This is a genomic window from Brevundimonas sp. FV1ye4L (assembly GCF_058681255.1).
The window spans coordinates 3,193,538-3,246,563 of the sequence record NZ_CM178734.1; the positions used below are offsets into that span (position 1 = coordinate 3,193,538).

Annotated in this window: 63 protein-coding genes and 1 tRNA gene (2 of these 64 cut by a window edge); 29 read left to right on the top strand and 35 right to left on the bottom strand. The window is 66.8% G+C overall.

All coding sequences use genetic code 11. The annotated features are described in order from the left end of the window. On the bottom strand, positions 1-1,289 hold the 5' portion of the coding sequence (locus ACW17X_RS15430) for a sensor histidine kinase (protein WP_492098738.1). It extends 775 nt beyond the left edge of the window; only the first 1,289 of its 2,064 coding nucleotides appear in the window; its start codon is at positions 1,287-1,289; the stop codon falls past the left edge of the window. Positions 1,290-1,573: 284 nt separating this feature from the next. Here ACW17X_RS15430 and ACW17X_RS15435 point away from each other — a divergent pair, with 284 nt between their 5' ends. Continuing rightward, entirely contained in the window at positions 1,574-1,777 is a 204-nt protein-coding gene (locus ACW17X_RS15435; protein ID WP_492098740.1) for a hypothetical protein, read from the top strand. Positions 1,778-1,846: 69 nt separating this feature from the next. Here ACW17X_RS15435 and ACW17X_RS15440 read toward each other — a convergent pair whose 3' ends face one another. After that, positions 1,847-2,674, bottom strand: a complete 828-nt coding sequence (locus ACW17X_RS15440; RefSeq protein ID WP_492098742.1) for a hypothetical protein — start codon at positions 2,672-2,674, stop codon at positions 1,847-1,849. A 379-nt stretch (positions 2,675-3,053) separates the two neighbouring features. Here ACW17X_RS15440 and ACW17X_RS15445 point away from each other — a divergent pair, with 379 nt between their 5' ends. After that, entirely contained in the window at positions 3,054-3,605 is a 552-nt protein-coding gene (locus ACW17X_RS15445) for an OmpA family protein (protein WP_492098743.1), read from the top strand. 54 nt (positions 3,606-3,659) lie between these two features. On the opposite strand, the gene ACW17X_RS15450 is transcribed toward ACW17X_RS15445, so the two are convergent. Further along, positions 3,660-4,370, bottom strand: a complete 711-nt coding sequence (locus ACW17X_RS15450; protein ID WP_492098745.1) for an NAD-dependent deacylase — start codon at positions 4,368-4,370, stop codon at positions 3,660-3,662. Positions 4,371-4,432: 62 nt separating this feature from the next. Here ACW17X_RS15450 and ACW17X_RS15455 point away from each other — a divergent pair, with 62 nt between their 5' ends. The 7 genes from ACW17X_RS15455 (at position 4,433) to ACW17X_RS15485 (ending at position 10,169) form a co-directional block, all read left to right on the top strand. Further along, positions 4,433-5,539 (top strand): S-(hydroxymethyl)glutathione dehydrogenase/class III alcohol dehydrogenase, encoded by a 1,107-nt coding sequence (locus ACW17X_RS15455; RefSeq protein ID WP_492098747.1) that lies wholly within the window; start codon positions 4,433-4,435, stop codon positions 5,537-5,539. Positions 5,540-5,549: 10 nt separating this feature from the next. Beyond that, positions 5,550-5,966, top strand: a complete 417-nt coding sequence (locus tag ACW17X_RS15460) for a fosfomycin resistance glutathione transferase (protein WP_492098749.1) — start codon at positions 5,550-5,552, stop codon at positions 5,964-5,966. 53 nt (positions 5,967-6,019) lie between these two features. After that, complete coding sequence (locus ACW17X_RS15465) at positions 6,020-6,406, top strand: VOC family protein (RefSeq protein ID WP_492098751.1); 387 nt, start codon at positions 6,020-6,022, stop codon at positions 6,404-6,406. 142 nt (positions 6,407-6,548) lie between these two features. Continuing rightward, the gene (locus ACW17X_RS15470) at positions 6,549-8,057 is read left to right on the top strand and encodes an alanine/glycine:cation symporter family protein (RefSeq protein ID WP_492098752.1); all 1,509 of its coding nucleotides are present in this window, start codon (positions 6,549-6,551) and stop codon (positions 8,055-8,057) included. A 65-nt stretch (positions 8,058-8,122) separates the two neighbouring features. Then, complete coding sequence (fghA, locus tag ACW17X_RS15475; protein WP_492098754.1) at positions 8,123-8,956, top strand: S-formylglutathione hydrolase; 834 nt, start codon at positions 8,123-8,125, stop codon at positions 8,954-8,956. Positions 8,957-8,984: 28 nt separating this feature from the next. Beyond that, complete coding sequence (locus tag ACW17X_RS15480) at positions 8,985-9,929, top strand: DUF4350 domain-containing protein (RefSeq protein ID WP_492098756.1); 945 nt, start codon at positions 8,985-8,987, stop codon at positions 9,927-9,929. A 15-nt stretch (positions 9,930-9,944) separates the two neighbouring features. After that, a complete protein-coding gene (locus ACW17X_RS15485) occupies positions 9,945-10,169 on the top strand; it encodes a hypothetical protein (protein ID WP_426024789.1) in 225 nt (74 codons plus the stop codon). Between the two features lie 11 nt (positions 10,170-10,180). Here ACW17X_RS15485 and ACW17X_RS15490 read toward each other — a convergent pair whose 3' ends face one another. Continuing rightward, the gene (locus ACW17X_RS15490; RefSeq protein WP_492098757.1) at positions 10,181-10,471 is read right to left on the bottom strand and encodes a hypothetical protein; all 291 of its coding nucleotides are present in this window, start codon (positions 10,469-10,471) and stop codon (positions 10,181-10,183) included. A gap of 146 nt (positions 10,472-10,617) precedes the next feature. On the opposite strand from ACW17X_RS15490, the gene ACW17X_RS15495 reads away from it, so the two are divergent. After that, a complete protein-coding gene (locus tag ACW17X_RS15495; protein ID WP_492098758.1) occupies positions 10,618-11,229 on the top strand; it encodes a superoxide dismutase in 612 nt (203 codons plus the stop codon). 74 nt (positions 11,230-11,303) lie between these two features. Here the strand turns inward: ACW17X_RS15495 and ACW17X_RS15500 are convergent, their stop codons facing one another. Next, positions 11,304-11,516: a hypothetical protein gene (locus tag ACW17X_RS15500; RefSeq protein WP_492098759.1), complete on the bottom strand. Its 213-nt coding sequence runs from the start codon at positions 11,514-11,516 to the stop codon at positions 11,304-11,306. 251 nt (positions 11,517-11,767) lie between these two features. Here ACW17X_RS15500 and rpsD point away from each other — a divergent pair, with 251 nt between their 5' ends. After that, positions 11,768-12,385 carry a 30S ribosomal protein S4 gene (gene rpsD, locus ACW17X_RS15505; RefSeq protein ID WP_271164458.1) on the top strand — a complete coding sequence of 206 codons (618 nt, stop codon included), beginning with the start codon at positions 11,768-11,770 and terminating at the stop codon, positions 12,383-12,385. Positions 12,386-12,566: 181 nt separating this feature from the next. After that, a complete protein-coding gene (locus tag ACW17X_RS15510; protein ID WP_492086255.1) occupies positions 12,567-12,947 on the top strand; it encodes a hypothetical protein in 381 nt (126 codons plus the stop codon). A gap of 22 nt (positions 12,948-12,969) precedes the next feature. Here ACW17X_RS15510 and ACW17X_RS15515 read toward each other — a convergent pair whose 3' ends face one another. After that, positions 12,970-14,067 (bottom strand): NADH:flavin oxidoreductase/NADH oxidase, encoded by a 1,098-nt coding sequence (locus ACW17X_RS15515; protein ID WP_492098760.1) that lies wholly within the window; start codon positions 14,065-14,067, stop codon positions 12,970-12,972. A 279-nt stretch (positions 14,068-14,346) separates the two neighbouring features. Between ACW17X_RS15515 and ACW17X_RS15520 the strand changes: the two genes are divergently transcribed. After that, entirely contained in the window at positions 14,347-14,727 is a 381-nt protein-coding gene (locus ACW17X_RS15520) for a hypothetical protein (RefSeq protein WP_492098761.1), read from the top strand. Here ACW17X_RS15520 and ACW17X_RS15525 read toward each other — a convergent pair. From ACW17X_RS15525 to map, 7 genes are all read right to left on the bottom strand, one after another. Next, positions 14,711-15,148, bottom strand: a complete 438-nt coding sequence (locus ACW17X_RS15525) for an acyl-CoA thioesterase (protein ID WP_492098762.1) — start codon at positions 15,146-15,148, stop codon at positions 14,711-14,713. The two genes, ACW17X_RS15520 and ACW17X_RS15525, sit on opposite strands and share 17 nt — an antisense overlap. Continuing rightward, the gene (grxD, locus tag ACW17X_RS15530; RefSeq protein ID WP_492086259.1) at positions 15,148-15,498 is read right to left on the bottom strand and encodes a Grx4 family monothiol glutaredoxin; all 351 of its coding nucleotides are present in this window, start codon (positions 15,496-15,498) and stop codon (positions 15,148-15,150) included. Before grxD ends, ACW17X_RS15525 begins: the two co-directional genes overlap by 1 nt. Positions 15,499-15,578: 80 nt before the next feature. Continuing rightward, entirely contained in the window at positions 15,579-16,487 is a 909-nt protein-coding gene (locus ACW17X_RS15535; RefSeq protein ID WP_492098763.1) for an aldo/keto reductase, read from the bottom strand. Between the two features lie 4 nt (positions 16,488-16,491). Continuing rightward, entirely contained in the window at positions 16,492-16,734 is a 243-nt protein-coding gene (locus ACW17X_RS15540) for a BolA family protein (RefSeq protein ID WP_271164451.1), read from the bottom strand. 44 nt (positions 16,735-16,778) lie between these two features. Then, on the bottom strand, positions 16,779-17,315 hold the full coding sequence (locus ACW17X_RS15545; RefSeq protein ID WP_492098764.1) for a GNAT family N-acetyltransferase: 537 nt from the start codon (positions 17,313-17,315) through the stop codon (positions 16,779-16,781). Then, the gene (gene radC / locus ACW17X_RS15550) at positions 17,312-18,043 is read right to left on the bottom strand and encodes a RadC family protein (RefSeq protein WP_492098765.1); all 732 of its coding nucleotides are present in this window, start codon (positions 18,041-18,043) and stop codon (positions 17,312-17,314) included. Before radC ends, ACW17X_RS15545 begins: the two co-directional genes overlap by 4 nt. Before the next feature lie 52 nt (positions 18,044-18,095). Further along, positions 18,096-18,914, bottom strand: coding sequence for a type I methionyl aminopeptidase (map, locus tag ACW17X_RS15555; RefSeq protein ID WP_492086264.1), 819 nt, complete (start codon positions 18,912-18,914; stop codon positions 18,096-18,098). A 325-nt stretch (positions 18,915-19,239) separates the two neighbouring features. Here map and ACW17X_RS15560 point away from each other — a divergent pair, with 325 nt between their 5' ends. Then, positions 19,240-20,580, top strand: coding sequence for an OmpP1/FadL family transporter (locus ACW17X_RS15560; protein WP_492098766.1), 1,341 nt, complete (start codon positions 19,240-19,242; stop codon positions 20,578-20,580). A 102-nt stretch (positions 20,581-20,682) separates the two neighbouring features. On the opposite strand, the gene ACW17X_RS15565 is transcribed toward ACW17X_RS15560, so the two are convergent. The 7 genes from ACW17X_RS15565 to ACW17X_RS15595 form a co-directional block, all read right to left on the bottom strand. Beyond that, entirely contained in the window at positions 20,683-20,859 is a 177-nt protein-coding gene (locus tag ACW17X_RS15565) for a hypothetical protein (RefSeq protein ID WP_492098767.1), read from the bottom strand. Between the two features lie 50 nt (positions 20,860-20,909). Then, a complete protein-coding gene (locus ACW17X_RS15570; RefSeq protein ID WP_492098768.1) occupies positions 20,910-22,022 on the bottom strand; it encodes an HlyD family secretion protein in 1,113 nt (370 codons plus the stop codon). Between the two features lie 21 nt (positions 22,023-22,043). After that, on the bottom strand, positions 22,044-23,768 hold the full coding sequence (locus ACW17X_RS15575; RefSeq protein ID WP_492098769.1) for an MFS transporter: 1,725 nt from the start codon (positions 23,766-23,768) through the stop codon (positions 22,044-22,046). Further along, complete coding sequence (locus ACW17X_RS15580; protein ID WP_492098770.1) at positions 23,768-24,343, bottom strand: TetR family transcriptional regulator; 576 nt, start codon at positions 24,341-24,343, stop codon at positions 23,768-23,770. Before ACW17X_RS15580 ends, ACW17X_RS15575 begins: the two co-directional genes overlap by 1 nt. Positions 24,344-24,576: 233 nt before the next feature. Further along, positions 24,577-25,086 carry a GNAT family N-acetyltransferase gene (locus tag ACW17X_RS15585; RefSeq protein WP_492098771.1) on the bottom strand — a complete coding sequence of 170 codons (510 nt, stop codon included), beginning with the start codon at positions 25,084-25,086 and terminating at the stop codon, positions 24,577-24,579. Continuing rightward, a complete protein-coding gene (locus tag ACW17X_RS15590) occupies positions 25,083-27,152 on the bottom strand; it encodes a S46 family peptidase (protein WP_492098772.1) in 2,070 nt (689 codons plus the stop codon). Before ACW17X_RS15590 ends, ACW17X_RS15585 begins: the two co-directional genes overlap by 4 nt. A gap of 183 nt (positions 27,153-27,335) precedes the next feature. Then, positions 27,336-29,429 carry a S46 family peptidase gene (locus ACW17X_RS15595; RefSeq protein WP_492098773.1) on the bottom strand — a complete coding sequence of 698 codons (2,094 nt, stop codon included), beginning with the start codon at positions 29,427-29,429 and terminating at the stop codon, positions 27,336-27,338. Positions 29,430-29,641: 212 nt separating this feature from the next. On the opposite strand from ACW17X_RS15595, the gene ACW17X_RS15600 reads away from it, so the two are divergent. The 3 genes from ACW17X_RS15600 to ACW17X_RS15610 are packed head-to-tail and all read left to right on the top strand — an operon-like array spanning position 29,642 to position 32,615. Then, positions 29,642-30,814 carry an ABC transporter permease gene (locus ACW17X_RS15600; protein ID WP_492086273.1) on the top strand — a complete coding sequence of 391 codons (1,173 nt, stop codon included), beginning with the start codon at positions 29,642-29,644 and terminating at the stop codon, positions 30,812-30,814. Next, a complete protein-coding gene (locus ACW17X_RS15605) occupies positions 30,811-31,578 on the top strand; it encodes an ABC transporter ATP-binding protein (RefSeq protein ID WP_492098774.1) in 768 nt (255 codons plus the stop codon). Before ACW17X_RS15600 ends, ACW17X_RS15605 begins: the two co-directional genes overlap by 4 nt. Before the next feature lie 32 nt (positions 31,579-31,610). Continuing rightward, positions 31,611-32,615 (top strand): HlyD family secretion protein, encoded by a 1,005-nt coding sequence (locus tag ACW17X_RS15610; protein ID WP_492098775.1) that lies wholly within the window; start codon positions 31,611-31,613, stop codon positions 32,613-32,615. A gap of 9 nt (positions 32,616-32,624) precedes the next feature. Here the strand turns inward: ACW17X_RS15610 and ACW17X_RS15615 are convergent, their stop codons facing one another. Both ACW17X_RS15615 and ACW17X_RS15620 read right to left on the bottom strand, forming a co-directional pair. Then, positions 32,625-33,422, bottom strand: a complete 798-nt coding sequence (locus tag ACW17X_RS15615; protein ID WP_492098776.1) for a crotonase/enoyl-CoA hydratase family protein — start codon at positions 33,420-33,422, stop codon at positions 32,625-32,627. A gap of 117 nt (positions 33,423-33,539) precedes the next feature. Beyond that, positions 33,540-33,692, bottom strand: coding sequence for a hypothetical protein (locus tag ACW17X_RS15620; protein WP_183196055.1), 153 nt, complete (start codon positions 33,690-33,692; stop codon positions 33,540-33,542). 226 nt (positions 33,693-33,918) lie between these two features. Here ACW17X_RS15620 and ACW17X_RS15625 point away from each other — a divergent pair, with 226 nt between their 5' ends. Beyond that, positions 33,919-34,080 (top strand): DUF1289 domain-containing protein, encoded by a 162-nt coding sequence (locus ACW17X_RS15625; RefSeq protein WP_492100482.1) that lies wholly within the window; start codon positions 33,919-33,921, stop codon positions 34,078-34,080. 75 nt (positions 34,081-34,155) lie between these two features. Next, entirely contained in the window at positions 34,156-34,665 is a 510-nt protein-coding gene (locus ACW17X_RS15630) for a retropepsin-like aspartic protease family protein (protein ID WP_492098777.1), read from the top strand. Between the two features lie 7 nt (positions 34,666-34,672). Here the strand turns inward: ACW17X_RS15630 and pgsA are convergent, their stop codons facing one another. Together pgsA and ACW17X_RS15640 are read right to left on the bottom strand one after the other, a co-directional pair. Continuing rightward, a complete protein-coding gene (pgsA, locus tag ACW17X_RS15635; RefSeq protein WP_492098778.1) occupies positions 34,673-35,317 on the bottom strand; it encodes a CDP-diacylglycerol--glycerol-3-phosphate 3-phosphatidyltransferase in 645 nt (214 codons plus the stop codon). A gap of 44 nt (positions 35,318-35,361) precedes the next feature. Continuing rightward, the gene (locus ACW17X_RS15640; RefSeq protein ID WP_492098779.1) at positions 35,362-35,985 is read right to left on the bottom strand and encodes a carbonic anhydrase; all 624 of its coding nucleotides are present in this window, start codon (positions 35,983-35,985) and stop codon (positions 35,362-35,364) included. 68 nt (positions 35,986-36,053) lie between these two features. Here ACW17X_RS15640 and ACW17X_RS15645 point away from each other — a divergent pair, with 68 nt between their 5' ends. Together ACW17X_RS15645 and ACW17X_RS15650 are read left to right on the top strand one after the other, a co-directional pair. After that, positions 36,054-36,290: an antitoxin gene (locus ACW17X_RS15645; protein WP_304935867.1), complete on the top strand. Its 237-nt coding sequence runs from the start codon at positions 36,054-36,056 to the stop codon at positions 36,288-36,290. A gap of 11 nt (positions 36,291-36,301) precedes the next feature. Next, entirely contained in the window at positions 36,302-36,679 is a 378-nt protein-coding gene (locus tag ACW17X_RS15650) for a type II toxin-antitoxin system VapC family toxin (protein ID WP_492098780.1), read from the top strand. A 6-nt stretch (positions 36,680-36,685) separates the two neighbouring features. Here ACW17X_RS15650 and uvrC read toward each other — a convergent pair whose 3' ends face one another. The 5 genes from uvrC to ACW17X_RS15675 form a co-directional block, all read right to left on the bottom strand. Then, entirely contained in the window at positions 36,686-38,551 is a 1,866-nt protein-coding gene (gene uvrC / locus ACW17X_RS15655) for an excinuclease ABC subunit UvrC (protein ID WP_492098781.1), read from the bottom strand. A gap of 16 nt (positions 38,552-38,567) precedes the next feature. After that, on the bottom strand, positions 38,568-39,014 hold the full coding sequence (locus tag ACW17X_RS15660) for a DMT family transporter (protein ID WP_492098782.1): 447 nt from the start codon (positions 39,012-39,014) through the stop codon (positions 38,568-38,570). 44 nt (positions 39,015-39,058) lie between these two features. Continuing rightward, a complete protein-coding gene (locus ACW17X_RS15665; protein WP_492098783.1) occupies positions 39,059-39,529 on the bottom strand; it encodes an NUDIX domain-containing protein in 471 nt (156 codons plus the stop codon). Positions 39,530-39,710: 181 nt separating this feature from the next. After that, a complete protein-coding gene (locus ACW17X_RS15670) occupies positions 39,711-39,929 on the bottom strand; it encodes a hypothetical protein (RefSeq protein WP_492098784.1) in 219 nt (72 codons plus the stop codon). Positions 39,930-39,962: 33 nt separating this feature from the next. Beyond that, a complete protein-coding gene (locus tag ACW17X_RS15675) occupies positions 39,963-40,769 on the bottom strand; it encodes a sulfotransferase (RefSeq protein WP_492098785.1) in 807 nt (268 codons plus the stop codon). A gap of 260 nt (positions 40,770-41,029) precedes the next feature. On the opposite strand from ACW17X_RS15675, the gene ACW17X_RS15680 reads away from it, so the two are divergent. The 5 genes from ACW17X_RS15680 to ACW17X_RS15700 all read left to right on the top strand — a co-directional run bounded on the left by ACW17X_RS15680 (position 41,030) and on the right by ACW17X_RS15700 (position 43,618). Further along, on the top strand, positions 41,030-41,791 hold the full coding sequence (locus ACW17X_RS15680; RefSeq protein ID WP_492098786.1) for an SDR family oxidoreductase: 762 nt from the start codon (positions 41,030-41,032) through the stop codon (positions 41,789-41,791). 4 nt (positions 41,792-41,795) lie between these two features. Then, a complete protein-coding gene (folB, locus tag ACW17X_RS15685; protein ID WP_492086286.1) occupies positions 41,796-42,194 on the top strand; it encodes a dihydroneopterin aldolase in 399 nt (132 codons plus the stop codon). Between the two features lie 79 nt (positions 42,195-42,273). Further along, complete coding sequence (locus ACW17X_RS15690) at positions 42,274-42,879, top strand: DUF4870 family protein (protein ID WP_492098787.1); 606 nt, start codon at positions 42,274-42,276, stop codon at positions 42,877-42,879. Positions 42,880-42,889: 10 nt separating this feature from the next. Next, positions 42,890-43,273, top strand: a complete 384-nt coding sequence (locus ACW17X_RS15695) for a hypothetical protein (RefSeq protein ID WP_492098788.1) — start codon at positions 42,890-42,892, stop codon at positions 43,271-43,273. A 60-nt stretch (positions 43,274-43,333) separates the two neighbouring features. Next, entirely contained in the window at positions 43,334-43,618 is a 285-nt protein-coding gene (locus ACW17X_RS15700; RefSeq protein WP_492086288.1) for a GNAT family N-acetyltransferase, read from the top strand. A gap of 149 nt (positions 43,619-43,767) precedes the next feature. On the opposite strand, the gene ACW17X_RS15705 is transcribed toward ACW17X_RS15700, so the two are convergent. The 6 genes from ACW17X_RS15705 to msrA form a co-directional block, all read right to left on the bottom strand. Next, positions 43,768-44,754, bottom strand: coding sequence for an SDR family oxidoreductase (locus ACW17X_RS15705; RefSeq protein ID WP_492098789.1), 987 nt, complete (start codon positions 44,752-44,754; stop codon positions 43,768-43,770). 67 nt (positions 44,755-44,821) lie between these two features. Beyond that, the gene (locus ACW17X_RS15710) at positions 44,822-45,139 is read right to left on the bottom strand and encodes a hypothetical protein (protein ID WP_304936855.1); all 318 of its coding nucleotides are present in this window, start codon (positions 45,137-45,139) and stop codon (positions 44,822-44,824) included. 129 nt (positions 45,140-45,268) lie between these two features. Further along, the gene (gene mdoH, locus ACW17X_RS15715) at positions 45,269-47,233 is read right to left on the bottom strand and encodes a glucans biosynthesis glucosyltransferase MdoH (protein WP_492098790.1); all 1,965 of its coding nucleotides are present in this window, start codon (positions 47,231-47,233) and stop codon (positions 45,269-45,271) included. Positions 47,234-47,384: 151 nt separating this feature from the next. Beyond that, on the bottom strand, positions 47,385-49,232 hold the full coding sequence (locus ACW17X_RS15720; RefSeq protein WP_492098791.1) for an acyltransferase family protein: 1,848 nt from the start codon (positions 49,230-49,232) through the stop codon (positions 47,385-47,387). A gap of 60 nt (positions 49,233-49,292) precedes the next feature. Beyond that, on the bottom strand, positions 49,293-50,615 hold the full coding sequence (hglS, locus tag ACW17X_RS15725) for a 2-oxoadipate dioxygenase/decarboxylase HglS (protein WP_492098792.1): 1,323 nt from the start codon (positions 50,613-50,615) through the stop codon (positions 49,293-49,295). Positions 50,616-50,709: 94 nt separating this feature from the next. Continuing rightward, a complete protein-coding gene (msrA, locus tag ACW17X_RS15730; protein ID WP_492098793.1) occupies positions 50,710-51,360 on the bottom strand; it encodes a peptide-methionine (S)-S-oxide reductase MsrA in 651 nt (216 codons plus the stop codon). A 140-nt stretch (positions 51,361-51,500) separates the two neighbouring features. Between msrA and ACW17X_RS15735 the strand changes: the two genes are divergently transcribed. The 3 genes from ACW17X_RS15735 to ACW17X_RS15745 all read left to right on the top strand — a co-directional run. Further along, a tRNA-Ser gene (locus ACW17X_RS15735) sits at positions 51,501-51,590 on the top strand. A gap of 220 nt (positions 51,591-51,810) precedes the next feature. Further along, entirely contained in the window at positions 51,811-52,851 is a 1,041-nt protein-coding gene (locus tag ACW17X_RS15740) for a LacI family DNA-binding transcriptional regulator (protein ID WP_492098794.1), read from the top strand. Between the two features lie 93 nt (positions 52,852-52,944). Then, on the top strand, positions 52,945-53,026 hold the start of the coding sequence (locus tag ACW17X_RS15745; RefSeq protein WP_492098795.1) for a glycoside hydrolase family 30 protein. 1,334 nt of this gene lie beyond the right edge of the window; only the first 82 of its 1,416 coding nucleotides appear in the window; its start codon is at positions 52,945-52,947; its stop codon lies beyond the right edge, outside the window.

A 53,026-nucleotide genomic window follows, 5' to 3' on the forward strand; every position in this document is an offset into this window, starting at 1 on the left:
GCGAACAGCCAGCCCAGAGGACCGACCAGGACGAAGGACAGCAGGAACCACAGCATGACGCGGCTCTGCCAGGCGGTTGGGAAGCTTTCGGGCTGGGGTTTGACCACGATCCAGCGATCCCCGACCCGCTGGGCGGCGATGAAGTCCCCCTCGATATAGCCGGCGGGGGCCGGCGCGAAGAGACCGCGTCGCACCGGCGTGGGCGCCGCCGCGTCAGCGGCAGGGACCAGGTCTGCGGTCTCGGCCGGAGGCGTGGAGGGGCGGGGGGCGACAGTCGGCGGGGGCGCGGTCGTCGGGGCATCAGCGGATGCGGCGGCGAGCTGGACCGAGACCCGGGTCGTCGAGGGTTCAGGCGGGGCGACCGGCGGCGTCCTGTCGGGGGCCGGCGCAGGGGTCACGGGGGCCACGGGGGGCGAGGACGAGGAGGGCGACAGGGGCGTCGAGGTCTTGATCGTCGTCATGACGCCATAGCTCGGGGCGGCGCTGTTGCGGCGGGCCACCATGGCGGCCGCGAGGGCGCGGCCCATGCCGACCCCGCCCGGCTGCAGCGCCGCGCCGTCGCCCGTCTGCCCGATGGGACGCGGCAGGCCGGCGTCGCCGGTGGTCGGCAGGCTGAGGCGCGAGGCCGTGGGGCGGCTCAGGCGAGTTTGGCCGCCGGCCCACGGCGGGGTCCGTGCGCCACTCAGGGTTCGGTCCGCGACGGGGCGTGAACGGCTCCAGGCTTCGCGTCCCGCCGAGGCGTTGAAGCCGCCGGGCTGAAGGCCGGACCCAGAGCGGCCGAGGAAGGGCGCGGTCTGAGCGCCGGGCTGGCGGTTGCGGATCAGTGCGGGATTGCCGAGGCCGATGGGCAGGAAGGCGGCGGCGACGATCCGGGGCTCGGCGGTCTGCGACGACGCGCTCTCCGGGCGGTCCTGGGGCGATCGCGGCGCGATCGCCTGGGCGCCGGCGGGGAGCGGCACATAGAACATCAGGACGACGTCGGACGGGTCGGCGTTCAGCAGATCGGCCAGGCGGTCGCGCGGCCCGACGGCGCTGAGCCAGCCGGGACCTTCGGCGTGCGGCGCCTCGTCTACGACCTGGCGCAACAGGGGGCGGGCGTCTTCGACGGCGACGGACTGACCCCGCATCGCCTTGGCGATGTCCTCGAGACTGTGCTGAGGCGGCGGCTGGGGCGGGAAGGCCAGGGTCAGGAGCAGGGTCGCGCCCTGGGCGACGACCAGAACCCCGATCACCAGAAGCATGACATGGCCGGCGATCGGCATCGGGGGCAGCCGGAACCTGTCCCTCATGCGCGCACCGTCCCGAATCGGTTTCGGACTGACTGCCATCCCCTGACTTTCACCTTGGCGCGTCTCGTCGACTCAAACGAAACAGCCGGACCTCGACCATTGCAGGAAAGCGGGGCCTTGCGTCGCGGTGAAGGCCGGTTTGATACAAGGCTGCAATGAAGCGGCGCCGTTGTGCGGCGCAACAGAGAGCAAGGTTCATCCACAGTCGAGCGGCTGCAGCTTGTTCTTTATTTGTTCCGCTTGTGCTCTAAGGCCTGACGGTCGGCGGTGCGAAGGAGGAACAGATGAACGACGGAGTCCTGGCCGATATGATGGCCGAGCTGGATGCGGAGCTGGCGCGGGCGGAGGCCTCCTTGCCGGAACATCCCGAACAGACGCGTCAAACCGAAGTCATGCGCGCCCTGGCCCTGGGCCTGGGCAATTTCGAGCGGATGAAGGCCCACGACGTGCATCTGCTGGCGGCGCGGCTGTCGCCCCGCCGAGGGTGAGGAGGCGGCTTGTGCGAAGGATCTGCTGTCGGACGTATGCGCGCCGGGAGCCGGCGAAAGAACTGCAAATCACCTAGTCCCCAGCAGATCCGACCACCGCCAGCTGCCTTTGCCCAACGCGATCCGGGCGCCGTCGGCGCCGTCTTCCAACTTTAGTACGGCTAGGCCCGTCATTTGCTGCGTTTTGCACTCTGCCGGAGCGAAGGCGACTTCCAGGGCGATGGCCTGACGCACGCCGGCCAGGCCCTTGCCGGACTGGTTGCGGCTTTGCAGCCAGTCGCCGTTCCACACCAGCATGGCCCGGCCCGAGGCGTTCATCTCCTGGCTGGCGGCGATGACAGCGCGGCGCACGGCGGCGTCGTCGCGCACCGCGTCCTGAACCCAGCGCACCATGTCGCAGGACCCGCCGCCTGAACCGGGGCCTGATCCCGTCCCTCCGCTCCCGCCGCTTCCGCCGACCCCGTTTCCCCCGCCGCCGCCTGGTCCCGCGCCCACCGGCGTCGCGGCCGCCAGCTGCGCCGCGCCCAGCAGGGGCAGGGGCGGTCCCGGCGGCGCGGGGGCGGCGGGCAGGGGCTCCACGTCCGGCGGCAATCGGTCCACCATTTTTCGCGGCCGCGCCGCCGCGACGGCGGGCGGGGCGCGTCGGGGGGCCGGCTTGGCGGGGGCGGCGCTCTCTGCTGCCGCCGCCGGGGCGTCTGGCGTGGGTGAAGGATCGGGCGCGGGGAGGCGGGCGGGCGGGGGCGGCGGCGCGATCAGTGCGACCACGATTGCCGGTTCCGGCGTCGGCAGGGTCGGCGTTGCGGGCTGGACGGCGGTCATCATCAGCACCAGGGCCGCGTGCCCGACTAGCACCGGCGCGATGGCCAGGGCCCGTCGTCGCGTGGCCGCGGCGCTCAATCGCCTATCCGTGATGCGATGTGAGACGTCGTTTGCATGGTCATCCGCGACGAACCCCTGTAAAAAATCACGACGAGCTGTTGAAAACATCCGGTCGCGTCAGGAACGTGGCGTGGGTTCGAATACAACTGACCGCTGCTAAAGAGCAGTGATAGATCCGAGCGGCCGCCATACGGCGTAGCCTGCTGGCGGGCCAACGTGCTGGCTCGCGCTCTGGTTCCGATCGGGCGCAATATTTGTGCGAAATGAGCGTTCATATAACGGTTAAGCTGACATTTTGCTGCCCAATGCGCGTCATTACTCTGCCTTCTCGCCTACCGCAGTTTCATCTGGCGCATGGAACTGGACGTGGCGCCCCCAGCAAGAAGGAGACATGAACTTGAGCAGATCGAAACTCAGGACGGCGGTCCTCGGCGGCGCCCTCATCGCCCTCGGCTTCGCGGCCAGCGGCTGCGCCAGCCATCGTTTCGTGCGTGATCAGGTCGAGGTGGTGGATACGCGGGTGACCGGCGTCGAAGGCACGGCGGGCCAAGCCCTCCAGCGCGCCAACGACGCGCACAAGCTGGCGGAAGGCAAATTCCTCTATCAGGTCGTCCTGTCGGACGATTCCGTGAAATTCCCGACCGACGCGGCGGCCCTGTCGCCCGAAGCCGAGCAGCTCCTGGCCCAGTTTGCTCAGCGTCTGCAGGGCGAGAACAAGAACGTCTATCTGGAGATCCAGGGCTATACCGACTCGACCGGCACGCCCGAACATAACGACCAACTGGGTGAGCAACGCGCCGAGGCCGTGCGTCGCTACCTGAACCGTCAGGGCGTCGCCCTGAACCGGATGGCGACCATCTCCTATGGTCAGGAACAGCCGGTGGCCTCGAACGACACGCCGGAAGGCCGTTCGCAGAACCGCCGCGTGACCATCGTCGTCCTCGCCTAACTGGCGGACGGCTAGAGACCGGCGGCCGTTTCGCAGCGGCCGCCGTTTTCGTGTCTACAGGGTCTCGAAGAAGGCTGGCAGGACTTGCGTCGCCGGGCCATAGACCCCCTCGTCGAACAAGCGGGCGCCTTGCGTCGGCTCCAGATTGATCTCCACCGTCCGCGCCCCCGCGTATCGCGCCGACTGGACGAATCCCGCCGCCGGATAGACCGCGCCCGAGGTGCCGATCGAAACGAATAGATCGCAGGCCTCAAGCGCCCGCTCGATCCTCTCCATGGCCAGCGGCGTCTCCCCGAACCAGACGATGTGCGGCCGCATCCGCCCCTGCGGATGATGCGGCGAGGCCTCGTTCGCCGTCATGTCGCCGGGCCAGTCCATCACAACCCCCGACCGGGTGCAGCGGCCTTTGAGCAGTTCGCCGTGCATATGGATCAGTTCGAACCCCGCCGCCGGCGGGATCTCGGCGTGCGCCCGGTCGTGCAGGTCATCGACGTTCTGCGTCACCAGCAGGAAGTCGCCCGCCCATCGCGCCGCCAACTCGGCCAGGGCGATATGCGCCGCATTGGGCCGCACCTGCGCCAACTGCCGCCGCCGCTGATTGTAGAAGTCCTGCACCAGGGCCGGGTTCGCCGCATAGCCCTCTGGCGTCGCCACATCCTCGACCCTGTGCCCGCACCACAGGCCGTCGTCCGCCCGGAACGTGGGCACGCCGCTCTCGGCCGATATGCCGGCGCCGGTCAGGACGACGAGGTTTCTGGGTGACATAGCGGCTTCATACCATCCTGCGCCTGCCCTAGAAGAGGATCGAATCGTTCAGGAGCCCCGTCATGAAAACCCGCGCCGCCGTCGCCTTCGAGGCCAAACGTCCGCTTGAGATCGTCGAGGTCGATCTGGAGGGGCCCCGCGCGGGCGAGGTCCTGATCGAGATCAAGGCCACCGGCATCTGCCACACCGACGCCTATACGCTGGACGGTCTGGACTCAGAGGGCATCTTTCCCTCGATCCTGGGGCACGAGGGTGCGGGCGTGGTGGTTGAGGTCGGGCCAGGCGTGACCTCGGTCGCCGTCGGCGACCACGTCATCCCGCTGTACACGCCCGAGTGCCGCCAGTGTAAGTCGTGCCTGTCGCGCAAGACCAACCTCTGTACCTCGATCCGCGCCACCCAGGGCAAGGGTCTGATGCCCGACGGCACCAGCCGCTTCAGCTATAAGGGTCAGGCCATCGCCCACTATATGGGCTGCTCGACCTTCTCGAACTTCACCGTCCTGCCCGAGATCGCGGTCGCCAAGATCCGCAAGGACGCGCCCTTCGACAAGGCCTGCTACGTCGGCTGCGGCGTGACCACCGGCGTCGGCGCCGTGGTCAACACCGCCAAGGTCGAGCCGGGCGCCAATGCTGTGGTCTTCGGCCTGGGCGGTATCGGCCTGAACGTCATCCAGGGGCTTAAGATGGTCGGGGCCGACATGATCGTCGGCGTGGACATCAACCCCGACAAGGAAGAATGGGGCCGACGCTTCGGCATGACCCATTTCGTCAATCCGAAAGAGGTTTCCGACGTGGTCGCCCACCTGGTCGAACTGACCGGCGGCGGCGCCGACTATACCTTCGACTGCACCGGCAACACGGTCGTCATGCGCCAGGCGCTTGAAGCCTGCCATCGCGGCTGGGGCGAGAGCATCGTCATCGGCGTGGCCGAATCCGGCAAGGAGATCGCCACCCGACCCTTCCAGCTGGTCACCGGCCGCGTCTGGCGCGGTTCCGCCTTCGGCGGCGCGCGCGGCCGCACCGACACGCCGCGCATCGTCGACTGGTACATGGACGGCAAGATCGAGATCGACCCGATGATCACCCACACCTTCCCGCTGGAGGACATCAACAAGGCCTTCGACCTGATGCACGAAGGCAAGAGCATCCGTTCGGTGGTGGTGTTCTAGGAGCACTGGAATGACGGCGGCGAGGGTCACTGGGCTGAACCATCTGACGTTCTCCGTCAGCGATCTAGACCGGTCCGTCATCTTCTATCGCGACCTGCTGGGCTTCGAACTGAGGGCAGCGTGGGCGACGGGCACCTATCTGGAAGCGGGAAGTCTGTGGCTATGCCTGTCTCTTGATGAGGCTGCGCGACGGGAGCCGCATCCGGACTACACTCACGCCGCCTTCAGCGTGGACGCAGCCGCGTTTGAGGCGCTGTCGGCGCGAGTGCGCGCGGCGGCGGCGATCTGGAAGGACAATCGCAGCGAAGGCGCGTCGCTGTACTTCCTCGATCCGGATGGTCATCGGCTCGAGCTGCATGTCGGCGATCTCGAGAGCCGTCTGGCGGACTATCGTAAGCGGCCCGAGATCGGCGTTGCGCTCAGTTAGTGCAAGACAATGCGCTCCCGCCTAAGGATGGGGCGAAACAGAGGGAGGGAATCATGTTCACCCACGTCACCGTCGGCGCCAACGATGTCGAGGCGTCGCGCCGCTTCTATGACGCCGCTCTCGGCGCGCTCGGCATCGACGCCGCTCAGGGGCCTGATCCGAAGGGCCGCTACTGGTGGCGCACGCCGCACGGCGCCTTCGCCGTGGGCAAGCCGATCGACGGCGAACCGGCCTGCCACGCCAACGGCGGCACGATCGGTTTGGCTGCCAAGGATACGGCGGCGGTCGACGCCTTCCACGCCGCCGGCGTCTTGGCCGGCGGAACCACGATCGAGGACCCGCCCGGTTTGCGCCAGGGTGCGTTCGGCAAGCTGTACCTCGCCTATCTACGCGATCCCTCGGGCAACAAGATCTGCGCCGTCCACCGGGTGGCCGACTGAGGCGAGCGTCGTGACGGCGTCTGCGGATGGAGCCGGGCGCGGCGCCGACAGGATCATCGTGTCCTGCGCCGGAGCGGTTTTTGGTTTTGCCGTACGTGATCCCGGTCTAGGTTGATCCCTTCGGATTTCGGGGGATAGCCGCATGACCAGCAAGACCGCCGCGCCTGGCGCGAGGGACGCCTTTTACGACGCCGTCACCAATGTCAGCGACTTCATCTGGGGCGGAAGTTGGAACGGCGAGTCCGTCCTGCCTTTCCCGCCGATGGTGGTCGTCCTGCTGGGCGCAGGCGTCTGGTTCATGGTCGGCCTGCGCTTCTATCCGATCCTGAAGCTGGGCTCGGCCTTCGCCGGCCTGTTCAAGAAAGAGAACGACGGCAAGGAGTCGGGCGAGATTTCCCCCTTTGCCGCCCTGTCGACGGCCCTTTCGGGCCAAGTCGGGACCGGAAACCTGGCGGGCGTGGCGACGGCCCTGACGTTGGGCGGGCCGGGCGCCCTGTTCTGGATGTGGATCACCGCCCTGTTGGGCATGGCCCTGGCCTTCGCGGAAGGCTCGCTGGCCGTGCGGTTCCGCGACCATGATCCCAAGCGCGGCTATTCCGGCGGACCCATGACCTATATCCGCCGCGGCCTGGGCAAGAAATGGACCTGGCTGGCGGTGCTGTTCTGCATCGGCACCCTGTTTTCGTCGGTCGCCACCGGCAATATGATCCAGTCCAACTCGATCGCCGACTCCATCGTCGCGCTGACCGGCGTGCAGGAATGGATGGCCGGGCTCTTCGTCGCGGCCCTGGTCTTTGTCGTGATCATCGGCGGCATCAAGTCGATCGGCAACATCGCCGAGTTCATCGTGCCGATCATGGCCGTGGCCTATCTTCTTCTGGCGCTGATCGCCTTGATCCTGAACGCTTCCGACCTGCCCGCCACCTTCGCCATGATCTTCGACAGCGCCTTCACCGGCATGTCGGCTGTCGGCGGTTTCGCCGGCGCCGGTGTGATGATGGCGATCCGCGCCGGTGTGGCGCGCGGTCTGTTCTCGAACGAGGCCGGCCAAGGCTCCACCCCCATGGCCCACGCTGTGGCCCAGACCAATGATCCGGCGCGCCAGGGCCGTTTCGCCATGATGGGCACCTTCATCGACACCATCGTGATCTGCACCATGACCGGCCTGGTCCTGTTGACGGTGCGCGGGGCCTTTCCGGCCAGCGGCGGGGTGGTCGAACATGTGTGGAACTCGGACCTGCGCGGTTTCGAGATGACCCTGGCCGCCTATGGCGCAGCCTTCCCCCAGCTGTTGTTCGGTCAGACCACACTGGGCGGGCTGGTGGTGTCGATCGCCTTGATGCTGTTCGTCTTCACCACCCTGCTGACCTGGAGCTACTACGGCGAGCGGGCGGCGACCTTCCTGTTCGGGCCGTGGGTGGCGATCCCGTGGCGCCTCTTGTGGTGCGCGATGATCTTCGTCGGCGCCTTCCAGCAGATCGAGTTCGTCTGGCGTATGGGCGACATCGCCAATGCGGCCATGGCCCTGCCGAACCTGGTCGCCATCCTGGCCTTGTCCGGTGTGGTCTTCGCCCTGGCGCGCGGCGTCAAGGACGCGGGCGAGGACAAGGTCGCCAGTTCGGAAATGCAGACGATCGAAGAAAAGGAATAGGGGCGGCGGCCGGTATCGACGGCGCGCGCCGTCGCGTGTCCGTATCGTCCCCCGCAGGAGGCCCGATGAACACTGTCAAAACCCACGTCGTCCACGGCGGCGTCCTGCGCTATCTGAAGCACGATAGCGCGACAACGGGCACGCCGATGACCCTGTCGGTCTTCGTTCCGGGCGGGGAGGGGCCGTTCCCCGTCTTGATCTGGCTGTCGGGCCTGACCTGCACCGAGGACAATTTCACCACCAAGGCCGGCGCCTATCGGGCTGCCGCCGAACACGGCGTCATCATCGTAGCACCCGACACCTCGCCGCGCGGCGAAGGTGTTGCGGACGATCCGGCCTATGACATGGGCCAGGGCGCAGGCTTCTATGTCGATGCGACCCAAGCGCCCTGGTCGCCGCACTTCCGCATGGAGACCTATGTCACGGAAGAGCTGATCGCCCTGATCGATGCGGCGTTCCCGACTACCGGCGTCCGGTCGATCTCGGGCCATTCTATGGGGGGGCACGGGGCCCTGACCCTGGCGTTGAACCACCCCGACCTGTTCCGCTCTGTCTCCGCCTTCGCTCCCATCTGCTCGCCGACCCGCTGCCCCTGGGGCGAAAAGGCCTTCACCGCCTATCTGGGTGAGGGCCGCGCCGCCTGGGATCGCCACGACGCCGCCAAACTGATCGAGGCGGGCGCGGCCAGCCGAGTCTATGACGACATCCTGATCGATCAGGGCGACGCCGACAGCTTCCTGACCGACCAGCTCAAGCCCGAACTGCTCCAGGCCGCCGCCGACGCCTCCGGTCAGAAGGTCACCATCCGGCTGCAGCCCGGCTACGACCACTCCTATTTCTTCATGACCAGCTTCATCGCGGACCACATCGCCTTCCACGCTGAACGGTTGAAGGCCTGAGGGGATGAGGCGCCTCGGGCCAGTCCTGATGCTGGGGCTGCTCCTGGCCCTAAACGCATCGTCGGCCGCGGCGCAGCAGCAGGTTGGCGATCTCGACTGGCGTCCGCAGGTGGCCGCTCCGGCCTATACAGCCGATGGGCCGCTGATCCGCGTCGATGAGGGGCATGGAAGTCTTCAGACCATCGACGGCCGCTACGCCGGGTTCGCCGCTCTCATGCGAGCCGACGGCTATCGGGTAGACGCCGGGCGAGGGCGGCTGGATGCGCCTGGCGCGCTGGATGGCGTCGCGGTGCTGGTGATCGCCAATGCCGCCAGCCCCGAGAACGGCTCTCGCGTCTCCGCCTTTGATGAGGCCGAGATCGAGGCCTTGGCGCAGTGGGTTGAACGTGGCGGTTCGCTGCTGCTGGCGGCCGATCATGCGCCGCATGGAACGGCGGCCGAGGCGCTGGGCACGAGGTTCGGCGTGACGATGGGCAAGGGCTACGCCTTTCGATCAGCGCGCCACGACGTCACGACCAATCTGGTCTTTCCACGACAGGCGCTGGGGGATCACCCGATCATCGCGGGTCGTGGGGGCGACGAGGGCGTGCAGGTCGTCAAGACCTTCACCGGCCAGTCCCTCGAGGGACCCGACGGATCGACCGTGTTGCTGGCGATGAGCGACGACGCGTTGGAAGCGCCGGATCTGGCGACCCTTCAGATCATTCGGCAGCGTCTGCGCGCGGGCGAGGATGCGGGTGGGGTGACGGCCGAGCTCGCGCAGCCCGCTCTGCCGGCTCAGGGGCTCGCCTTTCCGTTCGGCGCGGGCAGGGTCGTGGTGCTGGGTGAGGCCGGCATGCTGACGGCGCAGATCGTGCGCTTTTCCGACCCGCCGGATCGCGAACCCTCTCGCTTCGGCTTGAACACCGACGGACATGACGACCAGCAGTTTGCGCTGAACCTTATGCACTGGCTGTCGCGTATCCTCCCCTGATGCTAGAGGGGCGCGATGAGCGCCACCGATCCCTACGAGCCGATGTTTTCCGCCCTGTGCCGCGAGGTGGGCTATTGCCTGCACGAGAAGGGGCAGAAGCGCGTGATCGCCGCCCTGCCGAACGGGCTGGACGCCGCCGTTCGCGCCGTCTTCGCTGCGGAGGGCGTAGACGAGCCGAATGCGCCGGGCGACGTGAAGCGCGCCGTGCGCGAATGTCTGAAGGCGAACTTGCCGGCTTGAGCTGATCGCTTTCAGGGCGTCGGCACGACCTCGGTCGTGGTTCCCGACGGCGTCGTGATGGTGCGGGTGGTGACGGGTTTCTTGCCCGGCTCTTCGACCGTCGTGGTTGTTGAAGACCAGAAAGTGTGACTGATCCTGCAGGTCCTGCCGCCATAGCTGTCTATGCCGATTGCAGGTTCTTGAACGCAGGTCGGTTGTTGGCTGGCCAGATCGGCCGCCGCCTGATCAAGCGCGTGGAAACCGGAGCAGCCGCCTGTAGAAGCGGCCAGCGTCAACACGACGAAAATCTTCCGATGGATCATGAAGGTCTCCGATTGTGGGGTGAACAATCGCGTGCCGTGTCAGGGATTGCAAATGGCCAAGCTGAACAAAACGCTATAAATTCGCTTGGGTCAGACGCGACAGCCCCTAAATGAGGGTTAGATCAAACCGTCTTCAGGAGACAGACATGGCCTTCACCCTGCCCCCGCTGCCCTACGCCTATGATGCGCTGGAGCCGGCCATCGACAAGGAGACGATGACCTTCCACCACGACAAGCACCATCAGACCTATGTCGATAACCTGAACAAGGCGGTCGACGCGGACGCTGAACTGCAAGGCAAGTCGCTGGAGGAGATTTTCACCAGCATCTCGACCGCGCCCAAGGCCGTACGCAATAACGGCGGCGGTCACTGGAATCACAGCCTGTTCTGGGAGCTGCTGGCCCCCGCCGACCAAGCCGGCCAGCCCTCGGCCGAGCTCGCCGCCGCTATCGAAAGCGACCTGGGCGGCATGGACAAGTTCAAGGAAGACTTCAACGCCGCCGGCGCCGCCCAGTTCGGCTCGGGCTGGGCCTGGCTGATCGTCCAGAACGGCAAGCTGAAGATCACCTCCACGCCGAACCAGGACAATCCGCTGATGGACGTCGTGGAAGAGCGTGGCGAAGTCATCCTGGGCGCCGACGTCTGGGAGCACGCCTATTATCTGAAATACCAGAACCGCCGCGCCGACTATCTGAAGTCCTTCTGGTCGGTGGTGAACTGGAACAAGGTCAACGAACTTTACGCTGCCGCTGTATAAGCCAGGCCTAAGCCATTAGATGACGCCCGTCGGAACCTCCGGCGGGCGTTTTCATTTTCAGTGTTCGGTCCGGTTCATAGGGGCGGCGGGGTTCGAACCCTTTCCAACATGCGTTTGGCATGATGCTGACGCACGGTGCGACGCTGGCGCAGCATCTCGTGAATGCCGTCGGCGAGATCCAGCAACTGGCTGTCGGACAGCGGCTCGACCAGATCGACCAGCTTGTGTTTCAGGGCGTCGAAGGCTCGGTCTGACAGGCCGACGGTCGTCGTGATCGATGGCTCCATTGCGTCCTCCCTGACGGATTCGGGACACTCTCCGTTGATCAGAAAGGATCGATCCGACCCGAGGTTCCCGGCCATCGTCCTTAACAGCCCGCTCCGGCTTGACTCCGGAGGCCTGTGTGGCGATAAGCGCCGCCTTCCACGTGTCCGGTTCGCCGGACGCGGGGATTGATGACGGAAGATGCGTGGACCGCCGTTGAGATCGCATTCCCAATCGAGGGGATGCCGGGCCGTATCGTCGAAAAGAGAATAGAATGTCCAAGCGCCACAGCGCCAAATACAAGATCGACCGGGCCATGGGTGAAAACCTGTGGGGTCGCGCCAAGTCTCCGGTTAACAAGCGCTCCTACGGTCCCGGCCAGCACGGCCAGCGTCGCAAGTCGAAGGTTTCGGACTTCGGTCTGCAACTGAAGGCCAAGCAGAAGCTGAAGGGCTACTACGGCAACATCACCGAGAAGCAGTTCGCCAAGACCTATGACGAGGCTGCGCGCCGCAAGGGCAACACCTCGGAAAACCTGATCGGCCTGCTGGAATCGCGTCTGGACGCCATCGTCTACCGCGCCAAGTTCGTCCCGACCGTCTGGGCCGCTCGCCAGTTCGTCAGCCACGGCCACGTCCTGGTCAACGGCAAGAAGGTCGACATCGCCTCCTACCGCGTGAAGCCGGAAGACGTCGTCACCGTGAAGGAAAAGTCGCGCAACATGGCTCTGGTGCTCGAAGCCCAGCAGTCGTCGGAACGCGACGTGCCGGATTATCTGGAACTGTCGGATCGTTCGTTCTCGGTCCGTTACGTCCGCGTGCCGGAACTGACCGACGTCCCGTACGCCGTGAAGATGGAACCGAACCTGGTCGTCGAATACTACGCCTCCTAAGGGAAGCGTCTCTGGCGGGAGGAGCCTCCTACAGGCGGCTTCCCTCGCAGCAGAGATAACGAGTTTGAAGGGCCCCGGATTCGTCCGGGGCCCTTTATCTTTCAGCCCGTTCCCTTCCTGAGCGAACTGGCGCATTCTCGGGCTATTCAGGGTTCGATCGAACAGGGGAGGCCGCCAAGCGATGCGCGCCGTCTTCAAATCTCTAGTGATCATCGCCGCACTGTCGGCAGGCTTATCCGCCTGTGCGGGCGGCGCCGATGCGCCCAGCGTCTCGACTGCGGGCATGCCGGGCGCGCTTGAGCCGATCCACGCCGCCGCCTTCACCAAGGACGCGGCCGTCTTCTGGGTCAGCTCCAACGGCTGCACCCACAAGGAAGACCTGATCCCCATCGTCAGCATCAAGGGCGCCGACGCGGTCATCACCCTGCGGCGGATCGACGAGGACACCTGCAAGGAGCCTCTGGTCCATGGCGTCGAGCTGAAATGGTCGTTCGAGGAACTGGGCCTGGCCCCCGGTTCGCCCGTCAGCGTCAATAACCCCTACCAGCTGCCCCAGACCTGAGACCGCTGCGCTGATCCTTGGCTCAGCGGCCGTAGCCCGGCCAGTGGCCCTTGCCGGCGCGTTCGTACTGGGGCGGCAGGCCTTCGCCGTGACCCAGGGCCACTGCGGCATGGTGGCCCCAGTTGGGATCGTCCAGAGCGGCGCGGGCGATGGCGACGATGTCCGCCTGTCCCGAGACGACGATGTCTTCGGCCTGCTGGGGATCGATGATCATGCCCACAGCCATGACCGTCGCTTCGGGCACGGCTTTTTTGACGGCTTCGGCGAAGCGGACCTGATAGCCCGGCTCTGAACCTGGGATGTCGGCGCGGGCGACGTTGCCGCCCGAGGTCAGGTGCAGATAGTCATAGCCCATCTCGTGCAAGGCGCGGCCAAAGGCGATCACCTCATCCAGCGCCACCCCGCCCTCGACCCAGTCCGAGCCGTTGAAGCGGACGCCCAGAGCCTTGGCCTGGGGCCAGGCGTCACGTAGCGCCTGGGCGACACGCAGCGGGAACCGCGCCCGCGCCTCTGTGGAGCCGCCGTAGGCGTCGGTGCGCCGGTTCGACAGCGGCGACAGGAATTCGCTCAGCAAATAGCCGTGGGCGGCGTGCAGTTCGACCAGGTCGAACCCCGCGCGATCGGCGCGGCGGGCGGCGTCCTCAAAGGCGGCGACAACGCGGTCCATGTCGGCCTCGGTCATCTCCGTCGGGGTATGCCAGTCGTCGCGGAAGGGCAGGGCGGACGGGCCGAAGGTTCGCCAGCCGCCCTCCTCGGCGGTCAGGGTGCGCCCACCCTTCCAGGGGGCTGAGGTCGAGGCCTTGCGCCCGGCATGGGCCAGTTGGATTCCGATCGGCGTCTGGGAATAGGTGCGCAGACCCTTGAGAAGGTCGGCCAGGACGGCCTCCTGCGTGTCGTTCCACAGGCCGAGATCGTCGGGGGTGATACGGCCGGCGGCCTCGACACCCGTCGCCTCTAGGATCACCAGGCCGGCGCCCGACAGGGCCAGGCGGCCCAGGTGTTGGACGTGCCAAGGCTGCGCCACGCCATCGACGGCCGAATACTGGCACATGGGCGCGATGGCGATGCGGTTCTTCAGCGTCAAAGGACCGATGCTGCGCGGCGAGAAGAGCTGGCTCATGTGGGCGGCGTCCGTGGGGAGGGAGGCAGTAGCTATGCCTCTCGCCGCCTCGATCAAGGAGCGACCTTTCCGATTGTTCACCTGGCTTGCTGAAAATTCACGTGCCTGGATGGCCGCCGCACGTCACAAAAGCCTCAAGCTTCATATGGGGATCACACCAATGCTTCGTCTTGCTCTCGCTATCGCCATCGCCGCCCCCCTGCTGTCGGGCTGCATCATCATCGCCACCGAAAAGCCGACCACCCGCGTGGTGACCGCGCCCCCGGCTGAGGCCCAGTGATGACGGGGGCGTTAAAGGTGCTGGCGGCGGCGGCCATGGCCGCCCCGCTTTTGTCCGGTTGCCTGATCTACAGCAACGAGGCCGGGGAGAACATGCGCGTCAACCTGACGGACAAGGACACGCCGCCGTCCGAAGCGATCCGTTCGGCCCGTTTTGAGAACGGCGCCCTGGTGGTCCGCGTTGATTCTAACGGCTGTACACAGGCGTCGGATTTTGAGGTCGCCGTCCACGACGGTTCGCCCACAGAGATCACCCTGCGCCGCACCAAGGAAGACATGTGCCGCGCCCTGATCGCCGATGGCGTTGAACTGCGTTGGACCTATGCGGATTTGGGGATCGAGCCCGGCGCGCCGACGCGAATTCTCAATCCGCTGAAGTAGTGCTGAACACCGCCGCCATGGCGGGGGGGATACGCTGCGGCCTCAGGGTCGCGGCGTCGACTAGGCACCATTCGGAGACGCCCTGGGCGCAGACGCGGCCCTGGGCGTCCTCGATCCGGACATAGCGGTTGAAACGTGGGCCCTGGGGATCGCCGACCCAGGTCCGGGCGATCACCCCGGTCGCGCCTGGTTCGATGGCGCGCAGATAGTCGATCTCATGCCGCAGAGCGACCCACGAACATCTGGCGCGAGTCCCCTCGTCGAAGCGGGCGGTCCAGTGGGCCGTGCCGACGTCCTGAAGCCAGCCGACATAGACGACGTTGTTGACGTGGCCGTTGGCGTCGATGTGCTCGGGGCGAACCTCGAGTGGAACGACAAAGACCTCGCGGTCTTCGCGCGGCGTCAGGACCGGGCGAGCCATCAGGCTTCGCCGAGTGGAACGCCCTTTTCCGTCATCAGGGCCTGAAGCTCGCCAGCCTGGAACATCTCGCGAATGATGTCCGACCCGCCGACGAACTCGCCCTTTACATACAGCTGAGGGATGGTGGGCCAGTCGGTGAAGGCCTTGATGCCTTCGCGCAGGGCTTCGTCCTGCAGCACGTCGACGCCGACGAAGGACGCCCCGACATGGTCGAGAATCTGGACCGCCAGGGAAGAGAAGCCGCAGCGCGGTTGGTCCGGCGTGCCCTTCATGAACAGCACGACGTCATTCTGGGCGACGGTGCCGCCGATGAAGGCGTGAACGGGATCTGCAGAAACGGTGTCGGTCACGGGAGAAGCCTTTCGTGAAGGTCGTCAGCTAGGGAGAGCCGGCGGCCGGGTCAAGGCATGGTTGTGCCGATCGGGCAAGATCAGGCGGCGGCCGACGCCGTCACCCGGCCCATTTCGATCTGCGCGGCAAGCCCCGGCGGCAGGTCGCGTTCCGGCGTGGCGGCCAGCATCTCCAGCCGTTCCGTATCGTTGGCCCGGATGATCACGCTCGAGATCGTCGGATCCGTCAGCACATAGCTGAGGCAGATCGCCTCGGCCGGCCAGTTGGGCGTGCGATAGAGAAAGCCGAAGGCGTCGGCCTGTCGCGACTGGGGCGGACGTTTGGGCGCCCCGCCAAGGCCGAAAAGACCCTTCTTCGCGGCGGCCTGGGGCCCGCGCGGCTTGGAGCGCCGGTCGGTGAAATAGTCGTAGGCGAAGACCGCCATGTCCTGTTCGCGGGCGGCCCGTACGCGATTGCGCAGCTTCCAGTCGGCGTTGATGTCGAACGGGGTCAGCAGGACATCGAAGGCGCCGGTCGAGACATAGGTGTCCATCACATCGCCGCCGCCCGCCACGCCCAGCAGCTTGATGCGGCCGGTGGCGCGAAGGGCCTTCAGCGCGTTCAGCGACGATTGGGGCAGTTCGTGCTCGCCCGGCTCATGCAGCACGGCGACGTCGATCCAGCCCAGGCCGGAGAAGTGCAGCGCCCGATCGATGGCTGCGGTCATGCCCTCGGCCGAAAAGTCGCGCGTCCCTTCGCGATCCGCTCCGATTCCCAAGGTCAGGCCGACGCAGACCAGCTTGCGATCGACATGGGCCAGGGCCTCGCCCAGCACCTCGGCGACGACCGGGTCGGCCGTCTCCAGCCGGTAGGAGTTCACCCCGGCCTCAAGGGCGGAATACAACAGGTTCAGCGCGGCTTCGCGACCGCGCGCCAGACTGTCCAGGCCGAAGCTCAGCGTCAGGTTGGAGATGGCGGCGCCGGATACGCCGAAGGGGCGATAGCGCATGGGCTCAGCCCTCCCTGGGCGGTGCGGCGGTTTCCAGCGCCAGGGCGTGCAACTCGCCCCCCATCTGTCCCTTCAGCGCCGCATAGACCAGCTGGTGCTGGCGCACGCGCGGCATGCCTTCGAAGGCGCTGGAGACGATGCGGGCACGATAATGGTCGCCGTCTCCGGCCAGATCGTCGATGGCGATCTCGGCGTCTGGAAAGGCGTCGACCAGATGCTGGCGTAGCGTTTCGACGGACATGGGCATGGGCGGGCTCTCGGATCGTTCCCGACGAGAATGCCCGATAAACCTTAATGCCGGGCTACGCCTTCTTTGGGCCGTTCGAACAACTGAACAGGATGATCCTTGTAGGTCGCCATCGCGTAGGGTCGGTAACCGACCCCTTGCGCCAGCCGAATGGAGGCGAGGTTTTCGGGCGCGATCATGCAGACCGTTCTCGGCGCCGGCAGTCGGACGTCCGCCCATTCCAGAACCGCCCGAAGCGCCTCGGTAGCGAAGCCGCGCCCTTGAAAGGCGGGGGAAAGACCCCAGCCCAGTTCGGGGTCGGTGAGAGGCGGATCAATCAATCGTCGATGGTCCAAAATGGAGACGCTGCCCACATAGGCGCCGTCGCTCGCCAGACGGACGGTCCAATTGCCGTAACCGGCGACGCTCCACTGTCCCAAGTCACGGAGCAGCCGAAACCAGACCTCCTCGCTTGTCATCGGTCGCCCGGTAATATGCCGGGTAAATTCCTCGTTGGACCAGAGCGCGATCAGAGGATCCAAATCCGCTACTTCCACCGGGTTCAGCACCAGCCTCTCGGTTTTCAAAATCGCAGCGTTCACATCAGGCCCAGTTGCTTGAAGCTGGCCACCCCTTCGCGGCCGACGACCAGATGGTCGTGGACCTCGACGTTAAGGGCTCTGCCGGCCTGCACAACCTGTTTCGTCATCTCGATGTCGGCGCGGCTGGGGGTAGGGTCGCCGGACGGGTGGTTGTGGACCAGGATCAAGGCGCCAGCCGAGAGTTCCAGGGCTCGGCGCACCACTTCGCGGGGATAGAGGGGGGCGTGATCGACCGTGCCGCGGTTCTGCACCTCGTCCAGGATCAGCTGGTTCTTTTTGTCGAGATACAGGATGCGGACCTGCTCGAGGGGCTCGTGTTGCAAGGCTACCCGCACATAGGCCAATAGCGCGCTCCAGGACGATATGACCGGTCTCTTGACCGTCGGCTCGCGCGCGATCCGCCGTGTCACGTCGAAGATCAGCTGCAAGTCGAGCGCCACCGCCCTTGTGGCCTTGCCGGCGACATAGCCCAGCGACCGCGCCACCTGATCCTCAATGGCCTCATGGCTGGCCGCCCCAATCCCCTCAAGTCCTCCGAACCGGGCCAGCAGGTCCTTGGCCAACGGCTTGGTGTCCTTGTACGGAACGCTGCGGAAAAGCAGCAACTCCAGCAACTCATAGTCGGGCAGGGCGCCCAAGCCGCCCTTTGCCGCCCGCTCGCGCAGCCGATCACGATGGCCGCTGTGGCGCGGCTTTATTTTAGGCTCGGGTGTCGGGTCGTCCAGCATGTCCCTCTCCAGCCTCCGCAACCTGTGCGGAAGATGAATGGGGATCAAGGGTTCAGTTCGGGCGGAACAGCCCGGCCGGCGATGCGGTGAAGATTTCCAGCCCGTCTTCCGTGACCCCGATGGTGTGTTCGCACTGGGCCGATAGCGACTTGTCGCGCGTCACGGCGGTCCAGCCGTCGGACAGCACCTTCACATGCGGCTTGCCCAGGTTCACCATCGGCTCGACGGTGAAGAACATGCCGGTCTTCAGCACCGCCCCCTCGCCTTTGCGGCCGTAGTGCAGGACATTGGGGCTGTCGTGGAAGATGCGGCCGATGCCATGGCCGCAGAAGTCGCGGACCACGCTCATCCGCTGGGCTTCGACGAACTTCTGGATGGCGAAGCCGATGTCGCCGAACGTATTGCCGGGCTTGATCTGCGCCAGACCCAGATCCAGCGACTGATAGGTGACATCGATCAGTTTCCTGGCCCGGGCGTTGATCTCGCCCACCGCATACATGCGGCTGGAGTCGCCGTGCCATCCATCGACGATGACGGTGTGGTCGATGTTGACGATGTCGCCGTCCTTCAGCACCCGATCTCCAGGGATGCCGTGGCAGACCACGTGATTGATCGAGGTGCAGACGGTTTTTTCGTAGCCCTTGTAGCCCAGACAGGCGGGCAGGCCGCCATTGTCGAGGGTGAACTCTCGCACAAGGTCGTCGATGGTGCTGGTCAGCACGCCCGGCTTCACATGGGCGGTGATCATGTCGAGCGCCTCGGCGACCAGGCGGCCGGCTTTGCGCATGCCCTCGAAATCCTCCGCCGTATGGGTGCGGATGGCGCTGGAGCGGACCAGGGCGTCAGTTTCCAATTCGGGCGTTTCGTACATGGTTTCAATCAGCAGCGGCGACGGGCTCAGATGGCGATCCTATCACGGATACACAAGGCGATTGTGCGGCGGTGACGGATTCCTTTCCCGTACGGAACGCCGAAGTGTGTGTTGCGCGTCACGCTCGCCTTCCGGAATGAACTTGCCCTAACGTCACCTCTCGCCGGTGTGATCGTGTGCAGTTTTTCAGACACAGTTTCGCCTGTTTCCCGGCGGAGACCCGCCATGCATGCAACGTTTTCCTGACGAAAGCGCTGGGTGCGATCGACCTCCCCGATACCCACCGCCGCGTAACTGGCGGGGGAAAAACTATAGGAATGGCTTAATGACTCCCAGGAATCTCGCCCGTATGGGCGGCGTTGCGCTGACCACCGTCCTGCTGGCCGGCGTCGCCGCGCCCGCCATGGCCGGCTCCTTCTATGTTCAGGAACAATCGACCCGTGGACAGGGCCGCGCCAACTCAGGCGAGGGCGCCGATAAGGGCGTTCAGTCGCTGTGGTGGAACCCCGCCGCCATCGCCGGCGCCGAGCGCCAAGTCTATGTCGGCATGCACGGCCTGATCCTGGATTCCGATGTCGATGACACCGGCTCCAGCCTGACCTACAATGTTCCCGGGGTCGGCTCGACGACCGAGGTCGTTAACGGTGATCCGCACGTCCACGAAGTGGTCGAAAGCGGCATCATCCCCAACTTCGCGGTCGCCATGCCGATCGGCGACCGCTTCAACGTCGGCCTTGCCGTTCAGGCCCCGTTTAACTTCACGACCAAGTACGAACCGACCGACTTCGCCCGCTATGACGCTCTGACGTCGGAACTGCGCTCGGCCAACGTTAGCCTGGTCGCCGCCATGACGGTCACGGACTGGTTGGACATCGGCGCCGGCTTCGACGCCCAGTACGCCAAGGCGACCCTCAGCTCGGCCCTGCCGAACGTGGCCATCCCCGGTGTGTTCGCTCCGACCTATGCGGTCTCGCCCAGCACCGACGGCCGCAACCAGCTTGAAGGCGACGGCTGGGATTACGGCTGGAACGCCGGCGCCCAGATGCATTTCGGCAAGCTGGACCTGGGTCTGTCCTACCGCTCCAAGATCGAGCATGAGCTGGAAGGCGAAGTGAACATCTCGGGCCTGACTGGGATTCTGGCCGCCGCCAATGTCTCGGCCGACGGCGTCGCCACCTTCAACACGCCCTGGTACGCCACCGTCTCAGCCCGCTACGCCGTCAACGACCGCTTGACCCTGAACGCTCAGGTCAACCAGATCGGTTGGAGCGAGTTCGACGCCATCCGCGTGACCTACGGAACGTCCGGCTCCTCCATCATCGTGCAGGACTATGACGACGTCACCACCGGCGCGATCGGCTTCGACTACAAGATCGATCCGACCATGACGGTCCGCGCCGGCCTCGGCTTCGATCCTACCCCGACGCCGGACGATCACCGCACCGCTCGCATCCCGGACGGCGACCGGTTCCTCTACACCGCCGGCCTGTCCAAGACCGTGGGCTCGATGACCTTTGACGGCGCTGTGACCTATATCGACATCGATACGGCCACGATCAACGATACCCGTGACATCTACGGCAACGGCCTGGTCGTCTCCACCCTGCGCGGCGAGGCCCAAGGCCAAGGCGTCGGCTTCTCGATGGGCGCGACCTGGAACTTCTAAGGTCGACAGCCTTCGGCTGAGATGAGAACGGCGGCTCCTGTTTTTGGGGCCGCCGTTTTTTATTGCCGCTTGGAGGTCGGGCGCTCTCAGGCCAAGCCGAGCTCAGGGCTGGCGCTTGAAGGTGTCGCCGATTTCGGTCGCGTCGGGGCCGTCCGGTCCGGCGCTGTGTCGCTCTTGCTCGCCGACCTTTTTGACGTCGGCCTCCGGCGTCAGGGCGTCCGGCTTGCCCAAGGGTTCGGCGCCGTTTTTCTCTCGGCCTTCGGTCTGGTTGCGGTCCATTGGAATCTCCCTTGCTGGGAAGGGAGCGTTGGGGGGCGGGGAGGGTTCCGTCAGCTCCCCGTATCCACCTTCGCCACCACCGACATGCCCGGCGCCAGCCGGTCAATGCCCGCCTGACCCGGCTCGATGCGGATGCGCACCGGGATGCGCTGGGCGACCTTGGTGAAATTGCCGGTGGCGTTGTCGGGGCGGATGACGCTGAACTCGCTGCCGGCGGCGGGGGCGATGCGTTCGACGCGGCCGCGCAGGGTCTGGCCGCGGAGAGCATCGACGGTGATCTCCACGGGCTGGCCGATGCGGATGTCGCGCATCTGGGTTTCCTTCATATTGGCCGTGATCCAGACCGTGTCGGGGACCAGGCCCATCAGCTGGGTGCCGGCGGTGACATACTGGCCCTGGCGCACGCCGATCTCGCCCAGACGGCCGGGGCGAGGGGCGATGATGCGGGTGTTGGCCAGGTCGATCTGAGCCAGGCGGACGGCGGCCTGGGCGTTCTCGACCGAGGCGGCCAAACTGTCGCGGTTGACCACGGCGGAGGTGACGCCGGTCTGGGCCACGCCCTCGGCGGCCTGGGCCTGGGCCAGCTGGGCCTGGGCGCTGCGCAGGGAAGCGACGGCGATGTCTACATTGGATTGCGACACCCAGCCGCCGGCCTTCAGCGTGCGGGCGCGGTCGGCGTCGGCCTGGGCGCGGGTCAGGGTCGCCTGGGCGGCGGCGATGGCCGCGCGCTGTTGCGCCACCGTGCCGCGCGCCGAGGCCTGGGTCTGGGTCGAGTTGGACAGGGCCGCCTCGGCCGAATGGAGCGCCGCCTCGGCCTGTTCCAGGCGCTGGCGATAGGTGCGGTCGTCGACCTGGGCCAGCAACTGGCCCTGCTGGACCGTCTGGAAGTCCTGAACCGGCACCTGGACCACATAGCCGCTGACCTGGGGGCTGATGATCGTCACCTGGCCGCGCACATAGGCGTTGTCGGTGCGCTGGACATGGCCGGTGAAGGGCGGCAGCCGCCAGGCGTAGAGGACCAGGCCGACCGCGAAGACGGCGACGATGGCCGCCACCACGGCCCACAGGACGCGCTTGCGGGGTTCGGGCGCGGGGGGGGCGGCAGGGGCGGGCGGAGCGGAGGGGGCGGAGGGGGCGGAGGGGGCGGGGGCTGTGTCGGTCATCGGGTTCGGGGCTTTCGGGGATCAGTCGGCGGCGGCGGCGACAGTTGCGGCGTCGGGGGCGGCGGCGGGCGGGAGCGTGTTTCGGGCGTCGCGCCGGGCCTGGCGACGCGCCTTGATACGGGGGCGCAGGTGGACTGCCGTGACCCAGGCGCAGCCCACGCCGGCGATGGCGGCGATGATCAGGAAGACGTCGTTATAGGCCAGGACATTGGCCTGCTGGGTCACCTGGCGGGTCAACAGGGCCGCGCCCTCGGCGTTCAGCAGGGCGGGGTCGGTGATAGTCGAGGCATAGGCGCCGGACAGCTGGCGCAGGCGCAGAACCACCTGGGGGTCCAGGCTGGTGATATCGGCGGCCAGTTGGTTCGAATGGAACTTCTCGCGCACCACCTGGATCGTGCCGATCAGGGCCGAACCGGCGAGGCCGCCCAGGTTCTGAAGCACGCTGAACATGACGATGAAGCTGATGATGTTGCGGGCGCCCTGTTGCAGCACCTTGCCGACGCCGATCAGCAGGGCCGGGCCGACGAACATGGCGGATGCGAAGGCGATCATGGCCTGGCTGACGTACAGCTGGGCCGGGCGGGTCAAGACGGTGGCGTGGCTGTCGATGAAGGCGCCGAGGGCGATGAGGCCCAGCGCGATGGCGATGGGCTTGTTCAGCTTGGTCATGTTCAGGGTCAGGGCGCTGACCGCCGTGCCGGCGATCATGGCCAGCAGGATGACCAGGAAGAGGCCGTGCAACTGGTCCGGGCCCAGGCCGACCACGGTCAGGAAGCCCACCGCGCCCGAGGTCTGTTCCGACAGGGTGATGCGGATCAAGAGGATGGCGCCGAACAGGCGCAGGATGTCGGGGCCCGTCAGCCAGCGGACGTTGATCAGCGGGTTCCTGCGATTGTACTCGACCGTAAGGGCGGCGGTCAGCAGCAGGATCGATCCTGACAAGGCCCAGCCGATCCAGGCGGCCTCGGTCCACCAGACGATCCGGCCCAGGCCCAGGACGGCGGCCAGCAGGGCCACGCCGGGCGCGAACAGGGCGAAGGTGACGAAGTCCAGCGGCTCGAACAGTTTCAGCCGTTCTGACGGGGGCAGGCGCAGCACCTGGACCGCCGCCCAGGCCAGAAGCGCCATGCCCAGCTCGAAGGTGTAGAAGGCGCGCCAGTCGTTCAGCTCCAGCAGGCTGGGCATGACCAGGCGGGCGATGGGGACGGCGAAGCTGGACAGGCCGATGCCGATCACCAGCCCCTTGAGCCGATGCTGGGCCGGGAAGGCCTGGATCATATAGAGGAAGCCCAGGCTGCTGAGCCCTGCCGCCGCCATGCCGGCCACGGCGCGGACGAACAGGGTGGACTCATAGTTGTCGACCGCCAGGTGGGCGGCGCAGGTGACGACGAAGGCGGTCAGGCAGATCTGGGTGAACAGGCGCAGGCCGTACTGCTGGCGGAACTTGAACAGGATCAGGTTCATGCAGGCGTTGGTCATGACGAATATGACCGGCAGCCAGGCCGCCTCGGTGATCGTGATCCCTAGCGAGCCCTGAAGATTGGTCAGGTTGGCGATGACGGCGGCGTTGCCCAGACTGCCGACCAGGGCCACCAGGACGCCGGTCAGGGCGTACTGAAGCCGCAGCCAGGCGGTGTGATCGGGCGTGGCCGGGGAGCCGGGCAGGGTGGGGCGCTCGTGGGGTTTCAGCGTGGCTAGGTACTGGTCCCACGGCAGATGCCAGTTGTGATCGGCGCGACGGGGCATCAGGACGCCTCGGCCCGGGGCCGCAGCCCGTCCAGGATGAGGACGCGGGTGCGCTGGGACACGGCCTGACGCTCGGCTTCGTCGGCACCCTGGAAGCCGGCGCCCAGCAGGGTGGCGATCAGGCGAATGTCCATCGGCCGCAGATCCTTTCGCACCAGACCGGCGGCCTGGGCGCGTTGCAGAGGGGCGGCGCCCGCCTCCATCAAGCTTTGCCGCAGAGGGGTAAGCGCATCGGGCGAGCGCACGTTCCGCACCACTCCCGCCAGACCGGCGTTGCGGATCATGTCCTCGGCCAGCCGGTCCAGAAACCAGAAGAAGACCTCGGGGGCCTCACCCTGTTCGGCGGTGCGGCGGCCCAGGTCGGCGACGTCGGCCTCGAGCACGGCCAGGGCCAGTTCGGTGCGGTCGGCGAAATGACGATACAGGGTGCCGCGCCCGACGCCGGCCTTTTCCGCGATCAGGTCCAGCGGGGCGTCCAACCCCTGGTCGGCGAAGACGGCGCTTGCGGCCTGAAGCAGGGCGGCGCGGTTGTGGATGACGTCCTTGCGGAGGGTTTTTGGGGCGGGGCGCGACATGGTGACGCGCTTAAATGGACGCGAGTGTCCGTTTTGCAAGGGCTCTTTTGTTTTCGTCATTCCGGGCGAAGGGCCGCTTGGCCCGTAGACCCGGAACCCAGCGGCGCGCGAGAGCGCGAAACTGTCGCGGACTCGATATTCAAGCACCTTGCGGCGGATGGATTTCGCCTTCGGCGCCGCTGGGTTCCGGGTCTCCGCTACGCTTCGCCCGGAATGACGAAAGAAGAAGTGGGCTAGAGCCCCTTCTCCAACACCACAAAGTCCAGCTCGGGTCGGGGCGGGGCGACCGGGAAGGGGCGGGTTTCGCCGGTGGGGCGGTAGCCGCGCCGTTCGTACCAGGCGATCAGTTCGGCGCGGCGGTGGATGACGGTCATCTCCATGCGGCGGGCGGCGAAACGGGTCACCGCCTCGGTCTCGGCGGCGGCCAGCAGGCGGCGGCCCAGGCCGGAGGCTTGCAGGGTCGGCTCGACAGTCAGCATGCCGAGGTAGGCCCGGTCGTCGCCGACGTGGGCGACCTGGACGCAGCCGACCAGGGCGCCGTCCTGGTGGGCCAGCAGGATGACCCGGTCGGGATCGGCGATCAGGGCCGACAGTTCCTGGGCGCTGGTGCGGGTGTCGAACAGCAGGTCGGCCTCATGCGTCCAGCCCGCTTTGGCCGTCTCGCCGCGATAGGCGCGTTCGATCAGGGGATGGAGGGCGGCGACGTCTTCGGGCGTCGCCGCGCGGAAGACGATCTCGCTCACCTGGAAACGCCCAGCTCCTGGATCAGATGGTCCATGCCATAGACGTCGCGCAGGGCCACGGTGACGGCCTGGGTGGTGACGATGACGCTGCGGTTGACGGCGCGGTCGTAGCCATAGGCGTTGCGCTGGGTCAGGACGGTGGAGTCGAAATTGGCGCCGATGATCTCGCCCTTCGCATTGATGGCGGGCGAACCGGATGAGCCGCCGATGGTGTCGGTCGAGACGGCCATGTCCATCACCGCGTTCGGGTCGATCCGGTCCTTGGCCGCCAGCAGTTGGGGCGCGACGGCGAAGGGCTCGGCCCCCGTGGCGCGGTCCCACAGGCCGGCGAAGGTGGTGAAGGCGGCGAACCTCTGGCCCGGAACGTCCGAGCCTTCGACCTGGCCATAGGTCAGGCGCAGGGTGCCGGTGGCGTCGGGATAGACGGCGTCGCCATAGGCGGCGAAACGGGCGGCGGCCAGCTGTTCCGAGGCGCGGTCGGTCGGGGCCTGGACCCGCGTCTCCCAGGCGTCGCGGACGGCGCGGGCGTCGGCGTCGATCGCCAGGGCGTAGCGGATCATCGGATCGGTCGAGGCCTGGACGGCGGCGAGACCGCCGGTCCACAGGGCGCGGCGCACGGCCGGGTCGGCCAGGGTCGTGCCGGCGACCACGCGGGCCGACAGGCTCTCGGGGCTTTCCTTGCCCAACAGGGTGCGGACCGAAGGGTTGTCGACCGTCAGCCATTCGCGGGTCTTGGACAGCCACCACTCCAGACGGATCTGCTCAAGCTCGGGATAGGTGGGGCGTTCGGCGAACAGGCGGGATTCGACGCCGGACAGGCGGCTGTCGGCGAACTCGGGCAGGCGCTGGTCGGACGGCTTGGCCCGCTCCTGGGCGCCGCGCACCAGGGTGCGGGCATAGGCGAACAGCTGTGACCCGCCGCCGGCCGAGGTCGTCCCCAGGCCAGTGCCGCCTTCCAGCAGGGCCATGGAGGGATAGAGTTCGCGGGCGATGGGCTGGACGGCGCCGAGCGTGGACCAGGGATCGACGCCTGAACCGGCCGCGCGGGCGCGGAAGTCGGTCTCCTGCTCGGCCTTGCGGGCCATGAAGGCGGGGTCGATCAGAGCCGCCATCCGGCCACGGCCGCGCTTGTAGGTGTTCTCCAGGCTGACGATGGGGTCCATGGCGATGAAGGCCTGCTCCTCGCCCTCTTCCGAATAGCGGATCAGCCGGCCGCGCAGCTCGGACGCGATCAACTGGTCCAGAGGCAGGACCACGTCGCGGATGGTGGTCAGTTGATCCTGGGTCAGCAGGCGCTGGGTCGAGCCGGGATTGCCGGAGATGAAGACGGCCTCGCCCTGCGTCGGCTTGTTCGGGTTCCAGGCGAAATGGGTCGGGGTCTCGACCGGCTTGCCGTCCTCGTACAGGCGGATGAAGGCCGCATCGATGGCGAAGCGGGGGAAGGAAAAGTTGTCCAGATCGCCGCCGAAAGTGGCGGCCCGATCCTCGGGCGCCCAGGCCAGGCGGACGTCGGAATATTTGCGGTACTTGTAGAGCTTGAACTGACCGCCCCGGTACAGGCTGACGACCTGGCAGCGGATCTTGGGATCGTTTCCGCAGGCTTCGCTTTCGATCCGGCCGGCCTCGGCGTCGCGGGCCTGGGTGAAGGCCTGGCCTTCGAGACCGGCGCCGGCCTTGTGCATCCGCTCGGTCACCTCGCTGATGTCGGTCAGGATTTCGGCCGTGGCGCCGGGGCATTTCAGCTCTTCCTCGCGCGACTTCGGAAGGAAGCCGGTCTCGGCGTAGTTGACCTGGGGCGTGGACAGGTTGGCGACGCAGGTGGCGACGCAGTGGTTGTTGGTCATCACCAGGCCCTGGCCCGAGATGACGCCGGCCGAACAGCCGCCGAACTTGACCGACGACAGGCGGACGCGGTCCAGGAAGGCCTGGTCGATGTCGGTTCCCAGCGCCTGGTTGGCGCGGGCGATGGGGAAGTTGTCGTAGGTCCACATGCCTTCTTCGGCGGAGGCCGATGAGGCGGAGGCGAGGGCGATGACCGCGGCGGAGGCGAGAAGGGCGAAGCGCATGGGGGTGGTCCTGATCTTCCTTCTCCCCTTGCGGGAGAAGGTGGGCCCGAAGGGCTCGGATGAGGGGTTGCTGGCCGCCCGAGGGCGGATGAAGGGCGGGTTGTAGCAACCGACCCCTCATCCGTCTCGCTTCGCGAGCCACCTTCTCCCGCAAGGGGAGAAGGAAGACGTCCGGGGCGGTGCTTACCGCCGAACGCCCAGTTCGCGCAGCAGGCGGGGCTGGTTGTAGACGTTGCGCAGGGCCTCGGTGATGGCGGCGGTGGAGACCGTGACGGTGCGGTTCAGTTCGCCGTCGTAGCCGTAGCTGCCGCCCAGCGAGTGGATGTTGCCGTCGAAGGCCGCGCCGATGACTTCACCCTTGGCGTTGATCACGGGCGAGCCCGAGTTGCCGCCGATGATGTCGTTGGTCGAGACGAAGTCATAGACGGTCGACTTGTTGACCTTGCCCTCGGCCGCCAGCCAGTCCTCGGCCGCGTTGAACGGCTCGGCCCCGGTGTTGCGCTCGTACAGGCCGCCGATCTCGGTGAAGGGCGTCACCGTCACGCCGCGATAGGTCCAGCCCTTCACCTGGCCGTAGGACAGGCGCAGGCTGAAGGTGGCGTCGGGGTAGAGGTTGGCGCCGTAAACCGCGAACCGGGCCTGGGCGATCTTTTCGCCGGCGCGGCTGGTCGGGCCCGAGACAGCCGATTCCCACTGGGTGCGGATCGCCTGGGCCGAGTCGTCATTGGCCATGACGAAGGCGATCAGCGGATCGCCCGAGGCGGCCAGCTGTTCCGGCGTCATGGCCAGGGCCTGGGCGCGGAAGGCGGGATCGGCCAGGCGGGTGCCGTCCACCAGGCGTTCAGCGATCTGTTCCGGGCTTTCCTTGCCCAGCAGGGCCTTCACATTGGCATTGTCGACCGTCAGATATTCGCGGGTCTTGGACAGCCAGAAGTCGAGATAGATCTTCTCGAGATCGTTGGAGATCGGGGTCTCGGTCGCCAGGCGGCGGCCCAGGGCGGCGATGTCGGCGTCGGAATAGCCGGCCCGGCGTTCGGCGACCGGCTTGGCGCGTTCCTTGGCGGCGCGGACGATGGCCTTGGCGTAGCTGTACAGCGACGAGCGCTGGCCGGCGGCGGCTTCAAGCTGGCGGTATGGCAGGTAGAGGTCGCGCTGGGCAGTCGAAACGCGCTCCAGCTCGGCCCACGGGTCGCCGATGGTCTGGGCCAGGGCCGGGTCGGCGGCGACGCGCTGGCGCAGTTCCTGTTCGGCCGCGCGCTTCGTGGCCATGAAGGCCGGGTCGGTCAGGGCGCCCTGCTGGCCGTAGTTGACCTTGAAGCCGTTCTCCAGGCCGAAGATCGGATCGACCGAGACGCGCTTGGCCTCTTCACCCGTCGTCGAATACTCCAGCAGGCGGCCGCGCAGTTCTGAGGTCTGGATCAGGCTGATCGGCAGTTGCTGGTCACGCAGGACTTCAAGCTGGGCCATGGTCAGCAGGCGCGAGGTCGAGCCGGGGTTGCCGGCGACGAAGGTGACGTCGCCTTCCTTGGGCGCATTGGGGTTCCAGGCCAGGTGGTTCGGCGTGGCGACGGGCTTGCCGTCCTCGTAGATGCGCAGGAAGCCGGCATCCAGGGCGTAGCGCGGGAAGTTGAAATTGTCCGGGTCGCCGCCGAAGAAGGCCGCCTGAAACTCGGGCGCGAAGACTAGGCGCACGTCCTCGTATTTGCGGAATTTGTACAGCTTGTACTGGCCGCCCCGGTACAGGCTGATGACCTGGCAGGTCAGCTTCTGGTCGTCGCCGCAGACCTCTTTCTGGATCTTGTCGATCTCGGCGGCGCGGGCGCGGACGAAGGCGGCGCCCTCAAGCCCGGCGCCGGCCGCAACGACGCGGTCAGTGACGTCGGTGATATCGGTCAGGATCTCGGCCGTCTGGCCGGGGCATTTCTTCTCTTCCTCGCGGGTCGCGGGCATCCAGCCGTTCTTGACGTAATCGTTCTGGGCGTCCGACAGATCCTGGACGCAGCCGACGACGCAGTGGTGGTTGGTCAGGATCAGGCCCTCGCCCGAAACCAGCGAGGCCGAGCAGCCTTGCAGGCGCACGGCGGCGTTGCGCACCCGGTCCAGCCAGGCCTGGTCGATGTTCGTGCCGTACTTCTCGTTCACCGTCGCGATGGGGAAATTGTCGAAGGTCCACATGCCCTCGTCGGCCTTGGCCGGCGTGGCGGGTGCGGACAGGACGACGGTCGCGGCGCCTAGGGCGGCCAGCGAAGCGGTGAGATGAAGGGACGGCAACGACATTCAGGGTTTCCTTCAGAGAACGGAACGCGGCGCTCCGTATGTTATCTTGTAACTAGCGCCGTTTCGGCGGCGTCGCCAAGAGGGTGAGACGGCCATAGAGGCTCGCTCCATCCGTCGCAACGCGGCGAACTGCCAGCCTTACCCCGATTTAACTTGGCGGTGAGGTCTCGCTCGCTCAGATAGACAGACGTATCGGGGGTTTATCGACGATCATGTCGCTTGCGCTATCTACGCTGCTGTTCGAGTGGCGCCGCTATATGGCGGCCGTCATGGCCCTGGCCCTGTCGGGCCTGCTGGTCCTGGCGATGACCGGTGTCTTCATCGGCATCGGCAAGGGGTTCACCGCGACCATCGAGCGGTCGGGCGCCGACATCTTCATCATGCAGCCGGGCGCCAAGAGCTTGATTGGCGGCCCATCAGGCGTGCCGCGCCGGTTCATTCCGCTGGCGTACAACCACCCAGAGGTGATCGAGGTCATGCCGCTGGACGGCGCCGGGGGCACTTTCCAGAACATCAAGAACGTCGATCCGACCAAGAGCCAGGCGGACAACGCCAGCCAGGGCGCGCCGCGTCAGAAATTCGTTCAAGCCAGCATCATCGACACCCGTCCGGGGTCGGTGACCATCCCGACCGACTATTCCCAGGAACTGGTCGACGCCCTGCGCCAGCCCTACACCGTGGCGGTGGATGAGACGGCGCTGTCGACTCTGGGCGTCAAGCTGGGGGACAAGGCGCTGTACAACGGTCAGACGGTGACCATCGTCGGCGTGACCCGCGGCTATCCCAATATGATGCAGCCCGGCGTGGTGATGTCGCGCGACACCCTGCGGATGCTGGGCCAGGCGGACACCGGACCGCGCGTCGGACCGCTGATGGTCAAGCTGCGCGATCCGGCCCGCGCGCCGATCGTCGTCGCCCAGCTGAATGAGATGGGCGACGGCCAGTGGAGGGCCTGGACCAAACAGCAGTTGGCCGAGGCGAACGCCGGCGCCATGTTCGAGGAAGGCATTCTGGTCATCATCATCGGCGGCTGCGTCGTGCTGGGGATCATCATCGGCGTGGCCATCACCTGGCAGACGCTGCGCGGAGCCATCATGGCCAATATCAAGGAGTTCGCCTCGCTGCGGGCCTTGGGCGTGGGCATGGGGTCACTGCGACGGATCGTGGTCGAGCTCAGCTTCTGGGTCGGAGTAGTGGGCGTGTTCGCCGCCATCTTCCTGACCTGGCTGGTGTCATTGCTGGCCATGGCGGGTGCGGTCATCATCGCCCTGCCGTTCAGCCTGCTGCTGGTCGTCGGGATCGGCCTGATCCTGATCTCCATGGTGTCCGGCCTGCTGTCGCTGGGCATCCTCAAGAACAGCCAACCGGCGGACCTGCTGCGATGAACGACATGTCATTCGGTCACACCAAGGTTCACGGCAAGCACGGCGATTTCGCCATCGAGGCCAAGGGTCTGGTCAAGCGGTTCAAGTCCGGTAAGTCCTGGGTCGAGGTGCTGAAGGGCGTCGATTTCGACGCCAAACACGGCGACCTGACCATGGTCATGGGACCGTCGGGTTCGGGCAAGTCGACCCTGATCGCGGCCCTGTCCGGCCTGCTGCGGCCCGAAGAGGGACGGGTGGATGTGCTGGATGTCGACGACCTGTGGAAATTCTCGTCGGGTCGGATCGACAAGTTCCGCCTGGATAACTGCGGCTTCATCTTCCAGGGCTTCAACCTGTTCCCGGCCCTGACGGCGCTGCAGCAGGTCGAGACAGTGCTGAAGTTCCAGGGGTTGAGCTCGGGCCAGGCCAAGAAGCGCGCCACGACGGCTCTGGAAGAGGTCGGCCTGGGCCATCGCCTGCACCAGCGGCCGGCGGCCCTGTCGGGCGGCGAGAAGCAGCGGGTGGCCATCGCCCGCGCCCTGGCCAAGGATCCCAAGATCCTGTTCGCCGACGAACCGACCTCGGCCCTGGACGGCGAGAACGGCCAGGTGGTGATCAAGCTGTTGCGCCGCGCCGCCACCGAACACGGCGCCGCCGTGATCTGCGTGACCCACGACCCGCGCCTGGAGGCCTGGGCCGACCGGGTCATCCATATCGAAGACGGCAAGATCCTGGACGATCAGCGCCGCATACCCGATCCGAACGCCATCCTGGCGTCCCACTGAACAACGACGAATTCCCTTAGGACGATACGCCCATGCCCGGCTTTCTGAAGAAAAAACGCACCTGGCTCGGCCTGCTGCTGGTCATCGTGCTGGTGGTCGGCTTCATGCTGTTCCAGTCCTCCGCCAAGACCAAGAAGGCCGAACAGGAGAAGGCCGCCGCGACCAAGGTCGAGAGCCCCTATGCGGCCATCGCCAACGGCAAGGTCGATGTCGAGGGCGGCATCATCCAGATCGCGGCCCGTCGCGGCGGGATCGTCCGCGAGGTCCTGGTGCAGGAGGGCGACACCGTTGTCGCCGGCCAGATCCTGGCGCGTCAGGAAGACGACGAGCCGCGGCTGGAGGTGCAGAGCGCCCAGGCCGCCGTGGCCCAGGCGGAAAGCCAGTTGGCTCAAATCCGCGTCGACATCCGTACCGCCCAGCGCGAGCGCGACCGTCTGCAACGACTGGTCGCCACCAACTTCGTCGCCGCCCAACGCATCGATCAGGCCGACGACCAGATTGCTGTGGCACGGGCCCGCCTCGGGTCGCAGACGGCGGCGGTGCAAACCGCGCGAGCCCAGCTGGATCAGGCCCGCTATAATCAAGAGCTGACCATCATCCGCGCGCCCACCAACGGTCGGATCGTGCGCCGTTACGCCAACCCCGGCGCGGGCGCCTCGACCCTCAACGTCTCCAACATGTTCGATCTGGAGCCGGATGCGCCGCGCATCGTCCGCGCCGAGGTGGTGGAAAGCGACCTGCCCAACCTGCGCGACGGCCAAGCCGTTGAGATCACGCCGGAAGGCGACACTTCCAAGGTCTATATCGGCGCGGTGATGCGTCGGGCGGCGGTGTTCGGGGCCCGCAAACTGGCCTCGGACGATCCGTCGCAGCGCACCGACGAGCGCGTGGTCGAGGTCGTAGCCTCGGCCGGCGACGCGCCGCTGCTGATCGGCCAGCGCGTCCTGGTCAAGTTCATGAAGCCGGGCGAGACCGCCGGGGCCAAGCGCGCGGTCGCGGCCGGCGTCGGTCCGAACCAGGCGATGCGCGCCCAATAAGGAAACGGATCAGCGGCCGGTGAAATCTCCCGGCCGCTTGTCCAGCACGGCGGCGACGCCTTCCAGGTGGTCGTCGGTCATATGGGCCAGGGCCTGCATGGCGGCCGACAGCTCCAGGATTTGTTCGAAGGTCTGGTCGCGACCCTGACGCATCAGGGTCTTGGCCATGCGCAGGGCCTGGGGCGGCTGGGCGGCGATCTGGCCGGCGGTGATCAGGGCCTCTTCCATCAGCCGGTCGTGCGGCACGACGCGATTGACCAGACCCCAGCGTTCGGCAGTCTCTGCATCGATGCTGCGGCCGGTGAACAGCATTTCGGCGGCGCGAGCGTAGCCGACGTCGCGCGGCAGGCGCCAGGCCCCGCCGTCGCCGGGGATGATGCCCAGCTTGAGGAAGGGCACGCCGAAGCTGGCGCGGTTCGACGCGATGCGGATGTCCGCCGTGGCGGCGATGCCGCAGCCCAGGCCCATGGCCGGGCCGTTCACCGCTGAGACCAGAGGGATCTCCAGGTCATAGAGGGACCGGACGATCCGGTGGACGACGCGGCGATAGCGGGCGCGGATCTCGGCGCCCGAGCCTTCGAACAGATCGCGCCGGTCGCGCATGGCGGTCAGATCTCCGCCGGCCGAGAAGGCCCGCCCGGCGCCGGTCAGGACCACGCATTTGACCTTCATGTCCGCATTGGCGCGGGCGCAGGCCTCGGCGAACTCGTCGCCGTCGGTCAGGTCGGGCAGGGCGTTCAGCCGGGCCTCGCGGTCCAGCGTCCAGATCAGGATCGCGCCCTGTCTCGTCTCGGCGATCAGGCCCATCGGTCGTTTCCCTCGGTTCATCCCGTCATCGGACGCCGACGCCGCGTCAGGCAAGTCCAGAATTGCAAAAGCCCCGGCGAAGGGCCGGGGCTGCTGCACGTCAGGCTTTCGAGGCCGTCAGCGTTTCTTGGGCGTATAGGGTACGAAGTTGGACGGGTGGCTGACCACACGTCCCGAGTTCGACGGCATATGCCGACTGTTGACCAGCATCCCGCCCCACAGGGCGAAGGACATCATGGCGTGTTGGAGGTTACGCTCCTTATCGTTCATCTTGGCGTCTCCTTTCCCAGAACGATGAAAAGAGACGCGTCGTACCTTTGGGAATCTCACCCTCAGTCGTTTCGCGTCAGAGGCCAATATAGCCAGTTTTGAGTTAATTGCAAATTTTTCGATCAGGAAGCGGAGTATATTTCTTGATGGTGTCACATTGAGCGAGGCGCCCCCGCCTGGACCGCAAAGACCAGGGCCGCCAAAGGCGGTCGCCACCCCCTGCGTCATGGTGTGCGCGGTGGACGGCGCCAGCGGCCTGTGCCTGGGATGTTTCCGCAGCTTGAGCGAGATTGCCGGCTGGCGGGCGTTGAGCGATGCGGAACGGGCGACGGTGATGGCCGAGCTGCCTTCCCGGCGCGACCGGATCGACCCGGCCAAGCTGGGCTAGGGCGGACCGGGTTTTAAGGTTTTGTCAGCCAAGTCGTTTCACGCCATTCCAACCCCCGGCGGATATGCAGGGAGCATGATCCGTATCGACCTTCAGTCCGTCGCCGTGTTGAGCGTCGCCCTTGTGGCCTCGTTCGCGACCGCCCTGACGATCCGTCACCTGGACGGGGGCGACGCCGCGATGGCGGCTTCGACAGAGATGGTCGCGCCAGCTTCAGGGATCGCGACCCAGGTGGTGAAGGGGCCGGACGGCCATTACTGGGCGCAGGCCAAGATCGACGGCAGGGCGGTTCAGGTGCTGGTGGACACCGGCGCCACCGTCGTGGCCCTGACCCGCGCAGACGCACGCCGACTGGGCGTCGATCCGGAGCCGGAGGCCTTTACGGGCAAGGTTCAGACGGCGTCCGGCGTGGTTCGCGCTGCGCCGGTCGAGCTCAAGTCGATCTCGGTCGCCGGGGTTCGGGTCGATAATGTCGATGCCCTGGTCGTCGAGGAAGGCCTGGCCTACTCGCTGTTGGGCATGAGCTATCTGGGCCGCCTGTCAGCCTTCGAGGCGACGCCGACCGGGCTGACGCTACGACCCTGAGCCTGGCTCAGAGATCCCGCATCTGGCGGCGGGCCTCGTGGAAATACTGCCAGCCGGTCCACAGGGTGATGACGGCGGCGAACCAGATCAGGAAGACGGCGAAGGATTCGAACGCCGGCTGCCAGGCCAGGGGCGAACCGTCGGGATACTGAAGCCCGAAGGCGCTCCACAACAGGGTCAGCTGAAGCGCTGCGAGGGCCACCATCTGCACCGTGGTCTTCCATTTGGCGGCCAGGGTGACTGGCAGTTCGATCCGGCCCGCCATGGTCTCGCGCAGAGCCGAGACCGCGAACTCCCGGAACAGGATCAGGCCGCAGGGCAGGGCGATGCCCGGCAGGGAGCCGGAGGCCAGCACGCCCAGGATGGCGCCGGTGATCAGCACCTTGTCTGCGATCGGGTCTAGAATGGCGCCCCAGCGGGTGGTCGAGTTCCAACGCCGAGCCAGGAAGCCGTCGACCCAGTCGGTCGAGGCGGCGATGACGAAGATCCAGAAGGCCCAGACCCCGAACTTCAGCTGAACTTCAGGCGACAGCCAGGCGTCCAGCGCGCCCGGCGCCGCCCCGGCCATCATGGCGAACATCACCACCCCGGCGAACAGGCGGATGCCCGTTAGGATGTTGGGAATGGGGTTGGCGCGGTGGGCGGTGGTCATCGTCATGTCCGTTGCAACGCGCCGGGTGTGGCACGGTTCGGCGATCACGCCAACGGTTCGAACCTCGGCTTGTTGGTCAGAGCGCGCAGGACCCCGTCGGCGATGCCGAAATGCAGGCCTGTCAGGGTCAGTTCGCCGGCGGCCTCGCGCTCGGCGATCCAGGGGAAGGTACGAAGATTTTCGATCGACAGGCGGACGACGGCCTCTTCGGCTGCGCCCTCGACCTGGTCTTCGGACACTTCCTCGGCCACGCGGCGGACGACGGCCGAGCCCTGGGCGACCCAGGGGGCGACGAAGTCGGCGCAGGTGTCGGGCGCGCCGTTCAGCATGGCGTCGACCCCGCCGCAGTGGGCATGACCCATGACCACGATGCGGCGCACGTTCAGAACCTTGACCCCGAACTCCAGCGCCGCCGACACCCCGTGCAGCAGGCCGTCGGGCTCATACGGCGGGACCAGATTGGCGACGTTGCGCACCACGAACAGCTGGCCGGGCGCCGCGTCGAAGATCAAGGCAGGGTCCGCGCGGCTGTCGGAACAGGCGACGATCAGGGTATGCGGCTTCTGGCCCAGCTCGGCCAGGGCTTCATACTCGGCGCGGGCGGCGGGCCAATGGTCGCTGCGGAACCTGCGATAGCCAGCAGTCAGTTCGTCGTCGATGTCGCTCATGAGGCGCCTGTAGCGCTTTGAGCGGCGCTGATAAATCGTGTATACGTGTGTATACAGAGGAGCGCGCCATGCCCGTCACCAGTCGAACATTCCGTAGCGGCAACAGTGAAGCCGTGCGCCTGCCGAAGGAGTTTGCGTTCGGGCCGGGCGTCGAGGTCGAGATTGATCGCAAGGGCGACGTCGTGACCATTTCGCCCAAGAGAAAACCTGTCAAAGAGATGCTGGCCAAGCTGCGTAGCCTGCCCAAGCCAGCCAGCATCGGTATTCGTCACGAGGTCGAGATCCCCGAACGTCCGGGTCTCTAGGCGTGGCCTATATGCTTGACACCAATGTCGCCATTCATCTGCGGGATGGCGACGCGCTGGTCGACGAACGAGTGGACGCCCTTGATCCTCCGCTTCTGCTGTCCGTCATCAGCCGTGTGGAGTTGGAAGCAGGTCTGGGCCGGCTGGAGGCAAGCACCGCAAAACGGCGGGCGAGGTTGGACGCCCTGCTGGAGGTCGTGCCGGTGCTTCCATTCGGATCTGACGAGGCGCAGGCCTACCGATTTATCGTCGAAACCTGCGGCTTCTCACAACGTAAGGTGCTGGATCGAATGATCGCGGCACAGGCGATTACTGCGGGCGCGACCCTGGTGACCCGTAACGGCGACGACTTTCGCGACATTCCCGGCCTGACCCTGCTGGAGTGGTGAGGCGGTCTACGGCTGCCTGAAGAAGGCGTGGATGCGTTCGGCCAGGGCTTGGCTGACGCCGTCCACCTTGACCAGGTCCGACACCGAGGCCCGGCCGACCCCCTTGGCGGAGCCGAAGGCGTGGAGCAGGGCCTTCTTGCGGCCGGGGCCGACGCCTTCGATCTCGTCCAGCGGGTTCTTCTTGATGTCCATCGAGCGGCGCTTGGCGTGGGCGCCGTTGGCGAAGCGGTGGGCCTCGTCGCGCAGCCGTTGGAGGTAATAGAGGGCCGGTGACTTCAGGGGCAGCATGAAGGGCGGCTTGCCGGGCATGAAGAATTTCTCCATCCCTGCGTCGCGATCCGGCCCCTTGGCGACCCCGACCACGGCGATGTCGTCCAGTCCCAGGTCGGCCAGGACGGCCAGCACCTCGGCCAACTGTCCGGCGCCGCCGTCGATCAGCAGCAGGTCGGGACGGACGGCGTCCTCGCCCTCTTCCTCGTCCTTGACCAGGCGGGCGAAGCGGCGGCGCATCACCTCGCGCATCATGCCGTAGTCATCGCCGGGGGTCAGGTCTTCGCCCCGGATATTGAACTTGCGATACTGCGACTTCTGGAAGCCGTCGGGGCCGGCGACGACCATGCCACCGACCGCATTGGTGCCCTGGATATGGGCGTTGTCGTAGATCTCGATCCGTTCGGGCCGGGTTTCCAGGCCGAAGGCCTCGCACACCTCGTCCAGAATCTTGCCCTGGGCCGAGCTTTCGGCCAGGCGGCGGCCCAGGGCCTCGCGGGCGTTGGTCAGGGCGTGATCGACCAGGGCCAGTTTCTCGCCGCGCATCGGGCGGACGATCTCGATCTTGCGGTCCGCCTTCATTGAGAAGGCCTCCTCCAGCAGCTCCAGCTCGTGCGGGCGGACGTTGGACAGGATCAGGCGCGGGATGGGCTTGTCCTCATAGAACTGGCCCAGGAAGGCGGCCAGGATCTCGGGATCGGTGTCGGTCTTGTCCACGCGCGGGAAATAGGCCCGGCCGCCCCAGTTCTGGCCGGCGCGATAGAAGAAGACCTGGACGCAGGCCTGGCCGCCGTCGGAGTGCAGGGCGAAGACGTCGCCCTCGGCCACGCTGTCGGCGCTGACGGAGTTCTCCATCGAGATGGCGGACAGGGCCCGGATGCGGTCGCGCACGCGGGCGGCCTGTTCGAAGTCCATCTCGTCGGAAGCAGCCTGCATCTCCTGCGACAGGCGGCCGATGACGGCGCGGGACTTGCCGCGCAGGAACTGTTCGGCCTCGGTGACCAGTTCGCCGTAGTCCTCCAGCGAGATCAGGCCGGTGCAGGGGGCCGAGCACCGTTTGATCTGGTGCAGCATACAGGGGCGGGTTCGGGTCTCGTAGACACTGTCCGAGCAGGATCGCAGCAGGAAGGCCTTCTGCAACGTGTTCAGCGTCCGGTTGACCGCCCAGGTCGAGGCGAAGGGGCCGAAATAGTGGCCGGGCGTCGTGTGGGCGCCCCGATGTTTCTTCACCTGGGGCGCGCGGTGGTCGCTGCGGATCATCAGCTCGGCGAAGGACTTGTCGTCGCGGAGCAGGACGTTGAAACGCGGCTTCAGCTTCTTGATGAAGTTGGATTCCAGCAGCAGGGCCTCGGTCTCGGACGCCGTGACGACCAGTTCCATCGACCGGGTCTGGGCCACCATCAGGCCGATGCGCTGGGTGTGGAAACGGCCCTGGGCGTACTGGACGATGCGCTTCTTCAGCGACTTGGCCTTGCCGACGTACAGGCATGAGCCGTCCTCGCCATACATGCGATAGACGCCCGGCTTGTCGGGCGCCCGACGCGCCTCGTCGGCGATCAGGGCGGCGGCCGTCAGGTTCGAATCGAGCGTCTCCTCGGTCATCCGGGTGGATATAGGCTCACGACCGCCGAACCAGAAGGACGCCCGCCAGAACCAGCCCCACCCCGGCGATCCGGCCCAGGTTCAGCGGCTGGCGCGGCACGCCCAGGGCGCCGAAATGGTCGAGAATCAGGCTGAGTAGCAATTGGCCGCCGACCATCAGGGTGATGGTCATGGCCACGCCCAGGCGCGGCACGCCCCAGGCGGCGGCGACCACGAAACAGGCGCCGTAGACCCCGCCCAGCCAGGCATACCAAGGCAGGGCCCGGGCGGCGGCGATGTCGGGCCGGGTGTGCATCAGGGCGGCGACGATCCCCAGCACGGTCGTGCCGATGGCGAAGGAGATGAAGGCGGCGTTGACCGGCGAGGCGACGGCCGTGGCCAGCTTGGCGTTGGTCGGCGCCTGGAGGGCGGTGGCGCCTCCGGCCAAGACGACGACGATGATGGCGAGGAGCGAGGGGTTCATGGCCTTGGCTAGCACGGCTTTCGCCGGTTGAGCAGAAGTCCGCCTCACCAATTTGTATCGGTTGGTACGCCGTCGAAGATTTCGGCCAGGCGGGCGCGCGTGCCCCGGTTTACATCCTCGGGCAGGACGGCGGGGTGGAACCAGCCGATCTCGGCGATCTCGCCCTCGCTGGACCGCTCGCCCAGGTCGAAGGCGTCGATGCGGAAGACCACCACATGATCGCCGGGGAAGAAGCGCTCGTTGGAATGGATGGAGACCAGGCGCGGCTGGGTGCGGGCGATCAGGCCGGCCTCCTCCCTCAGTTCACGCACCACGGCGTCCTGAGTGGTCTCGCCCTTGTCCACCCCGCCGCCGGGCAACCACCAGCCGGCCAGATAGGTATGCCTCACGAGGCAAACGCGACCTTGGGCGTCCACGGCTACGGCCCTGACGCCGAGCGTCATGCCTCGGGTCAGGCGCGAATAGACGAAGAAGAGCGGGCGCGTGAACGGTTCGATCAGGATGCGCCAATTCATTGATCCGCCTCGTCGCGCGCCTTGTGCTGTTTCAGCTTCCACCGTGTCCACAAAAGGATCGGAACGGTCAGAATAAGGAAGATGACGATTGCCGCTCCGACGTGGTGGGTAAATCGCCAAGCTATGAATCCGCACCACAGGAACCAGATTGGCCAGACTACCCAAGGCAAAAACTTCGAGTTCATGTGGAAGGTCGCCCTGCTCGCCCATTGATTAGCCATTGGCCAACCCGGAAGCCTTTGAACCACACTTGAAGATAGGTGTGTTTGACCAGCAGCACCCGCCCGCCCGCATCGACGGCGACGCCCCTCACCCCCAGGGTTTTGCCGCGCGTCAAACGCGACCAGACGAAGAAGAGGGGACGGGTGAAGGGTTCGATGTGGGTTCGCCAGGTGCTCATGTCGTGACCATGGCATGACGGATCGTCGCTAGGTCAAGATCGAGCGGCGGCGCCCTGGTTGCGGATCAGATAGAGGGCCATGTCGCGCAGGCGGGGGAGGCGTTCCTTCAGGCGGCGGCGCAGCGAGGGGGTCTCGGCGTTGACGCTGGGGGTCAGGTCGGGTTCGACGCCGTCCAGCAGCCGCATCCAGGCCCGGTCAGGCTCGTAGCCCTGAACGATCAGCTCTGCGCCGATGTCGCCATGACGACGCAACTGGCCCTGGAGCCGAGGCAGGTGACGGCGCCAGGCGCCCAGGCTGGAAGGACAGACGGGACGGATCTGGCGCATGGCCGGAGCCCATTCGGCGTTCGGCCGGTCCACCGCGAGGTGATAGTCCAAGAAGCGACGGATCGGCCGCAGCCAGGGCATGACGGTCATCAACTCGGTCTGGACCACGTCCGGCTCGGTCACCAGTCGGCGATAGTCGATGACATGAAAGCGCGGATGGTTTCGGGCGCGGGCGGCGGCGCGGGCGGCGCGGCGCCAGACCCGCAGATTGGTGAAATAGCGGCCGGGGTAGGCGGCGTGCTCGCTGGTGACCACCTCGCGCGGGTCGCGGGCCAGATAGACGACGTCCAGTCGGGGATCCAGTTTCAGGATGGCCACCGCCGCCTCCACTTCGCCCGGACATTTGGTGCAGACCAGGCGGCGGTCGCGCGGGACAGGCCGACGAAGCCGCTGTTCCGCCTCGACCGGACCGTCGATATCGAAACAGGTCAGGATCATGACATGGAGCAGGGTGGTGCCGCTGCGGGGCGCGCCGGTGATGTGCAGGCGTCTCGGGCGGGGGGCGTCGGGCATTCTGGTCCTCTTGAAAGCGAGGCGCCAGTGAAGCCGAGCATTGCGGGCGTCGTGGGGTGATCGGGTATCGGTGGTGTTTCAGTCCGGGGGCGGATGTTTCGCGCGTGAGACGCAGGGTGGAAGCGCCGGGGCCGCTTGAACCCCGCCGCCACTCGCTCTAATCCTGAAGGCCAACAGGAGCATAAACATGCTGGCGCTCGGCATCATCTTCGGCTTCATCGCCGTCATGGCCCTCATGAATCTGGTCGAGTTCGGCCGGGTTGACTGAACAGGGCTCCAGCGCCGTGCGGGGCGTCGCCCTGGTCACGGGCGGGGCGCGACGGATCGGGCGGGCCATTTGTCTGACCCTGGCCAAGGCCGGTTATGACGTGGCCGTGCACCACCATGCGTCGGGCGAGGACGCCCGGACCCTGGCGGACGAGATCGCGGCCCTGGGGCGGCGGTCGTGCCTGTTGCAGGCGGATCTGACGGACGAGACCAAGGTGCAGGCCCTGGTTCCGGCGGCGGCCGAGGCCTTGGGGCCGGTGACGGCGCTGGTCAACAACGCCTCGGTGTTCGAGGACGACCGGATCGGCGGCCTGACCCGCGAAAGCTGGGACAAGCATCTGGAGACCAATCTGCGGGCGCCCCTGGTGCTGGCCGAGGCCTTCGCCGCCCAGACTGTCGAAGGGGTGATCGTCAATCTGCTGGATCAGAAGGTGCTGAAGCCGGATCCGCGCTTCTTCTCCTACAGTCTGTCGCGCAACGGCCTGTGGTGGGCGACGCAGACCCTGGCCCAGGCCCTGGCGCCGGGCATAAGGGTCAATGCTGTAGGGCCGGGACCGACCCTGCCGTCGATCCACCAGACCCCCGAGGAATTCGCCGCCGAGGCGCGCGGCACCCTGTTGCAGACCCCCGGCAGCCCCGAGGCGGTGGCCGAGGCGGTGCTGTGGCTCATTGACGCGCGGATGGTCACGGGCCAGATGATCGCCGTCGATGGGGGCCAGCATCTGGCCTGGCGCACCCCCGACATCCAGGAGTAGTCGCGTGGTCCAGTCGTCTTCGGTGTCGCCGTTTCCGGCGGACGAGCCGCTGCGCTACGAGCGGCTGAGCGTTTTCGTGCGCGGGCTGGAGGTCGAGGCGGGGATCGGGGTCTATGATCACGAACAGGGGCGGTTGCAGCGGTTGGTCATCGACGTGACCCTGGAGCTGGCGCCCAAGTCCATCGAACGTCTGGGCGACACCATCAACTATGAGACCGTCGCCAATGCGGCGCGGGCCATCGCCGCCGAAGGGCATGTGGGCCTGGTCGAGACCTTCGCCGAACGTCTGGCGCGGGCCTGTCTGGAAGATCGACGGGTGCAGCGGGCGACGGTGCGGATCGAGAAGCCGGGCGCCCTTCAGGCCGTGATCGCGCCGGGCTGCGAGATCGTGCTGGGGCGATAGGTTGCGTCGGGCCTTCCGCGCGGCCATTGTCGGTTAATAGACCGGCCGTTTCGACGGCGTGAGAAAAGCGTTCGATATCATGGCTGAACCCGGCGATCCGAAGGGGCACGACGCCCACGACGGCGATCACGATCATGACGCCCATGTCGGTTTCGTCTCGCCTGCCTGCCTGGTCGGCGTGCCGCGCGCGCCCGCGTCCCCGCCGGAAGCGTCAGTTGAGCCGGAACCTGAAACCCAGGCCGAACCGCGTCTACCGGAGCGGGAGCGCGATCTGTTTGACCCGCCGGAGCCCGTATCCGTGCCCCCCGCCTTCGCCCCCACGGCGGCGCCGACGCCTCGTTTCGCCGCCGATGTCCGGCCTGCGCCGATGAGCCTGTACGCCGTCTATGTGCTGATCCTGCTGGCCGTCCCGACCCTGGGTCTGTCGGCCGTGCTGGCCCTGCTGGCCGTGACCGGGCGCGACGGGCCGGACGAGCCGCTGGCGGGCAGTCATTTCGTCTACCAGCAACGGACCCTGTGGACTGCGGCGGTGGCGGCGGTGCTGAGCGGACTTCTGGTGATCGTCAATATCGGCGTCTTCGCCCTGTTCCTGCTGGCCCTGTGGGTGCTGGCGCGCGGCGCCTTCGGCGTCCTGCGGCTGAAGGCCGGGCGGCCGATCGACAATCCTCGCAGCTGGCTGTTCTGAAAGGACGACCATGACGACCGAACCCAATTTCACCGCCGGCCAGGAGCCGGAAGGCAAGGTCGCCGCCCTGATCGCCTGGGCCCTGTTCATCCTGTCGATCCCCAGCGCCAATGTGCTGGTGCTGGTCGGGCTGGTCGTCTCCTACGTGGCGCGCGCGACGGCGGTGGGCGTGGCCCGCCAGCATATTGACAGTCAGATCCGCCTGTTCTGGTCGGTCATTTGGTGGACCATCGCCGCCTGGGTCGGCATCTTCGTCAGCGCCCTGCTGTCGGTGATCCTGATCGGGATTCCCTTCCTGCTGCTGTTCGCACTGATCTGGTTCCTGCTCAGCGTCTGGTTCACGGTGAAGAGCGTGCTGGGCCTGATCAATCTGCTGCAAGACAAGCCGATCTGACGCACCCCGCCGATGGAACATCCCGCCCCTCAAGCTGTTGAAGCGAAAAGGGAGTTGAGTATGGGACCGTTCACGGACGCGACGTTAGAAAACCGCTTCGAACAGGAGTTCGACAGTGATGCCGGGCACGGCCGGGTCTGGGCCGACTACGCCGTGCGCGGCGGAGCCCGGATGATCCTGCACGTCGAGGCAGAGCAGGGGCTGCGCGGCTCCGGCGCCGCCAGCCGGTTCATGCAGTCGATGGCCGAATATGCGCGTGAAAAGGGGCTGAGGCTGTTCCCGCGTTGCAGCTATGCGGTGGTGTGGCACAAGCGGCATCCGGATTACGACGACGTGCTGGCTTAGCCCCCAGCTGGCTTATTCAAAGCCGTCATCCTCGCCCTCGTGGCGAGGATCCATACGCCCGGTTTCTGACGTCAGAAACCGGGCGTATGGATTCTAGGGACAAGCCCTAGGAATGACGAGGAAGGGGAAGTGTCCTCCCCCCAAGAGCCTTATCCCCCCGAATAGCCGCCGATGATGGGCAGGATCTCGCCGGTGATGAAGCTCGACATCTGCGGCGAGGCCAGGAAGACGTAGGCGGGCGCGATTTCCTCGGGCTGGGCCGGGCGTTTCATCACCGTCTGGGCGCCGAACTGCGACGTGGCCTCGGCGTCCTTGTCCGCCGGGTTCAGCGGTGTCCAGACCGGGCCGGGGGCGACGACGTTCACCCGAATGCCGCGCGGCGCCAGGTGCGTGCCGAGCGAGCGGGCGTAGGCGTGGATGCCGCCCTTGGTCATGGAGTAGTCCAGCAGGGCCTGACTGCCCATCAGGCCGGTGACCGAGCCGGTCATGACGATGGCGCCGCCGGACTTCATGTGCGGGACCGCCGCCTTGGTCATGTTGAAATAGCCGTAGAGATTGGTCTTCAGCGTGCGGTCGAAATGTTCGTAGGTCAGGTCCTCGAAGGTGCTGACATGTTCCTGGAAGGCGGCGTTGGGCACCAGGACGTCCAGGCGGCCGAAGGCGTCCAGCGTGGCCTTCATTGCCGCCTCTGCGAAGGCCGGATCGGCGACGTCGCCCTTCAGCACCACGGCGCGGCGGCCCTCGGCCTCGACGGCGGCCTTGGTGGTCTCGGCGTCATTGTCCTCGTCCAGGTGGCAGATGACGACGTCGCAGCCCTCGCGGGCGAACAGGACGGCCACCGAACGGCCGATGCCGGAGTCGGCGCCGGTGATCAGGGCGGCGAAACCTTCAAGCTTGCCCGAGCCCTTCCAGAAGGGGGCGTCGTACATTGGGGCGGGATCGAGGGCGGCCTCGTCGCCGGGCTTGGTCTGGTGCTGTTTGGGGAAGGGCGGCGCGGGATAGGCGCGGGCGCCGGCCTGGACGGCGCCGGAGGATTCATCGCCGCCGGACTGCTGGTCCTTGGCGTCGATGTCGCGCTGGATGGCGCGTTCCTGGTCGGCGATGTCGTCGGCGCGGGCGTTGAAGCGGTCGTCCATGACGGGTCTCCTGAAGACTGTGGGGGTCTTCAGAAGAGCGATCCAGGCGGCGAGCCGTTCCCCGTTTTTAGCCGACCCTACCGACGATGGTGCGGATGGTCTCGGCCCGGGTCGGCAGATCGGCGGCGAGGCGAGCGGCGATCTCGCGAACGCCCACGGGATAGGCGTCGCCGCCTGAGGCGATGTCCTTGGCCTTTTCCGCAGCCTGGGTCAGGAGTTTCTCGAACTGCTCGACCTCTTCCAGCGCCAGGGCGTGGGCTTCGAGCTGGAGGCGTTTGACCCGTTCGCCCGTGGTCTCGGGCGCGCGCATCAGGTCATAGACGGCGGCCTCGGCGCCGACGAGCCGCAGGTCGGGTTTGGAATCGGCGCCGGTCTTCTTGGTCATGGAATCGTTCCCCAGCAGTGCTGAGGTTCGGAAATGGAGGCTATGTCGGGTTGCGTCGAGCTTGACCGTAGCGGTTATGGCGACGCTGTGGCCGCCATGCATCGGTTTTCGCTGGCTTAAAGCCGGGATCTACAGCTCGGGAGCGCGGGCCGGGACCATGGCCGGAGCAGCGACCGGGGCCAGGACGCCGCCGGCCACCGCGCGCAGCGGCGAGCGCGGCGTGTGCAGGACAGCCGGATTGACGCTGACGCCGTCCTGGGCCGGAGTGACCAGGAAACCCTTGGCGGCCAGCTTGTCGCCCGAGCGAACGCGCGAGGTCCAGACCGTGATCGGGGCGGCCAGCAGCAGCGGCAGGACGATCGGGGCGAACCAGGTGGCCAGGTCGGGGCGGACGCACAGCGGGATCAGGAAGCCGACGCCGGCGACCATCTGCCAGCGCATGGCGCGGAAGGCGTCGGACCAGGCCAGGCCGTCGGCCTCGCGCTGCTGGGTCGACCAGCCGGTGTCGTGGCCGGACAGGATCTGGATGAAGGCCTTGGTGTTAGCGACCATCAGGATGGGGGCCAGGATGGCCGACAGGGCGATCTCGGCGGCCATGCCCTTGGCGATGGCGCGACGCCCGCCGAAAGCGCGCAGCTCGGCCGGGCGGCTGAGCACCAGGGCGGCGCCCATGAACTTGGGCCCGATCAGCAGCACGCCCGACAGGAAGGAGGCCAGCATGAAGGGGGTGAACTGGGGGTTCAGGATGTAGAAGAAGCTGGTCCAGTCGACCGGATAGAACATCTGGATGAACAGACCGACCATCAGCGACGCCAGCCACAGGGGCGAGGACAGATAGGCCATGCAGCCCATGGCCAGTTGCAGGCGGCTCATCGGCGACAGGCCCTTGGCGCCGATCAGGCCCAGGTGCTGCAGATTGCCCTGGAACCAGCGGTGGTCGCGGCGGATGAAGTCGGTGATCGACGGCGGGGTCTCTTCCCACGATCCGTCCAGGGCGGCGGTGACGTGAACGGCCCAGCCGGCGCGGCGCATCAGGGCGGCCTCGACCACGTCGTGGCTCATGATATGGCCGCCGAAGGGCTTCTTGCCCGGCAGATGGGGCAGGCCGCAGCAGGCGGCGAAGGCGCGCGTGCGGAGGATGGCGTTGTGGCCCCAGTAGCTGGATTCCGAACCGGTCCAGTAGGCCAGGCCGGCAGCGGCGACACGGCCGTACAGGCGCACCGAATACTGTGACACGCGGGCGAAGATGGTGCGGGCCTTGATGATGACCGGAGCGGTCTGGATCAGGCCGACGCCCGGATTGCGCTCCATGGCGTCGACCATGCGCAGCAGGGTCTCGCCGGCCATGGTGCTGTCGGCGTCCAGGACGATCATATTCTCATAGGCGCCGCCGAAACGACGGACCCATTCGGCCAAGTTGCCGGCCTTGCGCTCGGCATTGTCCGAGCGGCGGCGGTAGAAGGATTTGCAGCCGGCGGCCAGGCGGAAGGCCTGGAAGACCGAGCGTTCGGCGGCGGCGGCCTCTTCCTTGGTCGAGTCGCTCAGCACGAAGATGTCGAAGGCCGCGGCGGCGCCCAGGCGGGTCAGCGACTGGTCGATCATCGCCAGACGGGCGAAGGAGGCGCGGGCGTCCTCATTGTACAGCGGCATCAACAGGGCCGTGCGGGTGGTCGGGAGAGCCGGTCGGGGCGCGAAGGCCAGATCGGCCTGATCCTTGCCGCGCAGCATGACGAACAGGCCCATCAGGCCGCTGACGAACCAGCACGAGATGGCGGTGATCAGCAGCATGAAGATGCCGAACGCCAGGATCTCGGTGCCGTCCCAGCCCTTGCGGGCGTACAGATAGAAGGGGGTGATGGCGGACAGGCCGGTCAGGACGACGGTGCCGGCCAGCAGCATCAGACGGCGCAGGGCGACCGTGCGCGGGGAGGTGGCGGGGATCGCCTCGGCGACGGCGTCGGGCGCGGCCAAAGACTGCACCGGCATGGCCAGCGGCGCCTCGTTGGGCAGCCAGGACCAGGCCGGCCCTTGCGGAGCCGAGTTGATCGTCTCGAATTCAGCCTGTTCGACAGGCCGGATCGCCAGCTTGTTCATGCCGCTCTAGACGCCCCCGTGTTGACCGACCGCATTCCCGAAGGCAGGGAAGCAGTGGCGCGCTGCATTGCAGCACGACCCCTATAGTCGATCACATTCACGCGATTTTCAATCACGCAATGTTGATATAGCCAAAAAATATGGGGGATTTTTACCCTGGGCGGGTCGCAGGGTCGGCCAGAGCCCTGGCAGAAGGCGAATCCGCCGCCTCCTGCAACAGTTTACGGTCCAGAACCCAGGCTGCAATCCCTACCCAGCAGACCAGGACAATGGCGTAGGCGCGCTCCCACCAGCCCACATTGGCGTCATTGACGGTGCCGGGGAAGACCAGGTGTTTTGTAACAACCGTCAGGATCGCCATGATGACAAAAGTGGCGGCGAGGAAGATTTTTAGCCGGGGCAGATCCCGTCGAGACGCCAGTCCCCACAGCAGCAGAACCGGGGCCAATTGGATGCCCAGGGCCAGGTTGATGATCATGTGGCGCGGGTCCGGCCAGGGATAGAGGGTCGAGGCGGACATGCCCGCTCCGGCCAGGACGAAGACCACGGCGATCACGGCGCCGGCGACCCGCTTTTCCGTCAGGGCGTAGACGGCTAGGCCGAAGCCGATCCCCGCCAACGCCGCCATCACTCCGGCGACGAAGACCCCGCCGTTGAAGATGATCGGCGCCTGGGCCGTCGCCCCGCCCAGCTCGCTCAGATACTGGGTGGCGTTGTCGAAACCGGGATAGGCGGCGATGGCGGCGGCCACCACGGTCAGGGCCAGGAGCGGCGCGGCCACGCCGATGGCCAGCAGGCGGCGGCGACAGTGATAGCGGGCAGGGGGGCGTCGCAGCGCCTCGAGGTCGAGCGGCCAGGGCCGGCCGTCCAACGGCTTCAATCCCCACAGCGGCCGAATGGCGGGAATCCGCTTCACGACCTCATAGACGGCGAAACTGCCCAGGAAGGTGATCAGCAGCAGCGACAGGGCCTCCAGCCCCACCGGCAGACGGGCGGGCCGAATGATCCAGACCGCCGCCACCAGGATCGTCTGGTGCGCCAGATAGAGGGGGAATGTGGCCTCGGTCAGATAGGTCAGCACCGGCCCGCCGCGCGATCGCAGATGCCGGCTGCCGAAGCCCAGGATGGCGCAGATCACCGCCCACTGGTCCAGGCCATAGACCATGGCCTTGGGCACGCCCCAGAAGGCACGTCCGCCCGGATGCCAGACCTGGGCCATCATGACCGGCAGGGCGACCGCGGCCAAAGCCAGGGCGACCCAGCGATACCGCTCCATGTCGCGCCAGATCGTCTCGCGGCCGACGATGCTGAAGCCGAAGACGAAAGCCCCCAGCGACAGGGCGTGATTGTACCAGTCCCAGTGCAGGGTGTTCGTCACCCCGAACCAGGGAAACAGCAGGATGCGGATGGCGATGAGATAGAGGATCGGCAGGATCAGGACGCGCGGTCCGGCCAAAGCCTTCGCCAGCCAACCGCCGATGCGGTCGATCAGGCCCGGCTGGCGCCACAGCAGGACGGTGACGACGCTGTAGGCGGCGATATAGACGATGAACCACAGGTGGTTGACCGGAACGCCGTCGGCTAAGCCGCTGAAGCTAAACTCATGCACCATCCAGGCGGCGAAACCGGCGAGCCCGCTGGGCCAGCCGGCCTTGTCCATCGCCTCGATCCACGACTGGATCGGCACCAGGATTACCGCGCCGAACAGCAGGGGCGGGACCAGCCGTTCGAATCGGGCGCGCGCCACCTCACGCGGGCTGCGCCGAAAGGTCATGAACCGCAGCGCCGCTCCCGACACCAGGAACAGCAGGGTCAGCCGCCAGGGATTGGTGATCAATATGGCTTCGCGCATCCACTCGAAGGTGTGGACGCTGTGAACGTGCCAGCCATAGACGCCGTAGACCAGGCCGACATGATAGAGGATCAGCAGGCCAAAGGCCCCGACCCGGATCCAGTCCAGATCATAGCGGCGCGCGGACGAGGGGGCGGAGGGGGTCACGGCCGCGTCTATGATCCGGCGCGGGGCGTCAGGCAATACGGCGGATGGTCTCGGATTTCCTCAGGCCGCAGCCTCGGTCAGACCCAAGGCCTTCAGGGTGGCGGCGATCGAAGCCTCCTGCTCCGCCTGATACAGGGCCATCTCGTCCAGCACCGACCGGCCCAGGGCCTGTTCGAAATCGGCCTTGGCAGGATCGACGGCATAGGCTTCGCGCACCTCGGTGCCCAGGTTGGACTGGAAGATTCCGGCCGCGCTGACGGGCAGGAAGTCCTCATAGGTGATCGGCTCCGCGACGACGTGACCCAGGGCGATCAGGGCTTCCAGATCGGCCGTCTCGGCGCGCTCGGCCAGGCCTTGCGCCGTCGCGCGATAGCGGAACCAGGCCAGGCTGCCCCGTCGCAGCGCCGTCCAGTCGTCGGGCAGAGGCGAGAAGTCCTTGTTCGCCAGGGCCGCGTCATACAGGGCACGACCGGCGGGGGTCAGGGCGCAACCGCGCTGCTCGATCTCGCCGAAGCGGGCGGTGTGCACCCCCTGGACGGCGCCGTCCGCGCCGGGGAAGGCGATGGCCTCCTGCAGGGCCTTGAAACTGGTCTGGCGCAGCAGGATGGGGCAGGCGCGGGCAGGCGGCCCCTCGATCGTCTCCTTGGGCGTAATGCCCCGTTCGGGCATGGCGGCCTGGGCCGCGTCAATGTCCAGGGTGCGGGGCGTCAGATGGTTGATATGCGGACCCTTGAAGCTGACCACGTCCGCAATCAGCCGGTGGGCGGCGACCAGGCGTTCATAGGTTGCGGCGCTGACCGTCGCCTCGGCGTGCCAGCGGAAGGTCTCCAGCAGTTCGGCCACAAAACGGTCGGCCTGATCCTCGTCCAGGCCGCCGGCGGTCTCGGCCGTTTCGATCAGAGCCCGTGCGCCGGGCGTAAAGATGTCGCGCCGGGCCAGGGCGGCAGCCGCCTCCTGACGCAGGTCGTTGTCCTCGATCAGCTCCAGCCGCAGCAGGGAGCAGAAAACCCGGAAGGGATTGCGCGCCAGGGCCGTCGGATCAACGGGGCGGAAGGCGGTCGAATGGACCGGCACCCCCGCCGGGGCCAGATTGTAATAGCTGACGGGCGCCATGCCCATGACGGCGAAGGCGCGGGCGATGGTGGCCAGTTCGTCCGCCGTGCCGACGCGGATGGCGCCGTGACGTTCTTCCGACAGCCGCGCCAGTTCGCCGGCGGCCGCCAGACGCTCAGCCCCCGCGGCGTCGGCCTTCAGCGTCTGGGCGTTGACCTCGGCCACCAGGGTCAGAAGTTCGCCGTACTGGGGCACCTCCGCCCGGTACATGGCGGACAGTGCGGCCGAGAAACGGCTGCGGATCTCATCGGGGTGGACGAAGGCGGACATGAGCGGCTCCCTGGACCTTTTCGCCGTTCCCTACGCCTGTCGGCCGCCGACGCCTAGCCGGCGGCCACAGGACATTTCGCCCGATGCGGGGTGATCAGGCCTCGACGCCGACCCCGATGGGGCAGACCACGCCGGTGCCGCCAATGCCGCAATAACCAGCGGGGTTCTTGGCCAGATACCCCTGGTGATAGGCCTCGGCGTAGAAATACTCGCCGGCCGGTTCGATCTCGGTGGTGATCGTCCCACGGCCCGCCGTGGTCAGGGCTGCCTGATAGGCGTCGCGCGACGCCTCGGCCTCGCGCTGCTGCGCGTCGTTCAGGGTATAGATGGCCGAGCGATAGGTGGTGCCCACATCATTGCCCTGGCGCATGCCCTGGGTCGGGTCGTGGTTTTCCCAAAAGGCCTTCAGCAGTTCGCCGTAGGGGATCACCGCCGGGTCGAACACCACCTTGACCACCTCGGTATGGCCGGTGCGGCCGGTGCAGGTCTCCTCATAGGTCGGATTGGGCGTGATCCCGCCGGAATAGCCGGCCGAAGTCACCCAGACGCCCGGCAACGACCAGAATATCCGCTCCACGCCCCAGAAACAGCCCATGCCGAAGATCGCGGTCTGGAACCCCTCGGGATAGGGGCCCTTCAGCGGATTGCCGCTAACATAGTGGGTCGTGTCGGTCGCCAGGGGCTCGGCGCGGCCGGGCAGGGCGGTCTCGGCGGTGGGCAGTTCGGCGCTCTTTTTGAACAGCATCGGGGTGGCTTTCGTAAGGAAAATGACGTCAGCGCCTATATGGGGATGTCAGAGGCGCTTGCCGAGGGGGCGAGTGTGTTCTATCAGGCCCGCCTCCCGCCGGATCGACCTTCGGCGGCGCGCAAGACGTGGCGTGAAACGGACAGGTGGCGGAGTGGTCGATCGCGCACGCTTGGAAAGCGTGTGTAGGTGAAAGCCTACCGAGGGTTCGAATCCCTCTCTGTCCGCCAGCCATCTCCCATTTGCCTTTAATTTGAGGGAGTTAGTCGGAGCGGTGGGCCCCTCCTAAGTTATACGACTTAAGTCTACTGCGGGTAGACTGTTGGGACGGGTTAGCGCCACGGTTTGACAGGGCTTGAGTCGGAGCGTTGCGGACGGACGCGCCTTCGGCTGCTTGCAGTCGCCGACGCCATCGGTCATCCAGATGTCATGTGGAAACCGGAGCACGGCATGTCGGCCAGAAAGCCCACGATCGACGATGTGGCGCGTCTGTCCGGCGTGGGACGGACGACTGTATCGCGGGTGCTCAACGGGGGGCCGAACGTCCGGGAGGCGGTGCGACAAAAGGTGCTGGAGGCGGTGCAGACGCTGGATTATCGCGTCAACCCGCAGGCGCGGTCCCTAGCCGGAGGCGGCAGCCGCGTGCTGGCGCTGGTTCTCGCGTCGGATCTGGAGGCAGAGCCCAACTCCTTCTACGCCTCTGCGCTGGAACTGGGGGCGGTGCGGGAATGTCTGCAGTCGGGCTTCCAACTGTTCACGCGCCATGTGCCGCAGAACGATCCCGCAGCGGTCCAGCAGGTGATCGATATCGCGGTCAACCAGCGGTGCCAGGGGCTGATCCTAACTCCGCCATTCTCTGACAACGCCGACCTGATCCAGCAACTGAGGGCGCGGGGCGTGCATCTTGCGGCCATCTCGCCGGGCGGCGGCGGGCGGGGGCTGGTCGATGCGGTCGGCATCGACGACGAGGCCGGGGGGCGCGACATCGCGCGGTATCTGCTGGAGTTCGGCCACCGCCACATCGCCTATCTCGGCGGAATCGCCGGGCACCTATCGGCCGAAAGTCGGCTGGACGGCGTCAGGCGGGCGATGCGGGAGATGGGATTGCCTGACGACGCCCTTACGGTGGAGCGTGGAGACTTCACCTTCCGGTCCGGAGGCTTGATCGCCGCGCGCGTCCTGGCGCTTTCGCCCCGACCCACCGCGCTGATCTGCGCCAACGACGATATGGCGGCTGGGGCGCTGTCGGTCGCTCACGCCAGGGGCTTGCAGGTGCCTGGCGACCTGTCGATCTCCGGTTTCGACGACACGCCCGTGTCCGCCATTGTTTGGCCGCCGCTCACCACCGTCCATCAGCCCCTGAAGGCCATGGGCGGCGAGGCTGTACGCCTGGTATCGGAGCGGATCACCGGGGCTGCCGGGGACTGGGCGTTCCGGACCCTGCCGCATGCCGTTGTCGTGCGGGAATCCGCCGGCGCCTGGCGCGCGTAAGGATGCAGACGCTTGACGACCTCGCTCGCGGCGTCATTATGGAAGCGCTTCCAATTTTAAGGGCGCGTCCGAGACGTCCGCAGGGAGGAAAGCATGAAACGACGGGATCGACTGCGGGCGAGAGCCTGCGTCCTGGCTTTGGCCACGCTCGCCGCCGCCGGATGCGCGTCGGCGC

Excerpts from the sequence above, each read along its gene's own strand:
- ACW17X_RS15435 (WP_492098740.1), top strand. The coding sequence starts at position 1,574 with ATGAACGACGGAGTCCTGGCCGATATGATGGCCGAGCTGGATGCGGAG.
- ACW17X_RS15450 (WP_492098745.1), bottom strand. The coding sequence starts at position 4,370 with ATGTCACCCAGAAACCTCGTCGTCCTGACCGGCGCCGGCATATCGGCC.
- ACW17X_RS15455 (WP_492098747.1), top strand. The coding sequence starts at position 4,433 with ATGAAAACCCGCGCCGCCGTCGCCTTCGAGGCCAAACGTCCGCTTGAG.
- ACW17X_RS15460 (WP_492098749.1), top strand. The coding sequence starts at position 5,550 with ATGACGGCGGCGAGGGTCACTGGGCTGAACCATCTGACGTTCTCCGTC.
- ACW17X_RS15465 (WP_492098751.1), top strand. The coding sequence starts at position 6,020 with ATGTTCACCCACGTCACCGTCGGCGCCAACGATGTCGAGGCGTCGCGC.
- ACW17X_RS15470 (WP_492098752.1), top strand. The coding sequence starts at position 6,549 with ATGACCAGCAAGACCGCCGCGCCTGGCGCGAGGGACGCCTTTTACGAC.
- fghA (WP_492098754.1), top strand. The coding sequence starts at position 8,123 with ATGAACACTGTCAAAACCCACGTCGTCCACGGCGGCGTCCTGCGCTAT.
- ACW17X_RS15480 (WP_492098756.1), top strand. The coding sequence starts at position 8,985 with ATGCTGGGGCTGCTCCTGGCCCTAAACGCATCGTCGGCCGCGGCGCAG.
- ACW17X_RS15485 (WP_426024789.1), top strand. The coding sequence starts at position 9,945 with ATGAGCGCCACCGATCCCTACGAGCCGATGTTTTCCGCCCTGTGCCGC.
- ACW17X_RS15490 (WP_492098757.1), bottom strand. The coding sequence starts at position 10,471 with ATGATCCATCGGAAGATTTTCGTCGTGTTGACGCTGGCCGCTTCTACA.
- ACW17X_RS15495 (WP_492098758.1), top strand. The coding sequence starts at position 10,618 with ATGGCCTTCACCCTGCCCCCGCTGCCCTACGCCTATGATGCGCTGGAG.
- ACW17X_RS15500 (WP_492098759.1), bottom strand. The coding sequence starts at position 11,516 with ATGGAGCCATCGATCACGACGACCGTCGGCCTGTCAGACCGAGCCTTC.
- rpsD (WP_271164458.1), top strand. The coding sequence starts at position 11,768 with ATGTCCAAGCGCCACAGCGCCAAATACAAGATCGACCGGGCCATGGGT.
- ACW17X_RS15510 (WP_492086255.1), top strand. The coding sequence starts at position 12,567 with ATGCGCGCCGTCTTCAAATCTCTAGTGATCATCGCCGCACTGTCGGCA.
- ACW17X_RS15515 (WP_492098760.1), bottom strand. The coding sequence starts at position 14,067 with ATGAGCCAGCTCTTCTCGCCGCGCAGCATCGGTCCTTTGACGCTGAAG.
- ACW17X_RS15520 (WP_492098761.1), top strand. The coding sequence starts at position 14,347 with ATGACGGGGGCGTTAAAGGTGCTGGCGGCGGCGGCCATGGCCGCCCCG.
- ACW17X_RS15525 (WP_492098762.1), bottom strand. The coding sequence starts at position 15,148 with ATGGCTCGCCCGGTCCTGACGCCGCGCGAAGACCGCGAGGTCTTTGTC.
- ACW17X_RS15535 (WP_492098763.1), bottom strand. The coding sequence starts at position 16,487 with ATGCGCTATCGCCCCTTCGGCGTATCCGGCGCCGCCATCTCCAACCTG.
- ACW17X_RS15540 (WP_271164451.1), bottom strand. The coding sequence starts at position 16,734 with ATGCCCATGTCCGTCGAAACGCTACGCCAGCATCTGGTCGACGCCTTT.
- radC (WP_492098765.1), bottom strand. The coding sequence starts at position 18,043 with ATGCTGGACGACCCGACACCCGAGCCTAAAATAAAGCCGCGCCACAGC.
- map (WP_492086264.1), bottom strand. The coding sequence starts at position 18,914 with ATGTACGAAACGCCCGAATTGGAAACTGACGCCCTGGTCCGCTCCAGC.
- ACW17X_RS15560 (WP_492098766.1), top strand. The coding sequence starts at position 19,240 with ATGACTCCCAGGAATCTCGCCCGTATGGGCGGCGTTGCGCTGACCACC.
- ACW17X_RS15565 (WP_492098767.1), bottom strand. The coding sequence starts at position 20,859 with ATGGACCGCAACCAGACCGAAGGCCGAGAGAAAAACGGCGCCGAACCC.
- ACW17X_RS15570 (WP_492098768.1), bottom strand. The coding sequence starts at position 22,022 with ATGACCGACACAGCCCCCGCCCCCTCCGCCCCCTCCGCCCCCTCCGCT.
- ACW17X_RS15575 (WP_492098769.1), bottom strand. The coding sequence starts at position 23,768 with ATGCCCCGTCGCGCCGATCACAACTGGCATCTGCCGTGGGACCAGTAC.
- ACW17X_RS15580 (WP_492098770.1), bottom strand. The coding sequence starts at position 24,343 with ATGTCGCGCCCCGCCCCAAAAACCCTCCGCAAGGACGTCATCCACAAC.
- ACW17X_RS15590 (WP_492098772.1), bottom strand. The coding sequence starts at position 27,152 with ATGCGCTTCGCCCTTCTCGCCTCCGCCGCGGTCATCGCCCTCGCCTCC.
- ACW17X_RS15595 (WP_492098773.1), bottom strand. The coding sequence starts at position 29,429 with ATGTCGTTGCCGTCCCTTCATCTCACCGCTTCGCTGGCCGCCCTAGGC.
- ACW17X_RS15600 (WP_492086273.1), top strand. The coding sequence starts at position 29,642 with ATGTCGCTTGCGCTATCTACGCTGCTGTTCGAGTGGCGCCGCTATATG.
- ACW17X_RS15605 (WP_492098774.1), top strand. The coding sequence starts at position 30,811 with ATGAACGACATGTCATTCGGTCACACCAAGGTTCACGGCAAGCACGGC.
- ACW17X_RS15610 (WP_492098775.1), top strand. The coding sequence starts at position 31,611 with ATGCCCGGCTTTCTGAAGAAAAAACGCACCTGGCTCGGCCTGCTGCTG.
- ACW17X_RS15615 (WP_492098776.1), bottom strand. The coding sequence starts at position 33,422 with ATGGGCCTGATCGCCGAGACGAGACAGGGCGCGATCCTGATCTGGACG.
- ACW17X_RS15620 (WP_183196055.1), bottom strand. The coding sequence starts at position 33,692 with ATGAACGATAAGGAGCGTAACCTCCAACACGCCATGATGTCCTTCGCC.
- ACW17X_RS15625 (WP_492100482.1), top strand. The coding sequence starts at position 33,919 with ATGGTGTGCGCGGTGGACGGCGCCAGCGGCCTGTGCCTGGGATGTTTC.
- ACW17X_RS15630 (WP_492098777.1), top strand. The coding sequence starts at position 34,156 with ATGATCCGTATCGACCTTCAGTCCGTCGCCGTGTTGAGCGTCGCCCTT.
- pgsA (WP_492098778.1), bottom strand. The coding sequence starts at position 35,317 with ATGACCACCGCCCACCGCGCCAACCCCATTCCCAACATCCTAACGGGC.
- ACW17X_RS15640 (WP_492098779.1), bottom strand. The coding sequence starts at position 35,985 with ATGAGCGACATCGACGACGAACTGACTGCTGGCTATCGCAGGTTCCGC.
- ACW17X_RS15645 (WP_304935867.1), top strand. The coding sequence starts at position 36,054 with ATGCCCGTCACCAGTCGAACATTCCGTAGCGGCAACAGTGAAGCCGTG.
- ACW17X_RS15650 (WP_492098780.1), top strand. The coding sequence starts at position 36,302 with ATGCTTGACACCAATGTCGCCATTCATCTGCGGGATGGCGACGCGCTG.
- uvrC (WP_492098781.1), bottom strand. The coding sequence starts at position 38,551 with ATGACCGAGGAGACGCTCGATTCGAACCTGACGGCCGCCGCCCTGATC.
- ACW17X_RS15660 (WP_492098782.1), bottom strand. The coding sequence starts at position 39,014 with ATGAACCCCTCGCTCCTCGCCATCATCGTCGTCGTCTTGGCCGGAGGC.
- ACW17X_RS15665 (WP_492098783.1), bottom strand. The coding sequence starts at position 39,529 with ATGAATTGGCGCATCCTGATCGAACCGTTCACGCGCCCGCTCTTCTTC.
- ACW17X_RS15670 (WP_492098784.1), bottom strand. The coding sequence starts at position 39,929 with ATGAGCACCTGGCGAACCCACATCGAACCCTTCACCCGTCCCCTCTTC.
- ACW17X_RS15675 (WP_492098785.1), bottom strand. The coding sequence starts at position 40,769 with ATGCCCGACGCCCCCCGCCCGAGACGCCTGCACATCACCGGCGCGCCC.
- ACW17X_RS15690 (WP_492098787.1), top strand. The coding sequence starts at position 42,274 with ATGGCTGAACCCGGCGATCCGAAGGGGCACGACGCCCACGACGGCGAT.
- ACW17X_RS15695 (WP_492098788.1), top strand. The coding sequence starts at position 42,890 with ATGACGACCGAACCCAATTTCACCGCCGGCCAGGAGCCGGAAGGCAAG.
- ACW17X_RS15700 (WP_492086288.1), top strand. The coding sequence starts at position 43,334 with ATGGGACCGTTCACGGACGCGACGTTAGAAAACCGCTTCGAACAGGAG.
- ACW17X_RS15705 (WP_492098789.1), bottom strand. The coding sequence starts at position 44,754 with ATGGACGACCGCTTCAACGCCCGCGCCGACGACATCGCCGACCAGGAA.
- ACW17X_RS15710 (WP_304936855.1), bottom strand. The coding sequence starts at position 45,139 with ATGACCAAGAAGACCGGCGCCGATTCCAAACCCGACCTGCGGCTCGTC.
- mdoH (WP_492098790.1), bottom strand. The coding sequence starts at position 47,233 with ATGAACAAGCTGGCGATCCGGCCTGTCGAACAGGCTGAATTCGAGACG.
- hglS (WP_492098792.1), bottom strand. The coding sequence starts at position 50,615 with ATGTCCGCCTTCGTCCACCCCGATGAGATCCGCAGCCGTTTCTCGGCC.
- msrA (WP_492098793.1), bottom strand. The coding sequence starts at position 51,360 with ATGCTGTTCAAAAAGAGCGCCGAACTGCCCACCGCCGAGACCGCCCTG.
- ACW17X_RS15740 (WP_492098794.1), top strand. The coding sequence starts at position 51,811 with ATGTCGGCCAGAAAGCCCACGATCGACGATGTGGCGCGTCTGTCCGGC.